The 57,094-nt window shown below is 61.3% G+C and carries 53 protein-coding genes, 2 tRNA genes and 2 pseudogenes (2 of these 57 running past the window's edge); 36 read left to right on the top strand and 21 right to left on the bottom strand.

Annotated features, from left to right (window positions below; translation table 11 throughout):
- The 17 genes from M0D67_RS12735 to M0D67_RS12655 all read left to right on the top strand — a co-directional run.
- Positions 1 to 492, top strand: the 3' portion of a protein-coding gene (locus M0D67_RS12735) for an OmpA family protein (RefSeq protein ID WP_233468809.1). It extends 276 nt beyond the left edge of the window; 492 of the gene's 768 nt are visible here — the last part of the coding sequence; its start codon lies off the left edge, out of view; it ends in the stop codon at positions 490 to 492.
- A 414-nt stretch (positions 493 to 906) separates the two neighbouring features.
- Positions 907 to 1,950, top strand: coding sequence for an NAD(P)-dependent alcohol dehydrogenase (locus M0D67_RS12730; protein WP_093632502.1), 1,044 nt, complete (start codon positions 907 to 909; stop codon positions 1,948 to 1,950).
- 31 nt (positions 1,951 to 1,981) lie between these two features.
- Positions 1,982 to 2,296: a hypothetical protein gene (locus M0D67_RS12725; protein WP_266238898.1), complete on the top strand. Its 315-nt coding sequence runs from the start codon at positions 1,982 to 1,984 to the stop codon at positions 2,294 to 2,296.
- A complete protein-coding gene (locus M0D67_RS12720; protein ID WP_171926408.1) occupies positions 2,293 to 3,327 on the top strand; it encodes a GTP-binding protein in 1,035 nt (344 codons plus the stop codon). The genes M0D67_RS12725 and M0D67_RS12720 overlap by 4 nt, the downstream gene beginning before the upstream one ends.
- Positions 3,324 to 4,418: a WD40 repeat domain-containing protein gene (locus M0D67_RS12715; RefSeq protein WP_171926409.1), complete on the top strand. Its 1,095-nt coding sequence runs from the start codon at positions 3,324 to 3,326 to the stop codon at positions 4,416 to 4,418. Before M0D67_RS12720 ends, M0D67_RS12715 begins: the two co-directional genes overlap by 4 nt.
- A gap of 41 nt (positions 4,419 to 4,459) precedes the next feature.
- Positions 4,460 to 4,663 carry a hypothetical protein gene (locus tag M0D67_RS12710; RefSeq protein WP_171926410.1) on the top strand — a complete coding sequence of 68 codons (204 nt, stop codon included), beginning with the start codon at positions 4,460 to 4,462 and terminating at the stop codon, positions 4,661 to 4,663.
- Positions 4,664 to 5,131: 468 nt separating this feature from the next.
- A complete protein-coding gene (locus M0D67_RS12705) occupies positions 5,132 to 6,802 on the top strand; it encodes an aromatic/alkene/methane monooxygenase hydroxylase/oxygenase subunit alpha (RefSeq protein ID WP_093632506.1) in 1,671 nt (556 codons plus the stop codon).
- A gap of 74 nt (positions 6,803 to 6,876) precedes the next feature.
- Positions 6,877 to 7,959 (top strand): NADH:ubiquinone reductase (Na(+)-transporting) subunit F, encoded by a 1,083-nt coding sequence (locus tag M0D67_RS12700; protein WP_171926411.1) that lies wholly within the window; start codon positions 6,877 to 6,879, stop codon positions 7,957 to 7,959.
- A 62-nt stretch (positions 7,960 to 8,021) separates the two neighbouring features.
- Positions 8,022 to 9,107, top strand: a complete 1,086-nt coding sequence (locus tag M0D67_RS12695) for an aromatic/alkene monooxygenase hydroxylase subunit beta (RefSeq protein ID WP_171926412.1) — start codon at positions 8,022 to 8,024, stop codon at positions 9,105 to 9,107.
- Between the two features lie 83 nt (positions 9,108 to 9,190).
- Positions 9,191 to 9,544 carry an MmoB/DmpM family protein gene (locus M0D67_RS12690; RefSeq protein ID WP_093632508.1) on the top strand — a complete coding sequence of 118 codons (354 nt, stop codon included), beginning with the start codon at positions 9,191 to 9,193 and terminating at the stop codon, positions 9,542 to 9,544.
- 81 nt (positions 9,545 to 9,625) lie between these two features.
- Entirely contained in the window at positions 9,626 to 10,651 is a 1,026-nt protein-coding gene (locus tag M0D67_RS12685; RefSeq protein WP_266238897.1) for an amidohydrolase family protein, read from the top strand.
- A 5-nt stretch (positions 10,652 to 10,656) separates the two neighbouring features.
- Positions 10,657 to 11,487, top strand: a complete 831-nt coding sequence (locus M0D67_RS12680) for a metal-sulfur cluster assembly factor (RefSeq protein ID WP_216674214.1) — start codon at positions 10,657 to 10,659, stop codon at positions 11,485 to 11,487.
- A 68-nt stretch (positions 11,488 to 11,555) separates the two neighbouring features.
- Positions 11,556 to 13,193: a molecular chaperone GroEL gene (locus M0D67_RS12675; RefSeq protein WP_171926415.1), complete on the top strand. Its 1,638-nt coding sequence runs from the start codon at positions 11,556 to 11,558 to the stop codon at positions 13,191 to 13,193.
- 91 nt (positions 13,194 to 13,284) lie between these two features.
- A complete protein-coding gene (locus tag M0D67_RS12670; protein ID WP_154561454.1) occupies positions 13,285 to 13,491 on the top strand; it encodes a hypothetical protein in 207 nt (68 codons plus the stop codon).
- Positions 13,492 to 13,552: 61 nt separating this feature from the next.
- Positions 13,553 to 14,872, top strand: coding sequence for an Nramp family divalent metal transporter (locus tag M0D67_RS12665; RefSeq protein ID WP_154561452.1), 1,320 nt, complete (start codon positions 13,553 to 13,555; stop codon positions 14,870 to 14,872).
- A 151-nt stretch (positions 14,873 to 15,023) separates the two neighbouring features.
- Positions 15,024 to 17,036, top strand: coding sequence for a sigma-54-dependent Fis family transcriptional regulator (locus M0D67_RS12660; protein ID WP_323138137.1), 2,013 nt, complete (start codon positions 15,024 to 15,026; stop codon positions 17,034 to 17,036).
- A gap of 240 nt (positions 17,037 to 17,276) precedes the next feature.
- Entirely contained in the window at positions 17,277 to 18,830 is a 1,554-nt protein-coding gene (locus M0D67_RS12655) for a methyl-accepting chemotaxis protein (RefSeq protein ID WP_171926416.1), read from the top strand.
- A gap of 54 nt (positions 18,831 to 18,884) precedes the next feature.
- Here M0D67_RS12655 and M0D67_RS12650 read toward each other — a convergent pair whose 3' ends face one another.
- From M0D67_RS12650 to M0D67_RS12630, 5 genes are all read right to left on the bottom strand, one after another.
- A complete protein-coding gene (locus tag M0D67_RS12650; protein WP_266238896.1) occupies positions 18,885 to 19,676 on the bottom strand; it encodes a hypothetical protein in 792 nt (263 codons plus the stop codon).
- A 249-nt stretch (positions 19,677 to 19,925) separates the two neighbouring features.
- A complete protein-coding gene (locus tag M0D67_RS12645; RefSeq protein ID WP_171926418.1) occupies positions 19,926 to 20,573 on the bottom strand; it encodes a glutathione S-transferase family protein in 648 nt (215 codons plus the stop codon).
- Between the two features lie 128 nt (positions 20,574 to 20,701).
- On the bottom strand, positions 20,702 to 21,037 hold the full coding sequence (locus M0D67_RS12640; protein WP_154561444.1) for an NIPSNAP family protein: 336 nt from the start codon (positions 21,035 to 21,037) through the stop codon (positions 20,702 to 20,704).
- A gap of 125 nt (positions 21,038 to 21,162) precedes the next feature.
- On the bottom strand, positions 21,163 to 22,260 hold the full coding sequence (locus M0D67_RS12635) for an alkene reductase (protein WP_171926419.1): 1,098 nt from the start codon (positions 22,258 to 22,260) through the stop codon (positions 21,163 to 21,165).
- A 67-nt stretch (positions 22,261 to 22,327) separates the two neighbouring features.
- Entirely contained in the window at positions 22,328 to 23,074 is a 747-nt protein-coding gene (locus M0D67_RS12630; protein WP_168435746.1) for an SDR family NAD(P)-dependent oxidoreductase, read from the bottom strand.
- Positions 23,075 to 23,255: 181 nt separating this feature from the next.
- Here M0D67_RS12630 and M0D67_RS12625 point away from each other — a divergent pair, with 181 nt between their 5' ends.
- The 3 genes from M0D67_RS12625 (at position 23,256) to M0D67_RS12615 (ending at position 26,970) form a co-directional block, all read left to right on the top strand.
- Positions 23,256 to 24,179 (top strand): LysR family transcriptional regulator, encoded by a 924-nt coding sequence (locus M0D67_RS12625; RefSeq protein WP_154561440.1) that lies wholly within the window; start codon positions 23,256 to 23,258, stop codon positions 24,177 to 24,179.
- A 325-nt stretch (positions 24,180 to 24,504) separates the two neighbouring features.
- Positions 24,505 to 25,806 carry an MFS transporter gene (locus tag M0D67_RS12620; protein WP_154561438.1) on the top strand — a complete coding sequence of 434 codons (1,302 nt, stop codon included), beginning with the start codon at positions 24,505 to 24,507 and terminating at the stop codon, positions 25,804 to 25,806.
- Positions 25,807 to 25,857: 51 nt separating this feature from the next.
- Entirely contained in the window at positions 25,858 to 26,970 is a 1,113-nt protein-coding gene (locus tag M0D67_RS12615) for an NADH:flavin oxidoreductase/NADH oxidase (protein ID WP_154561436.1), read from the top strand.
- Between the two features lie 188 nt (positions 26,971 to 27,158).
- On the opposite strand, the gene M0D67_RS12610 is transcribed toward M0D67_RS12615, so the two are convergent.
- Positions 27,159 to 27,899, bottom strand: coding sequence for an SDR family NAD(P)-dependent oxidoreductase (locus M0D67_RS12610; RefSeq protein WP_266238895.1), 741 nt, complete (start codon positions 27,897 to 27,899; stop codon positions 27,159 to 27,161).
- A gap of 284 nt (positions 27,900 to 28,183) precedes the next feature.
- On the opposite strand from M0D67_RS12610, the gene M0D67_RS12605 reads away from it, so the two are divergent.
- Positions 28,184 to 28,645 (top strand): MaoC family dehydratase, encoded by a 462-nt coding sequence (locus tag M0D67_RS12605; RefSeq protein ID WP_199203044.1) that lies wholly within the window; start codon positions 28,184 to 28,186, stop codon positions 28,643 to 28,645.
- 20 nt (positions 28,646 to 28,665) lie between these two features.
- Positions 28,666 to 29,547, top strand: a complete 882-nt coding sequence (locus M0D67_RS12600) for an NAD(P)-dependent oxidoreductase (protein ID WP_266238894.1) — start codon at positions 28,666 to 28,668, stop codon at positions 29,545 to 29,547.
- 10 nt (positions 29,548 to 29,557) lie between these two features.
- Here M0D67_RS12600 and M0D67_RS12595 read toward each other — a convergent pair whose 3' ends face one another.
- Positions 29,558 to 30,151 carry a TetR/AcrR family transcriptional regulator gene (locus M0D67_RS12595; protein ID WP_171926422.1) on the bottom strand — a complete coding sequence of 198 codons (594 nt, stop codon included), beginning with the start codon at positions 30,149 to 30,151 and terminating at the stop codon, positions 29,558 to 29,560.
- Positions 30,152 to 30,248: 97 nt separating this feature from the next.
- Here M0D67_RS12595 and M0D67_RS12590 point away from each other — a divergent pair, with 97 nt between their 5' ends.
- Positions 30,249 to 31,217, top strand: a complete 969-nt coding sequence (locus M0D67_RS12590) for a zinc-binding alcohol dehydrogenase family protein (RefSeq protein ID WP_171926423.1) — start codon at positions 30,249 to 30,251, stop codon at positions 31,215 to 31,217.
- On the opposite strand, the gene M0D67_RS12585 is transcribed toward M0D67_RS12590, so the two are convergent.
- Positions 31,201 to 31,395 (bottom strand): hypothetical protein, encoded by a 195-nt coding sequence (locus M0D67_RS12585; RefSeq protein WP_171926424.1) that lies wholly within the window; start codon positions 31,393 to 31,395, stop codon positions 31,201 to 31,203. The genes M0D67_RS12590 and M0D67_RS12585 overlap by 17 nt on opposite strands.
- Here M0D67_RS12585 and M0D67_RS12580 point away from each other — a divergent pair.
- Positions 31,379 to 31,567 carry a hypothetical protein gene (locus M0D67_RS12580; protein WP_171926445.1) on the top strand — a complete coding sequence of 63 codons (189 nt, stop codon included), beginning with the start codon at positions 31,379 to 31,381 and terminating at the stop codon, positions 31,565 to 31,567. The two genes, M0D67_RS12585 and M0D67_RS12580, sit on opposite strands and share 17 nt — an antisense overlap.
- Before the next feature lie 41 nt (positions 31,568 to 31,608).
- On the opposite strand, the pseudogene M0D67_RS12575 reads toward M0D67_RS12580, so the two are convergent.
- Both M0D67_RS12575 and M0D67_RS12570 read right to left on the bottom strand, forming a co-directional pair.
- Positions 31,609 to 32,717, bottom strand: a pseudogene (locus M0D67_RS12575) (cation:proton antiporter); the annotation flags it as partial.
- Positions 32,718 to 32,766: 49 nt separating this feature from the next.
- Positions 32,767 to 33,042 carry a XapX domain-containing protein gene (locus M0D67_RS12570; protein WP_171926425.1) on the bottom strand — a complete coding sequence of 92 codons (276 nt, stop codon included), beginning with the start codon at positions 33,040 to 33,042 and terminating at the stop codon, positions 32,767 to 32,769.
- A gap of 277 nt (positions 33,043 to 33,319) precedes the next feature.
- On the opposite strand from M0D67_RS12570, the gene M0D67_RS12565 reads away from it, so the two are divergent.
- From M0D67_RS12565 to M0D67_RS12540, 6 genes are all read left to right on the top strand, one after another.
- Positions 33,320 to 34,006: a hydrolase gene (locus M0D67_RS12565; protein ID WP_154561419.1), complete on the top strand. Its 687-nt coding sequence runs from the start codon at positions 33,320 to 33,322 to the stop codon at positions 34,004 to 34,006.
- Between the two features lie 236 nt (positions 34,007 to 34,242).
- Positions 34,243 to 34,410 (top strand): DUF1427 family protein, encoded by a 168-nt coding sequence (locus M0D67_RS12560; protein WP_171926426.1) that lies wholly within the window; start codon positions 34,243 to 34,245, stop codon positions 34,408 to 34,410.
- A gap of 46 nt (positions 34,411 to 34,456) precedes the next feature.
- On the top strand, positions 34,457 to 36,358 hold the full coding sequence (locus M0D67_RS12555; protein ID WP_171926427.1) for an amidohydrolase: 1,902 nt from the start codon (positions 34,457 to 34,459) through the stop codon (positions 36,356 to 36,358).
- 1 nt (position 36,359) lies between these two features.
- Positions 36,360 to 36,806: a DoxX family protein gene (locus tag M0D67_RS12550; RefSeq protein ID WP_171926428.1), complete on the top strand. Its 447-nt coding sequence runs from the start codon at positions 36,360 to 36,362 to the stop codon at positions 36,804 to 36,806.
- A gap of 40 nt (positions 36,807 to 36,846) precedes the next feature.
- Positions 36,847 to 37,761, top strand: a complete 915-nt coding sequence (locus M0D67_RS12545; RefSeq protein WP_171926429.1) for a glyoxalase — start codon at positions 36,847 to 36,849, stop codon at positions 37,759 to 37,761.
- A 66-nt stretch (positions 37,762 to 37,827) separates the two neighbouring features.
- Complete coding sequence (locus M0D67_RS12540) at positions 37,828 to 39,333, top strand: alginate export family protein (protein WP_154561409.1); 1,506 nt, start codon at positions 37,828 to 37,830, stop codon at positions 39,331 to 39,333.
- A gap of 298 nt (positions 39,334 to 39,631) precedes the next feature.
- Here the strand turns inward: M0D67_RS12540 and M0D67_RS12535 are convergent, their stop codons facing one another.
- The 6 genes and pseudogenes from M0D67_RS12535 to M0D67_RS12510 all read right to left on the bottom strand — a co-directional run bounded on the left by M0D67_RS12535 (position 39,632) and on the right by M0D67_RS12510 (position 43,412).
- Positions 39,632 to 39,985 carry a putative quinol monooxygenase gene (locus tag M0D67_RS12535; protein WP_154561407.1) on the bottom strand — a complete coding sequence of 118 codons (354 nt, stop codon included), beginning with the start codon at positions 39,983 to 39,985 and terminating at the stop codon, positions 39,632 to 39,634.
- Positions 39,986 to 40,282: 297 nt separating this feature from the next.
- Positions 40,283 to 41,044: a DUF4239 domain-containing protein gene (locus tag M0D67_RS12530; protein ID WP_168435744.1), complete on the bottom strand. Its 762-nt coding sequence runs from the start codon at positions 41,042 to 41,044 to the stop codon at positions 40,283 to 40,285.
- Positions 41,045 to 41,571: 527 nt separating this feature from the next.
- Positions 41,572 to 41,973: a transcriptional regulator TrmB gene (locus tag M0D67_RS12525; protein ID WP_233464909.1), complete on the bottom strand. Its 402-nt coding sequence runs from the start codon at positions 41,971 to 41,973 to the stop codon at positions 41,572 to 41,574.
- A 12-nt stretch (positions 41,974 to 41,985) separates the two neighbouring features.
- Positions 41,986 to 42,666, bottom strand: a pseudogene (locus tag M0D67_RS12520) (tyrosine-type recombinase/integrase); the annotation flags it as partial.
- 311 nt (positions 42,667 to 42,977) lie between these two features.
- Positions 42,978 to 43,064: transfer RNA gene (locus M0D67_RS12515), tRNA-Leu, on the bottom strand.
- Between the two features lie 261 nt (positions 43,065 to 43,325).
- Positions 43,326 to 43,412 (bottom strand) — tRNA-Leu (locus tag M0D67_RS12510).
- A 304-nt stretch (positions 43,413 to 43,716) separates the two neighbouring features.
- Here M0D67_RS12510 and rnr point away from each other — a divergent pair.
- The 3 genes from rnr to rpiA all read left to right on the top strand — a co-directional run bounded on the left by rnr (position 43,717) and on the right by rpiA (position 47,898).
- Entirely contained in the window at positions 43,717 to 46,233 is a 2,517-nt protein-coding gene (gene rnr, locus M0D67_RS12505; protein ID WP_171926430.1) for a ribonuclease R, read from the top strand.
- A gap of 182 nt (positions 46,234 to 46,415) precedes the next feature.
- Positions 46,416 to 47,159: a 23S rRNA (guanosine(2251)-2'-O)-methyltransferase RlmB gene (rlmB, locus tag M0D67_RS12500; protein ID WP_063496380.1), complete on the top strand. Its 744-nt coding sequence runs from the start codon at positions 46,416 to 46,418 to the stop codon at positions 47,157 to 47,159.
- A 43-nt stretch (positions 47,160 to 47,202) separates the two neighbouring features.
- Positions 47,203 to 47,898: a ribose-5-phosphate isomerase RpiA gene (gene rpiA, locus M0D67_RS12495; protein ID WP_154561401.1), complete on the top strand. Its 696-nt coding sequence runs from the start codon at positions 47,203 to 47,205 to the stop codon at positions 47,896 to 47,898.
- Between the two features lie 77 nt (positions 47,899 to 47,975).
- On the opposite strand, the gene M0D67_RS12490 is transcribed toward rpiA, so the two are convergent.
- Complete coding sequence (locus tag M0D67_RS12490; protein WP_154561399.1) at positions 47,976 to 49,259, bottom strand: glycosyltransferase family 4 protein; 1,284 nt, start codon at positions 49,257 to 49,259, stop codon at positions 47,976 to 47,978.
- Between the two features lie 176 nt (positions 49,260 to 49,435).
- Between M0D67_RS12490 and M0D67_RS12485 the strand changes: the two genes are divergently transcribed.
- The 3 genes from M0D67_RS12485 (at position 49,436) to M0D67_RS12475 (ending at position 51,590) form a co-directional block, all read left to right on the top strand.
- Positions 49,436 to 50,653: a glycosyltransferase family 4 protein gene (locus tag M0D67_RS12485; protein WP_154561397.1), complete on the top strand. Its 1,218-nt coding sequence runs from the start codon at positions 49,436 to 49,438 to the stop codon at positions 50,651 to 50,653.
- A gap of 218 nt (positions 50,654 to 50,871) precedes the next feature.
- Positions 50,872 to 51,171, top strand: coding sequence for a type II toxin-antitoxin system HigB family toxin (locus tag M0D67_RS12480; RefSeq protein ID WP_154561395.1), 300 nt, complete (start codon positions 50,872 to 50,874; stop codon positions 51,169 to 51,171).
- Entirely contained in the window at positions 51,168 to 51,590 is a 423-nt protein-coding gene (locus M0D67_RS12475; RefSeq protein ID WP_154561393.1) for a type II toxin-antitoxin system HigA family antitoxin, read from the top strand. Before M0D67_RS12480 ends, M0D67_RS12475 begins: the two co-directional genes overlap by 4 nt.
- A 94-nt stretch (positions 51,591 to 51,684) precedes the next feature.
- Here the strand turns inward: M0D67_RS12475 and M0D67_RS12470 are convergent, their stop codons facing one another.
- The 4 genes in view from M0D67_RS12470 to M0D67_RS12455 are tightly spaced (at most 37 nt apart) and all read right to left on the bottom strand, a layout consistent with a single transcriptional unit that may run on beyond the window.
- Positions 51,685 to 54,075, bottom strand: coding sequence for a polysaccharide biosynthesis tyrosine autokinase (locus M0D67_RS12470; RefSeq protein ID WP_154561391.1), 2,391 nt, complete (start codon positions 54,073 to 54,075; stop codon positions 51,685 to 51,687).
- A 25-nt stretch (positions 54,076 to 54,100) separates the two neighbouring features.
- Positions 54,101 to 55,294, bottom strand: a complete 1,194-nt coding sequence (locus tag M0D67_RS12465; protein ID WP_154561389.1) for a polysaccharide biosynthesis/export family protein — start codon at positions 55,292 to 55,294, stop codon at positions 54,101 to 54,103.
- 37 nt (positions 55,295 to 55,331) lie between these two features.
- A complete protein-coding gene (locus tag M0D67_RS12460; RefSeq protein WP_154561387.1) occupies positions 55,332 to 56,285 on the bottom strand; it encodes a glycosyltransferase family 2 protein in 954 nt (317 codons plus the stop codon).
- 2 nt (positions 56,286 to 56,287) lie between these two features.
- Positions 56,288 to 57,094 carry the 3' portion of an undecaprenyl-phosphate glucose phosphotransferase gene (locus tag M0D67_RS12455; RefSeq protein WP_154561385.1) on the bottom strand. Its footprint extends 579 nt past the window's final position, so only the last 807 of its 1,386 coding nucleotides appear in the window; its start codon lies beyond the right edge, outside the window — the gene reads right to left on this strand; the stop codon is at positions 56,288 to 56,290.

Below are 57,094 nucleotides of genomic sequence, written 5' to 3'. Positions count from 1 at the left end.
CTCCAGGCGGATAATGACGACGCCGATGTAACGCGACGACTCACCTTCGCGTGCGGTGGAGCGCCTGATACCGCGCCTGCAGCGGCCGCGCAGCCGGGCGCGTCCGAGCAAACGGTCGCCCAGTTCGTGCTGCAAACCGATACCCTGTTTGCCTTTGGGCAGTCCAGTCTGGCTTCGATCTTGCCGGGCGGCGCGGCCAACCTCGAGCAGGTCATCGCGCGTATCAAGCAACGAAGCGGTATTCAATCCATTTCGGTAGTCGGCCATACCGACCGCCTCGGGCCGGAAACGCTCAACCAGCCATTGTCACTGGCCCGTGCAGAGACGATACGGGAATACATGGTCAATCATGGGCTGAACGGTGAGGTGATTCACGCGACGGGAGTGGGCTCCCGTGACTCGACAACCCAATGTCCAGCCGGCGAGAGCAGGGCAGTTATCGCTTGCCTTCAGCCGGACAGGCGGGTTTCCATCGAAGTTCGGGCGCAGTGAGATGGCTCAGCGCCGAACCGACTCGCGATGAACGAGCGAACGTTCGGCGCTGGGCGTACACGCGCGGCCCTGCCAGGGTGCGCCATACGCTTGGCTCCGCCGCGCGATGCCTTGAAGAGCCGCACACTTCAGCAAATGCGATATGTCCCATTTTGAAACAGACCCAACGGTCTGTCTCTAACCCTATGTCCGATTTTGCGACAGTACGGGCCGGCCACGACTGGCGTTGAGTTCCGTGCGTATCAGTCGCGCCTTGTCCATCGTGTAGACCGCGCCCACTCCTGGTGATTTCAGGATCATTGGCACAGGGCTTGCTCAGAAAGCGATAGAAAAAGTCGCAAGCGTCCGAGGCGAGTCTTGCAGTGGCCGGCCACATGCTCGAACTCGAAACACAACGATTGGAGGAGGCGAAACGTGAAAGCCGCAGTGCTGCATCAGTACGACGAGTCATTGTCCCGCGACGAATTCGTGCGCTACGAAGAGTTCGCGGATCCGAAGATCGAACGCCCTACCGACGTGATCGTCCGTATCGGCGGCGCCGGTGTGTGCCGCACCGATCTTCACGTTGTTGAAGGCATATGGCGCAGCAAGGTCGACGTGGCTTTGCCCTACATCATGGGCCATGAGAATGCCGGCTGGGTCGAAGCGGTCGGACGCGGCGTCGAAAGCGTGAAGGTGGGTGATCCGGTGATCTGCCATCCGCTGGTGACGAGCGGCCATTGTCTTGCATGCCGCCGCGGCGACGATATGCACGCGACCGACAGCCGGTTTCCCGGCATCAATGCGAACGGCGGCTATGCCCAGTATCTGCTGACCGGCGAACGCTCGCTGATTCAGCTACCGAAGTCGCTCGCGCCTAAAGACGTCGCACCTTATACCGACGCCGGACTCACGGCGTATCGCGCGGCAAAAAAGGCGTCGCGCCACCTGCTTCCCGGCCAGTTCGCGGTCGTGATCGGCGCCGGCGGCCTGGGTCACATCGGCATTCAGGTATTGAACGCACTGTGCGCGGCGGAAATCATCGTGGTCGATCGGTCCGAGACCGCGCTGCAGCTTGCGAAGGAATGCGGCGCGCACCATACCGTCAAGGGCGATGGAAACGAAGTCGAGAGCGTGCTTGAGTTGACTGGCGGCAACGGCGCGGAGGCGGTCATCGATTTTGTCGGCGAAGGCGACGCGATCGCCAAGGGACTCGCCATGACGCGCAACGCCGGGTTCTATTACATCGTCGGCTATGGCGGGAAGATCGAGTTGCCGACCATCGACATGATCACCAGCGAGAAAACGATTGTCGGCAATCTGGTCGGCACCTATCCCGAGCTGGTCGAATTGATGGCGCTGGCCGACCGTGGACTGGTTCATCTGGCGACCCGGGAATATCGCTTGAGCGACGCGAACCAGGCGCTCAAGGATCTGCACCACGGCAAGATCAAGGGCCGTGCGGTGCTGATTCCGTAGCGGATCGGCTTCGGCCTGAAGGGAGAACACCGTGGCGCAGCAAGACGCAATGCGGCTCTTTGAGCGCATGCGACTGGTCATCGCACTGACTGAGGTCAACTCCCACCACTTGCGCGGCGAGAGCCGCCGTGCGGGCGCCGAGATCGAGTTGGCGTGCGCGCTGGCATGCGAGAAGCGCGACGGCGTCTCGCCCGATGGCACGCGGAACATCGCGCAATTGCGTGAACGGCTGAGCGACGCCGAACGCGCATTGCAGGCGATCGAATCCGAGCGCGCCGGGCTCGAAGAGGAGTTGGTCAATCTCGACGCGATGCTTCCGGGCTCAAACCAGGGGGGCTGGCAATGAATCGAATCCCGGTCACTGTTCTCACCGGTTTTCTCGGCGCGGGTAAGACCACGCTGCTCAATCGCATTCTGCGTGAGCAGCATGGCCGGCGCTATGCGGTGATCGTCAATGAATTCGGCGCGATCGGTATCGACGGCGATCTAGTCGTGGGCGCTGAAGACGAAGTTGTCGAGCTGAATAACGGCTGTATCTGCTGCAAGGTACGGGGCGACCTGATTCGCGTGGTGTCGGGGCTCGTCAGACGCAAGGGCGGTTTCGATGGAATCCTGATCGAAACATCCGGTTTGGCGGACCCCGCGCCCGTGGTGCAAACATTCTTTATCGACGATCTCATCCGGCAGCACACGCGCCTCGACAGCGTGATCTGCGTCGTCGACGCCTGCCATCTGCAAGCGCGCCTCTCCGACAGCCGCGAGGCTGCGGAGCAACTCGCACAAGCGGACATCGTGCTGCTCAACAAAACCGACCTGGTCGACATGGCAGGGCTCGCGGCGATACAGGAGGAAATCCGGCGCATCAACCCGACCGCGGAACTGCTGCCCAGTGTCAGATGTGCGGTGCCACTCGCTGCGCTGCTCGATCGCGGTGCGTTCGATCTCAAGCGTATGCATCTCGCCCCGTCGCAAGACGAGGGTAGCGCGTTGCCGCGTGGCGACCGCAGCTATCGCTATGTTCCGGTCGATTCTCGCGTTGATACTCGCGCTTCCATCCATCGCGGACGGCACAGTCACGACATAGACAGCGTGTCGTTGCGCGTCGACAAACCCCTCGAGCGCACCCGCTTCCTGTCGTGGCTGCAGCAACTGGTGGTAGAGCAAGGCCAGGATCTGCTGCGGGCGAAAGGCATCGTCGATCTGGCCGGATCGGAGCGCCGCTTCGTCTTCCAGGGCGTGCACATGACGATGGACACGGACTTCGACCGGCCCTGGCGAGTGGACGAACATCGCGATAGCCGGTTGGTGTTCATCGGGCGCAATCTCGATCGGCGCGGCTTGCGCGAGAGCATCAGGCACTGTGAGATCGACTCATGAACGCGCCCCCGCCTCTGATCGAATTGCTCGGCGCGCGTTGGGTGGCGGAGGCGCCCGTCGTCGCGGCCGCCTGGGACGTCACGGGGCTATACGCCGGCTTCGCGCTGGGTGACGGGACGCTGGCGCTCGCAACCGGCACATGGGAAGGCGGGCCACGGCTCACGCCGCGCGAAAGCGGCGGTGTCGAGTTCGTGCAGGCGCAAGCGCCGCCCACGCCACTGGCGCGCTTTAGCGTCCACGAGAGCACCTGTCTTGGGCTTGCCGCCGACCCCGCAGGAGGATTTCTCAGCGGCGGAGACGACGGTCGCCTCGTCCACCTGGCCGTCGATGGCGCCAGCCAAGTCCTCGTGGACAAGGCCGGCGAGTGGATCGACCTGGTCGCAGCGAGTCCTGCAGGCGTGCGCGCCTATGCAACCGGCCGCCGGGTCCACTTGTTGGGGACGAAGCCCGGCAGTCTGACACTAGCCGGCTCTGCGACGGCCCTCGCTTTCGATCCCACCGGCAGGCAAGCGGCGATCTCGCATCAGGGCGGAGTCACGCTATGGTCCGCCGACACCCATGAACAACGTCATCTGGCGTGGCCCGGTTATCACCGCACCGTCGCGTGGAGCCCTGACGGCCGCTATCTGGTGAGCGGTATGGAAGAAAACGCGCTGCACGGCTGGCGACTCTCCGACGGTGGCGACATCGAAATGGGGGGGTACCCGGGGCAACCTCGATCGCTATCTTTTTCCGCGGACAGCCGGTTTCTTGCAACGAGCGGTGGTCTGCGGCCCGTCTGCTGGCGGTTCGATCCGCCCGGCGGCAATGACCAGCCGCACGAATGCGGCGTGTCAAGCAAGACGCCGGTCAGTCAAGTCGCCTGCCATCCCACGCATCCGCTGATTGCAGTGGGTTACCACAGCGGCGCGGTGCTGCTGTGCCAGCCGGGCAGCGGCGATGTCCTGGTCATCAAGCACTCCGGCAGCAGTCCGGTCAGCACCGTTGCATGGTCCCCTGACGGCGCGCGGTTGGCGTTGGGCACGGAGGCCGGCGAGCTTGCGCTCGTGTTCTTGCCGGACCTGTTGTTCCGCTTCAGAAGTCCGGGATGAGCGTGTAACGAGATTCATCACATGCGAGGAAGGAGGCAGCTATGAATGAGCAATACCCGTCCAAGGACCAGTTCTTCGAGCGGTTAGGCTCGCTCGCAGACGCGATGATCGCGGCCTATGGCAAAGATTTCGCCATGGGCGCCATGATCCTCGCCGCGCGCTTTGTCGCCGAGGGCAAGCCGCCTGGCGATAACTCTCCCAGCGTGATCTATAAGGGCGAGAGTCACGGGGGGATCGGCCTGTAGTAGCAGTTCGCACCTGAATTTTTTGCGGTTCCTCTGGCCGTCATTCACGAAGTTAGATCAGTACACCAGATTATTTATTCGGCAGAGGATGCGTCCCAATATCGGACAGGTCCATCAAACACGAATGTCGCATAACACAACAGAACACTTGCGCTGATGGCTTCACAAAGACCTGTTTGCACGGCTCAGCCTCGTCAACCCTGAGCCAACGTTGCCTGGCACGCTTATCGCTCTATTAGGGCAAGTCACAAGGAAAGCGTTGCAGTCCCGAAGCGCAAAACAGAAATGGCAGGAGACACGTTCATGAAGAACGAATCTGGACATACGTCCTTCAGCATTGCTCCCGCCAATTTTCGCTAGCGTGGTTCGACTACACCCGCGTTGTTGACTCTGGCCGCGGCACGAGCCAGCCCTGCCCCGAAGCGTCGCCGTACGACGGTTATCGTGAAATGGAACAAGGAGAGCCCAATGTCTGATGGATTAACGCTAAACAAGATCACCTCGCAGCGAGGGATCAGTATCGGCGAGGCGGCCCGTCGCGTCGCCGATCTCGGCTGGACACCCAGTTACGTCCAGGAAGCGATGACCTTCCCGACCGACTACAAGATCAGCAAGGCGCCGCGCGACCCGATGAAGCAGGTGCTGCGCTCGTATTTTCCGATGCAGGAGGAAAAGGATAACCGCGTCTATGGCGCACTCGACGCGGCGTTGCGCGGCGACATGTTCCGCAATGTCGAGCCGCGCTGGGTCGAATGGATGAAGTTGTTCCTTGCGATCATCCCGTTCCCGGAAATTTCGGCGGCACGTTCGATGGCGATGCTTGGACGGCTCGCGCCAGGCGAAGAGTTGCGAACCGGTTTCACGATGCAGATGGTCGACGAGTTCCGGCACTCAACGATCCAGATGAATCTGAAGAAGTGGTACATGGAGAACTATATCGACCCCGCCGGGTTTGATATTACCGAGGCGGCATTCGGTAAATGCTATGCAACCACCATCGGCCGTCAGTTTGCCGAAGGCTTCCTCACAGGCGATGCGGTGACTGCGGCCAACGTGTTTCTGCAGGTGGTCGCTGAAACGGCATTCACCAATACGCTGTTTGTCGCCATGCCGTCGGAAGCCGCACGCAACGGCGACTATGCGCTGCCGACAGTGTTTCTTTCGGTGCAGTCTGACGAAAGCCGGCACATCGGCAATGGCCATTCGCTGGTGATGTCAATCATCAACGACCCGGACAACCACCTGCTGCTCGAGCGCGACCTGCGCTACGCCTTCTGGCAAAACCACGCGATCGTCGATGCGGCAATCGGCACCTTCATCGAATACGGGACCGCGGATCGCGACAAGAACAAGGAATCGTATGCCGAGCTGTGGCACCGGTGGATCTATGAGGATTACTACCGTACCTACATGCTGCCGCTGGAAAAGTACGGCATCAAGATCCATCACGACGATGTCGCCGCGGCGTGGGATCGCATCGTCAAACAGAACTATGTCCACAAGGTCGCGCAGTTCTTTGCCGTGGGCTGGCCGGTCAACTTCTGGCGCATCGAAGCGCAGACCGAAAAAGACTTCGAGTGGTTCGAGCACAAGTACCCGGGCTGGTACGCCGAATTCGGCGACTTCTGGAAGTGGTACGCGAAGAAGAGCGTGCCCGGCGAGACCAACATGCTGTTCGACCAGGAGAACGGCTATGTGTATCCGCACCGCTGCTGGAGCTGCCTGGTGCCGTGCCTGATCCGTGAAGACTTCGTAGTCGACGAGGTCGATGGTCAGCTCTACACGTACTGCTCGGAGTTGTGCCGCTGGACTCACAAGGTGGCGTTCGCCTCGGAATACGAGGGGCGGCCGACTCCGGCAATGGGACGCTTCAGCGGACGCCGCGAATGGGAAGAGTGCTACCACGGCTGGGATCTGGCCGATTGCATCAAGGATCTCGGCTTCGTGCGCAGTGACGGCAAGACGCTGGTGCCGCAACCGCATCTGCGTTTCGACGACAGGAACATGTGGACGCTCGACGATGTTCGCGGGCACACCATCCAGAGCCCGATCGTTCTGCTGCGCAACATGACACCGGAACAGCGCGAGAAACACATCGCCGAGTATCGCGCTGGTTTCAAGATCAATCCGGTGAACTGACGAGGCCATGTCGTCCGGCGGCAGCGGTGCGGCTGCCCCGGACGAACGAGAAGCGTGAGGTGGGCGACATGGACATGAGTGACACGCAAGAGAAGAGGGCCGACATGCCGGACGCAGAAGAGGACAAGGTACTTCATACCGTGCGATTCGAACCGGTCGGCGTGGAGATGACGGTTGAGGAGGGCGAGACCGTGCTCGATGCCGCTTTTCGCCAGGGTATCTCGGTGATGCATGGGTGCAAGGAGGGGCAGTGCAGCAGTTGCAAGTCTTTGCTGATCGAGGGCGATGTCGAAATGAAGAAGTACTCGACCTTCGCTTTGCCTGACTACGAGCGCGAGACCAATCACATCCTGTTGTGCCGGGCGCTCGCCTTCAGCGATCTGACAGTCGAACTGCTGAACTACGACGAAGACCTCATGCGCCGTTCGATAGCCGTGAGTGAATACGACGCAACGCTAACGAAGATCACCGCGCTGACGCATGACATCAGGCTGCTGGAAGTGGAGTTGTCCCGGCCGCTGCGCTTCTGGGCGGGTCAGTATGTGGACCTGACGATTCCGGGCCTCGGCATTACGCGATCGTTCTCGATGGCGAGCACGCCAAACGGTCAGAGAAAGCTCGAATTCATCATCAAGAAGTATCCCAACGGCGCCTTCTCGTCGCAACTGGACGGCGGTCTGAAGCCGGGCGACAGGCTGGTGGCGAAGGGACCGTACGGCACATGTTTCCGGCGCGAGGACCAACCGGGGCCACTGGTGCTGGTAGGCGGAGGGTCGGGGATGTCGCCGCTGTGGTCGATCCTCAACGATCACGTGCAAAGCGGCGAAGAACGACCGATTCGTTTCTTCTACGGCGCTCGCAGCCGTCGCGATCTGTTCTATCTCGACGATTTCGCGGAACTGGAGGACCGGCTGCCTGATTTCCGCTTTATTCCGGCGCTTTCCGACGCCGAGCCGGGCGATGACTGGACCGGCGCGACCGGCTTCATTCACGAAGTGCTGGGCCGCGCATTGCGCGAGGAATCGCTGGACGGTGAGATCGACGCGTACACATGCGGTCCGACGCCGATGATCGACGCAGTGATGCCGGTCCTGCAGATGGCGGGCGTCGCGCCCGAGCGGCTCTATTTCGACAAATTTACCCAGGCTATTCGCTGACGGAAGCCAAGGCATCGCGCCAGATCGAAAGTCCGATAACCGAAAGAGGAAGGAGGAGCAACATGAGCACGTCGCTACAGGAAGTCGCACCGTTGAAGTCAGGCGCAGCCGGCGCGGCCCAGTTTGCGGGCTCGGAGAGCCGCAAATACAACTACTTCGAACCCAAGGGACGCAAGGCGACCCACTACGAGGACATGACCGTCGATGTCCAGCCGGACCCGAAGCGCTATCTGCTTCAGGACTGGATTCTCGCGTTCGCGGATGGTACGCCGACCTATTCGGAAACGTGGACGGCAGTCAAAAGCACGGACTGGCATAAATTCCGTGCGGTCGACGAGGAGTGGGAACGCACGCATTACCAGCGTCAGTCGACGATCGTCGGCATGATCACCGGCGCCGTCAACAACGCGCGGCGCTCGGGCGCGGTGAAGCGCTTCGATAAGACCTGGGTCAAGGTGCTGGAGCAGCATCTTGGCGCGTACAAGCATGCGGAGTTCGGCCTCGGCACCGCCACCATGCACGCCCAGCGCTACGGCTATACGCAGATGATCAATAGCGCGATCCTGACCAACGCCTCCTACAAGCTGCGCTTCGCTCAGGACCTGACGCTCTACCTGGGTGAGATCGCACTGGACCTGGCGAATATGGATCTAGACGCCGGCAAGGAGCATTGGCTGAACGATCCCATCTGGCAGGAAACGCGTCGGGCCGTCGAGGCTATCGGCGGCGCCACCGATTTCCTCGAAAAGTACTTTGCGGTGAATGTCGTGTTCGAGCCGATGGTGGCGGACCTGTTCCGCAGCGGTTTCATCATGCAGGTCGCCGCTTCGCAGAACGACTTCCTGACGCCCACGGTCGTGTCCGCAGCGGAGGGGGACTACGAGCGCAATCTGGCCAATGCAGTTGAACTGTTTCACATGCTGGCCAACGATCCGAGGCACGGCGAGGCCAATCGGAAACTGTTCGGCGAGTGGCTGGAGAAGCACGGTGCGCTTGCCGCCTCAGCAGCGAAGCACCTGCAGCCGATCTGGTCGATTCCGCATGTGAAGACGGCGCAGTTCAACGACTGCCTGAACAGTTCGATCGAGCGGGCGGAGATGATCGCCAGAGAGATTGGCGTCCACTTTCCGCTGGCACTCCAGGCCTGACGGGTTCCTTGCCCAGTTGATCCAACCGCGCAAGCTAACGGCATAACCCAACCGCACAACCCAACCGCGAAGAGGAGTACGCAATGTCAGTGCATAACGACAACATTTTCAAGTCGATGAAAGATGTTCGCTTCGAGCAGACCATTTCCCATCAGTGCGGCGTCACGATGAACGACAGCGTCGAGGCTCGTGCTATCGCCGAATTGATGACCCATAAACCCGGCATCACGGTGACCTATCTGCCCGCCATGATCCGGATCGATGGGCAGGGCAAGATCGAATTCAAAATGGGCGAGATCAGCGAAGCGCTGGGCCGGGAGATGACCCCGCATCTGTTCGAGATATCCACCTCGACTCACTATGGGCGGATGGTGATGGTCGATGACGAGACCGTCGTGCTGTTCGGCAACATGGACGACGCGATGGCCTACGAGTGACCGTGCAGCCCGCTATCTGATGAGGCGTCCGGCCGCCCTGACGGGGGCGGGCCGCTCGCAACAACTACGGAGACACATGCCATGTATCGAACCACGGACGGTGAAGACATCTTCATCATCGACGGACACGTCCATCTATGGGACGGCAGCAAGGCCAACTTGAAGAACGTGCATGGCCAGCAGTTCATCGATTGCTTTTACGCGTATCACTCGAACCTGAGTCCCAAGGAGTATTTGTGGCCGAAGGAGAAGTTCGACAACTACGGCCCGGAAGTCATGTATGACGACCTGTTCGTCAAAGGTTACGACGACATGGCGATCTGCCAGCCGACTTACCTCACGGACTTTTACAAGAACGGATTCAACACGACTGAGAAAAATTACGAGCTGAAGAAAAAACACCCGCACCGTTTCATCGTCAATGGCGCGTTCGATCCGCGCGACGGCGAGGCTGGACTCGACTACCTGGACGAGCTGTCCGAGACGTACGGGATCAAGGGCGTCAAGCTCTACACGGCGGAGTGGCGCGGTGACAGCAAGGGCTACAAGCTGTCGGACCCCAGCGTGCAGAAGTACCTGGAACGCTGCGAGAAGCTCGGTATCAAGAACATCCACGTCCACAAGGGTCCGACGATCCTGCCGCTGAATCGCGACGCTTTCGACGTTGCCGATGTCGACGACGCAGCGACCAGCTTCCAGAACCTGAACTTCATCGTCGAGCACTGCGGTCTGCCGCGACTGGACGATTTCTGCTGGATCGCGACCCAGGAGACGAACGTCTACGGCGGTCTTGCGGTGGTGCTGCCGTTCATTCACACGCGTCCGGAGTACTTCGCGCATGTGATTTCGGAGCTGCTGTTCTGGATCGGCGAAGACAAGATCCTGTACGGCAGCGACTATGGCATCTGGTCGCCCAAATGGCTGATCGAGAAGTTCATGGCCTTCGAATTGCCGGAGTCCGTCAGCAAGGAAACCGGTGTGCAACTGTCGCTGACGGTGAAGAAGAAGATTCTCGGGCTCAACGCGGCGCGGTTGTACGGTATTGACGTCGAGGCGCAGAAGAAGTTGCTGAAGGATGTCCGGCAGCCGGCTGCGGTCGGGGCATGAATACCATGGCCGCCACGAACGCGAAAGCCGCAACGGCCGCCGTCGATCGGACCGCCGAGGTGTGGGCGCAACTCGCATTGGTCGCCGACCCCGAACTCGATGAATCGGTGACCGAACTGGGTTTCGTCACGCGCGTGGAGGTGGACGCAGGCGGCGGCGTGCAGATTGGCTTCCGCTTGCCGACTTACTGGTGCGCCGCCAACTTCGCCTTCCTGATGGCCGACGACATGCGCATTGCTGTCGCGGGCTTACCGTGGGTGACGAAGGTGACGATCGGACTCGGCGAACATATGTATGCCGACGAAATAAACCGCGGCGTGGCGGCCGGGCGGTCATTCCAGGACACCTTTGGAGCCGAGGCCAGCGGTGAACTCGAGGACATCCGCCGGACCTTCATGGTCAAGGCTTTTCAGCGGCGACAGGAAGCGCTCCTGACGTCACTGCTCGAACGCGGCCTTGAACCTGCGCGGCTCGTGCGCATGAGCGTGGCGGAACTCGCTGGCTTGCCTGACGATTCCGCAAGCCGACGACTCGTGGAACGCTATCTGGAGCGGCGCTTCGTCGTCAGAGGCTGTGCCAGTGGTGCCGCGCAGGCCGATGAAGCGGCTTTCGTCGACGACCAGGGTGCGTTGCTCGATGCGGATGGGCTTGGCGCCTACCTGCGTGCCTTGCGGCGGGTCGGCGTCAATGCGGAATTCAACAGTGCGTTGTGTCGCGGCTTGCTGGCGGCGCGGTACGGCGAGGCGGACGCAGCCGCAGCCGCGCCACAAGTCGAGATCAAGCCCGTGCACTTCGTGCCGGTCGGCGACTGGAAGAGGGCCGTCGGGCTGGCGTAATTCGGCAACACTGCGGTATCAGTTCGAAATGTAGCAATCCAGAATATTCCAACAGGAGGAGATGAATCATGCCGAATATCATGCTGCACGACGACGAGGCCCGCATGGCGCTCGGCCGCGGTGTCGCCAAACTGGCCAAAGCGGTACGAGGCACGCTCGGCCCTCGCGGAATGAATGCGATCATCGACCGCCCGATTGGCACGCCGATCATCTCGCGCGATGGTGTGAGCATCGCCAACGAGATCGAGCTGGAAGATCCGTTCGAAAACATCGGTGCGCAGGTGGTGCGCGAAGTCTCGAAGCAGACCAATGAAGTCGCCGGCGACGGCACCACCACGGCCACCGTGCTGGCCGATGCATTGGTCCAGGAAGGTCTCGCCAGTCTCGCGGACGGCGCCAACCCCGTTGAACTGGTTCAGGGGCTGGAGATCGCGGTAGACGAGGTGATCGCGGCGCTCAGGCGGGCAGCGACACCGCTGCGCGGGAGCGAAGAGGTGCGCGCCGTGGCCGTGGTCGCCGCCAATGACGAGGTCACCGGCGCGATGGTGGCCGAAGCGCTCGAGCGAGTGGGTCCCGATGGCATCGTCGACGTCGAGTACGGCACGACGGTCGAAACCCGTCTCGAAGTGGTCGATGGGATGGCGTTCGATCGCGGCTACCTCTCTCACCATATGGTTACGGACATCGAGAGAATGCAGGTGGTGCTCGACAATCCGCTCATTCTGATGACCGATCAGCGGCTGCAGTCGGCAGAGGAAGTGGCGGCGCTACAGGCGCTTGCGGCACACAGCAAACGCCCGCTGCTGATCATTGCGGAGGAGGTTGCCCCCGCCTGTGTCATGGCCCTGCTGGCGTGGCGGGACAACGGCGGGGTGCCGGTGGCGGCGATTCATCCGCCGGAGTACGGCCATTGGCGCAAGGCCATGCTCGAGGATATCGCTATCGTCACAGGCGGGCGGGTGATCGCCCGTGATCTGGGCGGCAAGCTAGAAGCCACGGAACTGCGCGATCTTGGCAGCGCACGCCAGGTACGCATCTCGTCGAACCAGACCATCATTACCGCTGGCGGCGGCGATCCGGCTGCCGTTGCCGCACGCCGTCAGCAGGTCGCGCGTCAGTATGAGATGGCCCCGGAGAATGTCGAGCGCGACAAATTTCAGGTGCGTCTCGCCAAGCTGTCCGGCGGTACCGCGATGATCCTCGCCGGCGGCGCCACGCCGGTCGAACAGAAGCGCCGGCTTCATCTGATCGAGGACGCAATCAATGCGGCACGCGCGGCGATTGCCGAGGGCATCGTGCCAGGCGGCGGGATGGCGCTGCTGCGGGTGTCCGCCGAACTCGAAGGCGTGATTGCGCGGACCCACGGCAGTGTGCAACAGGGTGCGAGATTGCTGCAGCGCGTGCTGGCGAAGCCGCTCTATCACATCGCGACCAATTGCGGCCTTGACGGCGCGGCGATCGTGTCCGAGGCGGTGCGTGCGAAACCGGGCGTCGGTCTAGACGCCCGCACGGGCAAGTTCGTCAACCTGATGGAGGCGGGCATCATCGATCCGGTCAAGGTCAGCTATAGCGCGGTACGCAACGCTGCTTCGGTCGCCGGCTTGATTCTGACCACCCAGACACTGATTGCCAAAAAGCCGGACACGATCGATCCGACCGCCGGCCCGGCGCTTGGCGCCGGCGCCGAATTGCTCGGCCGGAAATAGTGACACTACAACCGGTCGTCGGGTCAAGGACCGGCAAAAAAACGGCCGCTGCCGGCGTGTTTCGGGCGGCCATCAATAGACGGAGACAACAATGGATATCGGCGCGACTCCCCGATTCAATGCCGTCGCGATGGCGGCTCGGTACCTTGGTGCAATGTCCTCGATTCGCCTGCTCAAGCTCGCGTCGGGGGGGACAATCACATTCTGCGGTACATTGATTATTGTGTCCGATATGGGCACGGCGGCCGCTCCGCTGTTGCGAGGCATATTCGGTGCAATCAGCAGTGCGATGCCGTGAATGCCATGCCTGCCCGTTAAATCGGGCACGCCTGTCATTTTCATGAGCAAGGAGCCAGAGCTTGGATGATCGCGTTCGTAAGGCAGCCAGACCGGCGACGAGAACCGAGCGCACAACGCTTGCGGTCAGAGAGGTATTGGAAGGCCGCCGGCGCGGCGCACTGATGCTGCTGCCGTTTGCTGGACCGGCAGTGGTGGTCTCTGTTGCCTATATGGATCCGGGCAACTTTGCGACGAATATTCAGGCGGGCGCCAGATACGGTTACACGTTGCTCTGGGTGGTGCTGTTGGCAAACCTTGTGGCGATGCTGTTTCAGGCGCTCTCGGCGAAGCTCGGCATCGTCACGGGGCGAAACCTCGCGGAGCTATGCCGCGAACGGTTTCCGAAACCTGTCTTGCTGATCATGTGGGGTGTAAGCGAAATTGCCGCGATGGCAACCGATCTGGCCGAATTTCTCGGCGGCGCGATCGGACTTTCGTTACTGTTTCATATGCCCTTGCTCGCCGGTATGGCGGTCACGGCGGTAGTGACTTACGGCCTGCTGTTGTTCGAGAGCGCCGGTTTCCGTCCCCTTGAACTGGCGATCGGGGCACTCGTCGGCATCATTGGGTTGTCCTACCTTGCCGAGCTGTTCATTGCGCCGATCGCGTGGCCGAGTGTCTTAGTCCATACGTTTTCCCCTCAATTGCCCGACGCGAATGCGCTGACGATCGCCGTCGGTATCGTGGGTGCAACGGTGATGCCGCACGCGCTTTTCCTGCACTCCGGACTAACGCAGCGGCGAGCACCCGCGAGAACGGAGCGCGAGAGGGAAAAGTTACTGAAATTCTCGAATATCGAGGTCGTTATCGCACTGACCATCGCCGGTCTCATCAATATGGCGATGGTTATCATGGCCGCAGGTGCATTTCATCACGGGCATCCTGAGGTGGCGGAGATCGAGACGGCCTATCACACGCTGGCGCCGCTATTAGGCATTGGGGCGGCGGGGATTTTTCTGTTGTCGCTGATCGCTTCGGGCGTATCGAGTTCCGTGGTCGGCACGATGGCGGGTCAGATGATCATGCAAGGGTTCGTGGGCTTTCGCATTCCGTTATGGTTGCGCCGGGCCGTCACGATGGTGCCGAGTTTCGTCGTGGTGGCGCTTGGGGTCAATGCGACTCAGGCGCTCGTCCTCAGTCAGGTTGTATTGAGCCTTGCGTTGCCGCTGCCGATGGCCGCGTTGCTATGGTTCACCTGCCACGAGGACGTCATGGGCATATACAAAAATCGCGCGTTCATCGCCGTGATCGCCACGCTGGCGGCATTCGTGGTCTTATTGTTCAATGTCGTGTTGATACTGCAAACGTTCGGCGTCGAGATTCCTGGCTTGCCAGGCTGAATTCGCAATGCAGGCATATACTAATCAGCGATCGCGCCGCTGGGTTTGACTGACAGTCGAACAAAAAAGCACGCCGCGACATACTTGCGAGTCACGCCGAAGCCAGCCGCAGAGCAGGTTCCGGGCTGACCCATCGCATAGGAGGAGAGTTGTGACGAGACAGCAGCTCAGCACCATGTCGGGTCTTGGCAATCAGGCCGCTATGCGCCGGGTAGTGGCTAACGCGCAGCGTGCGAACGACCGTCACTCGGACAGGGTCACGATGCTCGCATGGGAGCGTTTTCTCGCGGGCGAGCCGTCGACGTCCGCGCCTTCGGCCCTGATCGACTCCTGGCGACGCAGTCTGCAATCGGGGGTCAATCCCACTGCGGGATCGGCACCGTTCGCGGTTCATGGCGACGCAGTCGAGGCGCTGCGCTGGCGGCACCGGGAGTTGCTGGCGGCGTCTGATCGTCTTTTCACCGTGACCGCTGATCTTTTTGCGGATTCGCATTCGATCCTGCTGCTCACCAATCAGGATGGTGTGATTCTCAAGGCCGCAGGAGACTTGCGTACGTTGGCCGCCGGCGAAAAAATTCATTTGACGATGGGCGGCGACTGGCGTGAAGGCCAGGCCGGCACCAACGGCATCGGCACCACGCTCGCCACCGGCCACCCCACCTATATCCACGGCTCTGAGCACTTCTGCGAAGGGATCAAATCGTGGAGTTGCGCGGCGGCGCCGATTTGCGAACCTGGCACCGGCAAGATTCTCGGCGTGCTCGACATTTCCGGGCCGCCTTCCACCTATCAGATCAACAACCTCACTTTAGCGGTAACGGCTGCGCGTCAGATTGAAATGGTGCTGGCCGAGCAAGCGGCTCGCGAGCATATGCGCCTCTTGGCCTTCTGTTTGCAGCGCCTGTCGTCATCCGATGCAACCGGGATGATCGCGATCGATCGGGCCGGGCGGCTTGTGCATACCACCGGCCGGGTGCCATTGCCGGTCAGCATCGGAGAACGCTTCCCCGGTATGGATGAGAACTCCGCGGTGGAGGACTGGGCGCAACATCTGCCCAAAGGCTTGCATGCCGACTGGCTCAACCCGGTTGTGGTCGATGGCAACACGATCGGCGCCATGCTCGTTGTTCCCGTGCGATCGCAACCCATCAACGCCCGGATCGCCGAGCGCAGTGGCGAGGCCGATCCGCAGCGCAGTTGCTTCGCGCAGATCCAGGGGCAAAGTGCAGCCATGCTGGCCGCCATCAACCGGGGTCGTCAGCTTGCCCGCAGGCGTGTTCCGGTTCTGATCGAGGGCGAAACCGGGGTCGGCAAGGAACTCTTCGCGCGCGCCATACATGGCGAAGAAGGAGGCGGCGGGCCTTTCGTCGCGTACAACTGCGGAGCGGCGTCGAAAGAACTGATCGCCAGCGAGTTGTTCGGCCACGTGCGTGGTGCCTTTACGGGCGCGACTGCCGAAGGGCGGCCGGGCCGATTCGAACTGGCTCACGGCGGCACGCTATGTCTCGACGAAATCGGCGAGATGCCGCTCGAACTTCAACCGGTCCTGCTGCGCGCCCTCGAGGAGGGCGTCATTTACCGGCTTGGGGACACCCAGCCGCGGCGCGTCGACGTGCGCCTGCTGGCAATGACCAATCGCAATCTGCGCGAAGAGGTCGACTCGGGCCACTTCCGACGCGATCTCTATTACCGCATCAGCGTGACGCGTATCCGCATTCCGCCGCTGCGCGAACGGGACATCGACATCGATCTCCTCGTCGCGTTTTTCAACCGGCGACTCGCGCAACGCCACGCGGTGCCCGAGCGACGACTAAGCGACGAAATCATGGCGGTGCTACGCGCTTATTCATGGCCCGGTAATGTCAGGGAGATGCGCAACGTCATCGAAAATCTGCTCCTGACGTCCAGCGAAGAGGTGGTGACGCTCGATGAGCTGCCTGCTGAGCTGCTCGACGAAACCGGCACCGCAGGCGTTGTACTGCCTGTGCACAAGCAATCGGGCAGTCTGGAGGAAACGGAGCGTTTGGCCATCGTCCGGGCCGTGCAGGATGCTCACGGCAATCTCGCTCAGGCGGCCCGCTCATTGGGTGTCTCGCGTAGCACGCTATATCGCAAGCTGGAACTCTATCAACTGGACGCCATCGCCAGAACGACAGGCGAATGAGGCGTTGCCGCAGATCTGCCGCCAATTGAACCGCCCCGGGAATCGTGGAGGCGGGTTGGTTTAAGTTGATACCGGCACAGCAGCGCCCGCTCGTGCGCAACACATAACTTTTATCTATCGCGCCTTTTGATTAATTTGATGCCGGCAGCGCTGAATAATCGTCCGCGGTGAGCCGTTATACACCGATGCTCTCGGGATCCACCGCACGCAATCGCAGGGGACGTAAGGATAATGAAAAAAATGACGATTGTTCGCTGGCTCGCTATGACACTCGGTGGCGCGTTGCTCGCGCTGGCGGTGGTCAGCGGCTACGGATTAATGCAACTTCGCGCATCCTATCAGCGTATCGAAGGGCTGGAGACGCGCACGGTGCCGAGCCTGAAATCGATATCAGCCGCGCTTGATAACGTTGCCGCAATGCGGCTTGCCGTTTACCGCTATGTGGTCGACGGCGTCGACGATGCCAGCCGGTCAGGCATGAAACGGGAAATTGCCGAATCAGACCGTCAGTTTGACGATGTGATTGCTCGCGCGCTGGCTCACGAAGTCTCCGACGACGCCGATCGAAAACTGTTCGAGGCGGATCGCATCCGCATGGCCGCATATCGCGATGCCCGTCAAGCGTTCTTCGAGAAGATGCAGGTGGGCGAGCGCGATGGCGCCCTCGCGATGCTTCACGACGGCGGCGCCGTTCATAACGCTGCGCTGGCGCTGAACGATGGGCTGCACGAGCATCTGAGCGAGGACATCGCTCGCAGCAACCTCGTGCGCGAAGAAAACGCAAATGCCTACCGATTTGCGTTCAGCCTGATGCTCGCCGTTGCAGGCGCAGCACTCGTGGTGACCGGGGTACTGGGGAGCCGCCTCTATGCGCTTATCAGCCAGGGTATGCGTCAGATGCAGGAAACGCTTCAGCGGGTCAGCCAGTCACTGGATCTTTCGCAGCGCGCAAGCGTTGTGCGAATGGACGAGATCGGTCACACGGCAACGGCATTGAACAGCCTGCTTGAGCAGATGGCCGGCGTTGTCGCCGAGGTGCGTTCATCGAGCGATGCGGTCGGTGTGGCGTCGAAACAGATTGCTGCCGGCAACCTCGATTTGTCTTCGCGTACCGAACAGCAGGCCGCGTCGCTGCAACAGACGGCCAGCAACCTCGGCGAGCTCACGGCAACAGTGCAGCAAAACGCCGACGCAGCGCGCCAGGCCAACGCGCTTGCTATCAGCACGACTCGAATCTCTGATGAAGGAAATATGGCGGTCGAACGGATGGTCGACACGATGAATGAAATCGCGTCGAGTTCCTCGCGGATCGCGGAAATCATATCGATGATCGAAGGAGTCGCCTTCCAGACCAACATTCTCGCATTGAATGCGGCGGTTGAGGCGGCGCGGGCGGGCGAACAAGGGCGGGGCTTCGCGGTTGTCGCGGCGGAGGTGCGCAGTCTTGCGCAACGTTCTTCGTCTGCTGCGAAGGAGATTAAGGATCTAATCGAGCAATCAGTAGCAACGATTCGATCGGGCTCGCAGCAGGCGCAAGAAGCGGGGCGCGCTACCGCTGAGGTGCAGCAGGCGATACGCCGGGTCGCAGGCATTGTCGAAGAAATCGCTGCGGCGTCGGATTTGCAGGGTCATGGCATCGAGGAAGTGAACGTGGCCATCGGTCAGATCGATCAGGTTACACAGCAAAATGCGGCGCTGGTCGAAGAGGCGGCGGCCGCTGCGCAATCGCTCGACGAACAGGCGACGCGCCTCGACGAGACTGTTTCCATCTTTAAAGTAAGCTCCCGCGTGTAATTCTGGCGTGTGCAATCGTGACACCCACTGCTGATCCGGACGATGGCTGGCGTGTTACGAATGCTTTTCGATCTCGCGCCGGGTCGCGGCTGAAGAAATGATGGCCGAAGCTGACAACAGGGCCCAGAGCGCAAACCCGCTTATTGCAGCACTTGGGATCAGCGAAAGAAAAAATGCCGAAATGTCGCCGACATTGGTGCCCCACCATCTGATGGCGGCGACAGCCACCCAGTAGCTTGTGGCACCGAACTTCATTAAGCGTGTTCTCGCAATCAGGATCAGAAGCAGTGCTAGCGTTGCGATTGACGCGGATATTGGAACGCCGATCCTGACTGAATTGAAGGCGTGGCCAATTGCGTCCGCAGTTGCTGTTCCAAGGGTACCCGCGATCAGCATAGTCAGCCAATAAAAGCCGTCTGTTTGCAATGCGCCCTTTGTTTGTTCGAGTGTCGATCGACGTCGCAGCATCACGATTCCGATGAAGACTATCACCAAGGCGGTAACAACGTCGAAGTAGGTGAGATGCGCGTGGTCTATCGAATAATCCGCGATATTGGTTGTTGCCGCTCGCACAAGGAGTATGGCGATCCAGTAAAAGGCTTCGCTGCCTTTGGCGCTTGCACGCTCAACAAGCACCAATATCGCAAACATAAGCGCTAGCACGATCAGGCCCTTGGCCGGTGCCAGCTTGAGGACGTCGGGAATGATGTCACCCAGGTTCGTTCCGCAGATGCTCGCAAGCATGATCGCCGCCCAGTATCTGGCGCTGACGTTTGGGGTGACTTTCAAACGCATGGAGATTTCCTGCTGATTGTTTGAGGAAGCGGCGACGATTTCGGCTGCCACGGGACCCGGTCAACCTTCAGTCCGCAGCAAGTCGATGCAGCATTGGCCTAAGGTCGTCAGACTGACTAATAGAACGCGCTCAGGCACGAAAGAGGCGGCCAGCGGGCGCGTTCAGCAATCCCATACTGGCCCAGGAGGACTTACGCAACACTGACAAAGTAAAAGGATTATTTCTACGTTCGAGTAGTCTTTTGAATTGAGGCTTGCGCACGAACTTGCGCTGAATCTGAACTGTCGGCGACGTCGCGATCATGCGCTCGAAGCTGGCCGGGACGAGATGCTTTCGTACCACCGCCTAAACGATTGGTGAGATTCGGGAATCGGCATTTTCAGAGCATTTGCCGCGAAATCGACGGTAACTAGGGTCGTAACGTCTGCTACTGAGAATTCGTCACCAGCGACAAACGGGGCACTCTCGAGTCGTGCATTGAAATCTGCGAAGAAGTTCGACACGCGCTGCTTGCTACGCTCGACCAATGCGGGAATCTGCTCGTAGTCGTGCGGCCCAGACAATGCTCGTCCTTTCAACCCGGGCAGAGCATTTCGAACGGCTTCCATGACCGCGGCGAAACCATCCAGCTCCGCGCGTCGCTCCCACATGGTGACGAGTGCCTTGCCCTTGGCTGTCGCACCAAGAAGGGGCTTGTGTGGATAGGTTTCCTCAAGATAGCGCCAAATTGCGGGCACTTCCGTGATTACTGTTCCATCGGCGAGTTGCAACGCAGGAACCTGCATTCGCGGATTCACCGCCTTGAAAGCGTCTGAAAATTGCTCTCTGCTACCAAGGTCAATCGTTCGTTGTGCAATTTCGATACCCTTCTCGGCGACAAAGACACGAACACGACGGGCGTTTGGTGAGCCTTTAGACTCGTACAGGAGAGGTGTTTCGATTGGCATTTTGTCAATCCCTTATGTCTGATGAGGTAACGGACGTTGGTGAGTCGAAGTCGTGCACCATGGAAAGGTCCATTTCGGCATACTGAAGTTGCAGCGTCGGGGGCGACGATATAGTCGGAGAAGGCCAGCTATTGACTTGTGACTGAACGCGGTTGGAAGAAGGGAACAGGCTTAAGAATCAGATTTTCCATATCGACAAGCGTGTCTTCTTCTAACGCGACGCGCCGGTATGCTTGCCAGTCCGGATCTGCCTCCATGGCGTCGCGGCGTTGCTCGCGGTCTGCCAAACTATCGTATTGCCAGAGATGAACAACCCGGCTAAGCGGCCCGATGTGGGTCACAAAGAAACCATAGGGCTCACCAAGATATTTTCGCTGAAGCGGCAACGCCAGGCGCTCGTAGGTCTCCAGAAATCGGGCGAGCCGGTTCGGCTTGATGGTGTAAGTACGGTGATCGAAGATCATTCTCTAGTTCCAGGGCATCTGGCCAAGGTCACACTCGGGCCACGCTCGAGTTTCTGATCCAGGTGCGTCGGCGTCGGCGTCGCGTGCCGCGAGCTTGCGAAAGCCGAAGCATCTGATCTCCTTGGTCAATGTTTGGCCTCGTATATCGGGTAATCGGCATAGCCCTTTTTCCCACCGTAGTAAAACGTGTCGCGGTCGTAGGGATTGAGTAGGAGATCGCGCTTCATCCGCTCGGGAAGATCCGGATTTGCGAGGAAGTGCCTGCCGAACGCGACAAGGTCCGCGTCGGCCGCTCGGATGATTGCTTCAGCACCGGTTGCGTCAAAGCCGCCAGCGGCGATCACCGGACCACCGAATAGAGGTCGGAGTTGCCCGGCCGCCACAGGGCTCTGCGAGTCGTCTGAGACGTTTCCTGTGACCCGCGGTTCAATGACATGAAGATAAGCCAAACCGTATGCCGATAGCGCACGGGCAACGTAAGGGAAAGTCACTGCTGGCGAGCTGTCGCCCATGCCACCGAACTTATTGCTTGGACCAATGCGAACACCGACACGATCAGCGCCCCAGACGCTTGCCACTGCGTCGACAACTTCGAGGAGGAAGCGGGCGCGATTCTCAACAGAGCCACCGTATGCATCTGTACGTAGATTGGAGTTGTCCTGAAGAAACTGGTCGATGAGATAGCCATTCGCGGCGTGTAGTTCTACACCGTCGAAGCCGGCCTCTTTCGCTCGTCGGGCCGCTTGACGATAGTTGTCGACAAGCCCCGGTATTTCGGAGAGTTCGATTGCTCTCGGGACAGACGCGGCACTAGGGCCGCTCGCCAGAAGGGCCCGAACTTCGGCATGGGTCACGGACGGCGCAATCGGTGCCTGGCCGTTTGGCTGAAGGTCGACATGCGATTGTCGCCCAACGTGCCAAAGTTGCAGGAAGATCCGTCCACCCTTCGCGTGTACTGCGTCGACAACTCTCCGCCATCCTGCCACCTGTTCGTCGGTATAGATTCCAGGTGATCCATAACCCCCATTCCCTGTTGGCGTGATGAACGTAGCCTCCGCTATCAGAAGCCCTCCTTGAGATGCACGCTGTTCGTAGTATGTGATCATCAGGTCGCCTGGCACGTTGCCGGGGACGTCTGCTCGCATTCTCGTGAGCGGCGCAAGCACCACACGGTGCGACAGTTCGACTGCGCCGATGCGGATCGGTGAGAAAAGCTTTGACATACAAGTTCCTGTAAATAACGTGGACAGCGACGCCTTTCCAGGCGCGTCAGAATCGAACCGACTATCGTCAACTCGCCGTCTTGCCGCCGTTCACTCTGATGATTTGTCCGGTGATAAAGGCCGCCTTGTCTGACGCGACAAAGACGACCGCGTCGGCGATTTCCTCAGGCGTGGCGCCGCGCTTGAGCGGTACGGCGGAGTAGAACGCCGCACTCTTTTCGGTTGAACCAGTGAGGCGGTCCAGCATTGCTGTCTCGGTCGGCCCAGGAGCCACCGCATTCACGCGGACACCGTAAGCCGCGGCCTCGATCGCGGCGCACTTCGTGATTCCTTCCACAGCGTGCTTACTGCCCGCGTAGAGCGAGAAGTTGGCGGCGCCACGCTCTCCGAACGTCGATGAGATGTTGACGACGTTCCCGCTGCCCTGCGGCTGCATGATGCGTAAAGCGTGTTTGAGCCCCCATAGCGTTCCCAGCACGTTGGTGTCGAACAAAGCTGTGTAGGCGTCGGCAGATACATCGGTAACAGGGCCTGGCTTGCCCTCGACGCCCGCATTGTTGACGACGACATCGAGCCGGCCGAAGCGCGTCACCGCCCTGTCAACGAGGGCGCTCACTTCGTCCTCGCGACGTACGTCAGCAATGACGAACTCGGCCTCGGCACCGAGGCGGCGCAATTCTTCTTCCAGCGCTTTGCCTTCGGCCTTCCTGCGACCGGAAATCACCACCCGTGCCCCATCCTGCGCAAAAGCGAACGCTGCGGCCCGGCCAATTCCCGTCAGGGCGCCGGTAATTAGAACAACACGATTCGTCACGTTAAGTCCTCAGAGGTATGGGTTGGCCGTTGTTGCTCGGGTTCGCATGGCGTCACCTGGCCAAATTCGCGGTCAATTCTGGGTTGAAACTCAGATGTGGCTTAAGCGTAGAATGTTTCGGCGGCTCGGAATAAGACTTTGTATATCTGGAGCCATATTCGGCAGGCATGGGGAGAGAACAATGGAGCTTCGACATCTTCGCTACTTTGTCGCTGTCGCGGAGACGGGTAGCTTCACGACGGCGGCCGAACAGCGGCTGCATACGGCCCAACCCTCCCTCAGCCGTCAGATCCGCGATCTTGAAGAGGAGGTGGGTGTCGATTTGCTGATACGCGGCGCCCGCGGAGTTGAATTGACAGCGGCAGGTCAGGCTTTCCTCGAGCACGCTCGTGGAACGTTAGCGCAAGCGCAGTCCGCCATTGAAGCGGCTCGACGGGCGGCGCGTCGTTTAAAGCCCGTATTTGCGCTTGGGTTCCTTACTGGGCAGGAGATAGAGTGGTTGCCGGAGGCGATGCGGGTTCTCCGCGACGAACTTCCTCAGATTGAGGTTACGGTCTCCAGCCAATACTCGCCGTCGCTTCGCGATGCGCTGGTGAAAGGCGATCTCGACCTCGCATTCATGCGGCCGGAGCCAAACGTACCGGACCTGGAGTACCGGCTTGTTGTCAAGGAGCCATTGTTTGTGGTTTTGCCAAGTGATCACCCTCTCGCAGCTTGCGAAAAGATCGCTCTTCAGCAGTTCATTGGCGAGACGTTCATCACCGTTTCGCACACGGCTCCTACTGTCCGGACCGTCATCGACGAGTTTATCCTGCAGTCAGGCCTCGACATACGTGCAAGCTACGAAGTGGATAACCTCGCGATGGCGGTGTCAATGGTGGCATCGACGCGCGGTCTCGCGTTGCTTCCGTGTTACGCCAGGAATTTCCTTCCTTCGTCGGTGACAAGCCGTCCACTTGCTGTTGAACCGCCGACTATCGACCTCGTCATCGGCTATAGCCGGGCCAACACTTCGCCGATATTGAGTTTGTTTCTTTCCAGAATCGACCATCTACTCGCCCGCTGCAGATCGATAGCGGCCGAAAATCAGGCATCCGTGGCATAGCTGCCACGACACAGCAACGCTCGCTCATACGCATTTTCGCTCCCTTCAGAACTCAAAGCTCGCCCTCCGGCGCCGACGGATGTTTCGACACGCGCGCGAAATGCTGTCTTCCGCCAGAGCCAATTGCATGCCTCTGAGGCATCGCGGTAGATAAACGAAGTCTTTTTCAACACCGGGTTCCCACTCGTATATTCAGCGAGCCTGCTCGGCGCGCTGCCGACTGCTCATCTCGAAGCCAACTGGGAAGTTCCATATCGGTCATGGCTAATACGCAGGAAAGTGAGGCCTGACGGCTACAAGCTGTGGTTCGCGCTGATCGACGGCCATGTCGACACAACAAGCTTCAGTGCGAGTGAATAGGATGATTCGAGTGATCAGATCAAAGGCCAGTGACGGACATGTGCAGAACACCGCAGCTCGACGTAGCCGAACTCTGGGTCGCAGGGCGAGTTTCTGGGTATCGTTTGGCGTCAGCACTCATACGCTATGGACGAGCGCAGCACCCGCGCTTAGCTATCGGCTCTACGCGCAAAAGTGGAATCTCTCACCGGTGGACACCGCCGGGGTATTCGCCATCTATCCCATTTTCGTTGTTAGTACGCTCGTTCTGCTAGGTGGCTTGTCCGACCAGGTCGGTCGTCGCATGACGATGTTGATTGCCCTCACATGTTCGCTCGTCGGTGTGCTCGTGATGACCGTCGCGCCCGATATCCGATGGCTTCTCGTTGGACGCGCGCTGATGGGGATCGGTGTCGGACTTGGCAGTGGTTCGTCAACTGCAGCCATTTTAGAGTTCAGTTCTGACGAAGATCCGGAGCGCTCGGCTGCGGCGACCAACATCGCTCAGGGTATTGGCTTCGCGACGGGCCTGCTTCTCGGGGGAGCGCTGATTCAGTATGCGCCGTGGCCTCTGCAGTTGAACTTCCTTGTGCTTGCTGTCGTCATCGTCGTTCTGATCGTCGGAGTCTGGTTCATGCCACGTCATGGCGGACAAGACACGCGATGGTCCGTGCGCATGCCGCGCGTTCCCGCAGATTGCCGGAACGCTTTCGCTATCGCATCGCTTGCTGCTGTCATTGCGTTCGCATCGGGCGCGATTCTGCTATCCCTCGGTGGCCAGATGGCGCATGACCTGGTAGGGTCCGTCAACGCATTCACGAACGGTGCGATCCTGGCAAGCTTCGCAATCGTATCTGCTGTAATCACAGTTCTCTGCAGAAAGCTGTCCCCCAGGCTGCTGCTCCTTCTGGGGGCGATAACGGCTTCACTTGGGCTACTCCTGTTGTGGCTCGCGGTGACCTGGGTCAGCTTGTCGATGCTCCTCGCCTCTACGTCGCTCGCCGGAGGCGGTTATGCACTCCTGTTCATGGGAGCGCTTTCTGTATTGAACTCTTCCGCGCCGGCCGAGCATCGCGGCGGCATTCTTTCCGCGTTTTATCTGATCGGGTATCTCTCGATGGGTATGTTCGCCCTTGTATTGGGCGGGATGGCGAGGACCTGGGGACTCGCCGAGGCTGTTACAACGGCGTCGTTCACCATCGTCGCGCTCGGGTTCGTTAGTTTCTGGCTCTCTGCCTCGCGCCCATTTCCGGTGTTCCGCAGGTATGCAGAACGGCGAGCGGATTGAGCGAGTGGCTACCAGGCGTAAGTCGCTTTGAGTCTTTGAAAAGGAATGGCTATGACGTCATTGTTCTCCAAATATCAATTCAGACGGGTGTTGACCAGCAACCGCATTGCTGTTTCGCCGATGTGCCAGTACGTCGCAAAGGACGGGCAGGCCACCGAGTGGCACCAGGCTCATTACGCCACTATGGCGGCCTCTGGCGCGGGCCTGTTGTTTTTAGAGGCCACCGCTGTCGAACCAGCCGGACGTATCACTCCCGGCGACCTGGGTCTCTGGGACGACAGAACACAGGCTTCTCTTGAAGAAGTCGTCTCGTTCGTCAGGAAAACCTTCGATACGAAGATCGTCCTCCAGATTGGCCATGCAGGAAGAAAGGGCTCAAGCCGTGAGCCGTGGAACGGCGGTCAGCAGATATCGAAGGCTGACAGCGGCTGGGCGACCTTTGCGCCCTCTGCGTTGCCGCAGATCGACGGCGAAGAAGTGCCAGACGCACTGAGTCCTGAGGGGCTCGAGAGGATTGCGCGCGCTTTCGCCGATTCGGCCAGACGCGCCGCCGAGATCGGTGTCGACGGACTGGAGATTCACGCCGCGCACGGTTATCTGTTGCATGAATTTCTATCTCCGGTATCCAATCGACGCGAAGATATTTATGGCGGGGCGCTTGTCAATCGGCTGAGATTTCCACTTGAGGTATTCGAGTCGGTCCGTGCTGCCTTTCCAGACGAAAAACCTGTCGGCGTTAAAGTTTCGGCGACAGATTGGGTAGAGGGTGGCTGGCGCGTCGACGAAACCATCGAGCTTGGCAAGCGCCTTAAAGAGCGCGGCGCAGATTGGATCACAGCCTCTCCTGGCGGGATCTCGCCGAAGCAGAAGATCCCGGTAGGGCCGAACTATCAGGCATCTTTCGCTGAGCGGATAAGACGCGAGGTCGGGATAGCTACGATCGCAGTTGGCCTTATCACCGATCCTCATTCGGCCACCCAAATCATTAGTAATGGCGAGGCAGACTTTGTGGCACTTGCAAGGGGGATGCTCTACGATCCGCGATGGCCATGGCACGCCGCCTTTGCTCTTGGTGGGTCGGTCGACGCACCGCCGTCATACTGGCGTGCACCCCCGCAAGGCCACAATGATATCTTCCGGGTGAACAAACACGGTGCTCGCTAGTTGAGTCCAACTCATGTCTCGCGATAAGCGACTCAGACACAGGTCGCGCCTGCGACCTGCATCGGCGCGGCCTGGTCACTTTGCGGGATCTTTAACGGAGAGCCAACTGCGTTAGCTCATCAACTCTCCGTTGCGTCCACACGGACGTTGACCTTCTTCAAATCCGTAGGTCGAGTAATTGATTGCGCTCAGGCATTCATCCCGCCATCCACCGTAAGATTCGCTCCGGTAATGTACGAGGCCGTCGGCCCGGCGACGAACGCTACCATTGCGGCGATCTCCTCAGCGCGCCCGTAGCGGCCGAGCGCTGTGGCGGCCTTCTGCGGCACCGCCCAATCGCCTGAGGCGGGATTCAGGTCTGTATCGATCGGTCCCGGCTGGACGTTGTTGACCGTGATGCCCCGGCCTCCCAACTCTCTGGACAGCGCCTGAGTGAACATCCTGACGGCCGCTTTCGTGGCTGCGTAGGGCACCAGCCCGGGCGCAATAGCGCGCTCGCCCACCGCCGAACCGATCATGATGATGCGCCCACCATCACTCAGGTGCTTCAGCGCCGCCTTGGTCGTAGCGAAAACGCCGCGGATGTTGATGTCGATTACTCTATCCATCTCCTCCAGCGTCGTGTCTTCGAACGGTTTCGGAATGGCCGTGCCGGCATTGTTCACCAGCACATCCAGCCGGCCGAAGGTCGCAAAAGTTTTTTCGACCGCGGCTTCGACAGCTTTGACGTCAGTAGCGTCCGCCTGGATCGCGATAGCCTTTCCGCCATTGAGTTCGATCTCTTTGACCACCGCCGATGCCGCGCTGGCGTCCTTCGCATATGTAAAGGCCACACTCGCTCCATCTGCGGCCAGACGTTTCGCGATTGCCGCACCGATGCCGCGTGAGCCACCGGTAACGAGTGCTACTTTTTGGGGTAATTCAGACATTTGATTTCCTGGAGTATGCGTGAGCGATTCACCGCGTCACTGAATCAAAAAATAGATTTGCAGTACAAATGTTCGATGTATGTTGCTGCAACGATTGTAGGTTTCCGTGACGGGTGCGACAAAGACCTTGTAAGCAGGGCGGCATGCGTTTTGGGCATGGCAGGAGAGGGCATGCCTGCATGCTCCCTCGTTCCGATTTCTCGCTTGACAAAGTGACAGACCTGTCCGTAATATTAAAATTAGTTACAGGTTAGTCACTTTATTGTGAGCAGGTCATGGATCAGTTGAACGAGCAGCGCTATCTGGAAGATTTTGCAGTGGGGCAGACGTTCGGCTCCGGGCGGCTACGCATCGACAAGGAGCGGGTCCTCGCGTTCGCTGCCGAGTTCGATCCGCAGCCCTTCCATCTCGACGAGGCGGCGGCGCGCCACTCGATTTTCGGTGGTCTGGCCGCCAGCGGCTGGCACACCGCCGCCGTGACGATGCGGTTGATGATCGAGACCGAACTCAAGCCGGCTGGCGGCTTCATTGGCGCCGGCCTCGACGAGTGCCGCTGGCCCCGGCCCGTGCGCCCCGGTGACGAGTTGCGCGTCGAGTGCGAGGTGATCGAGGTGCGACCGTCAAAGTCTCGTCCGGAGCAGGGCCTGATCAAGCTCCGAACGACCACGCTGAACCAGGACGACGAGGCCGTGCTCGTGCATGTCGTGAACATGGTTGTGCCGCGCCGGAAACACCATTCGTCTTGATACCGGAAGGCGGGATATTCATGGACATCGGTTTCATCGGCTTAGGCGTCATGGGACAGCCCATGGCGCTCAATCTGGCCCGCGCAGGCACGCAACTCATTGTCTGGAATCGCTCCGCGGACAGATGCGAATCTTTGCGAGCCGCGGGCGCAACCGTCGCGACGAATCCTGCCGAGATATTTAAACGGACCCGGGTGGTATTCCTGATGCTGGTCGACGGCGATGCAATCGACGCCGTCCTCGGCCGCGGCACATCGCAGTTCGGCGCGAACGTTGCGCACCACACGATCGTCCACATGGGGACGACCTCGCCCGACTACTCGCGCGGGCTCGACGCCGACATTCGCAAAGCCGGTGGCAGTTACGTGGAAGCGCCCGTCTCGGGCTCGCGCAAGCCCGCCGAAGCGGGGCAGCTCGTGGCGATGCTGGCGGGAGAAGACGCGGCCGTCGAAAGCGTCCGCCCTTTGCTCGAGCCAATGTGCCAGCAGACGATGATGTGCGGCCCGGTTCCGAACGGGCTTCTCATGAAGCTCGCGGTGAACCTGTTTCTCATGACAACAGTCACCGGCCTTGCGGAAGCGGCTCATTTTGCCGAACGGCATGGCCTCGACATGCAGCAGTTCCGCACTATCGTCGACGCCGGTCAGATGGCGAGCGGCATCTCGCGCGTAAAAATACACAAGCTGGTGACACGCGATTTCGAAGAAGTGCAGGCGTCGATCGTCAATGTGCTGGAGAATAATCGCTTGATTGCGGATGCGGCCAGAGCAGGCGGAGTCGCGTCACCGCTACTGGATGTCTGCTACGCGCTATTCGGCGAGACGTTGGCGTTGGGGCACGGGCAATCCGACATGGCGGCCGTCGTCCAAGCATTCGAGGCAAGAACCGATTCCAGCAAGTGATCGCGTTCGACTAGGCCAACAACTTCGTGGCGGCATCAATAAGGTCGCCCTTCAGATTGGCCGACTCCGCTATCGAACCAGTGACATACGCGCCGTTGATGACCAGTGCTATCTGAGACGCGGTGCGGTTGGGATTACTAACACCCAGCTTGGCGACGATCGCTGCGAGCCTCGCCTGCATTTCCTCTTTGTTGTCTCGGGCGATAACCCGGCCAGGATGGTTGTCGTCGGGAAACTCCGCCATCAGATTAAGAAAGGGGCAGCCACGAAAGGCGGGGTGCGCAATCCGTTTCGCGATTCCAGATAGCAGCGCCTGCAGCAAAGCGCGCGGGTCATCGGCGTGCTTCTTTTCAACGTCATCCCACCACGCCCAGAACAGCCGATCTTTCTCGGCGGCGAAAGCGCAGATCAAAGCGTCCTTGGAGTCGAATACGCGATAGAGGCTCGTCTTCGACACGCCGGATTGCTCGACGACCGTGTCGACGCCGATGGCACGTATGCCCTCGCGGTAGAACAGATCGCTTGCCGTCGCGAGGATCCGCTCGCGCGCGCTTACTTCGCCCTTGGGCGGGGCTCCCCGCCGAGGTCTGGCTCCTGCCTTCATATCCGCAAACTCCTTTGATTCGATTTTCTGGTTGACAAAGTAACAGATCGGTACCTAGTATGAAAGTTACAGGTCTGTTACTTTATAGGATATACCAATGCGTGTGATCGAAGCGGAAACCTTTTCGGGCTATGACGGGTTGCGGCAGATTGAATTACCCAAGCCGCAACCGGCGAAGGGCAGGGTGCTGGTTCGTGTGACGGCTGCTGGTGTCACGCCCCACGAATACACGCTCCTGTCGGGTGGACATCCTCGAGCCAAGGCGCCGCTGGTGCTCGGCAACGAGGGCGTCGGTGTCGTCGAGGACGCAGGCGACTCCGGGCTCGCGGTGGGAAGCCGCGTGATGTTCACCGGGCCCTACGGCGTTGGCGAGAATGGCGCATGGCAGGAATGGCTGCTGGTGAGACCGGAACATCTGGCGTCACCTGACTCGATCGGCGACGTCGTCGCGGCCAGCATTCCGGTGGCTTATCTGACGGCACAGATCAGCCTCACCGACGCCGGGTTCAAGCCGGGCATGACGGTGCTGGCTCCAGGAATCGGCGGGTCGGTCGGCAACGCGACCTATCAGCTCGCACGGGCGCAGGGCGCCGGCAAGGTGATCTCCACGGCGGGCAGCGCGGCGAAAGCCGCGAGAGCGCGCGAACTTGGCTTCGAGGACGTGATTGACCTCACCGAGGAAGGTCTCGCTGACGGCGTTCGTCGAATAACGGCCGGCAAGGGCGTCGATATCGTCATCGAGAGCATCGGCAGCGCTGTGACGAGTGAGGCGTTGAGCAGCCTGGGTCACGGCGGTGTCCTGATCACGTTGGGCTACTCCGCAGGACGTAAAACCACGATCGATGTCACGGACCTCATCTGGAAGCGCGCGCGGATGGCCGGCTTCTCCCTGTTCGCCCAGTCACCGGCCGCGATCGCCACTGCGTGGCAGCACATCATTCCGTTAGTCGTAAGCGGATCAGTCAAGCCGATCGTCGAGCGGGTCTATCCCCTCGCTGAAGCGCGCGAAGCCTTGCGTCACCTGATAGAGGATCGGCCGTTTGGCAAAGTTATTTTAACGATGTGACCGATATGACAAGCGGATATTCGCGGCTCCCAGGTGCGCCCGTTTCATTGAGGCGATTTCCTTTACCCACGCGAAGCTCCTTGTCGCCGAGGGCGTCCACGTCTTCATCACCGGCCGTCGCCAGAAAGAGCTCGACGAAGCCGTGAGGGCCATCGGGGCCAATTGATACGCCGATCATTGGCCAGCAGCCTGCGGACGCTATTGCGAGGATTTTATTTACCATCCCGATGGGACGCATGGGGGAAGCCGACGAAGTTGCCAAAGCCGCTTTGTTTCTCGCTTCAGGTGATTCGAATCAGGTGCGGCGGGTTGAACGGGTGGCGGATCGCGCATCGATCGGGATGCCGTGAATTGAAGCTTCGAAGGTGACGCGCCCGGCGCGCAGCCTTGACGGTTCGAGCAGGCGCAACAGGCGAAGCTCTTCGAGATCGAGTTCGGATTCGATGCGATGCAAGACCCCATCGTCGACCTTGCCGTCGCGATGCAGGCCAAGGAGCGCCTCGCGCGACACACTGACCAGCTTGAGTTCGATACGCAGAAAGTGCGCGCGGTCTTCGATCCGTTCCACTCCCAGCGCATGCGCGTTTTCGTTCGCCGCGACGCGGATCCGGTATTCGGCGAGCAGCCGCTCGAGCGCTGCGCGTTCGATACCGGACGCGTGCTTGCCCATCTCTTCGAGTACGGCGAGCGAAGCCCCAAAGGTGCGCGCACGCGTCTCGTGCTCGGACATGGTCTGTCGCGCGACCGGGCGCAGCTTCAGCAGACGGATGAGCGGCGCGAGACTGCTGCCCTGTACGACGAGCGTCGCAATGATGAGCAGGAAGGTACTGAAGACGATCAGGTCGCGGCCCGGGAAATTGCCTGGCAACGCGAGAGCGGCCGCGAGACTCACGACGCCGCGCATGCCCGACCATCCCAGCACGACGGCTTCGCCGGCCGACCACGGCGGGTTGCCCGTACGCTTCGCGAGCATGCGGCTCGGCAACCAGATTGCAGACACACCCACAGGAGGCGGACCGCAATCGCAGCCGCTGTTGCAGGCAGCGCGACACGCAAGCCGGCCATCAAGACGGCGACGTCGTAATTCACGCGCGCCAGGATGCCGTGCAGCGCGAGGCCGATCAGGATGAAGACGAGCGCGTCGAGCGCGAAGCATGCGGCCCAGGGCAGACCTGGGTTGAACGCATGCACGGCAACGGCGACCGCGGCGGTCGTGACCGTCACTGCGCCCAGCACAAGAGAAACGATCGTGCCGAGTTCCTCGCGGAATTCCTTCCATGCCGTGTAGAACGAACTCGACATCAAGAGCGGCGGCAACACGGCCGCGAGCATCAGGTTCGGGTCCATGTCGGGCACGCGCTTGCCCGCGACCGCGATCACGCAGCCACCAAGCAGCAGCACGACGGCGGGCGGGATCGCAACGCGCTCGGCGAGCCAGGTGAGCGCGCCCGCGCCGCAGATCAACAACAGCAGGTAATGAAAGAGCTCGACGTTGCTCATCCGCGTGCAGGCAGATTGTGCAGCACGGAATTGTGTGAAGGATGGTGGGTCACGATGGTTGCTTGTCCTTTGCGGCTACATCGGGAACGTGGCCGCCGGGCAGTGGGCCGAACATGTGCTGGCTGCACTTCGCTTCGCTCCATGCCGCTTTGAGCTTGACGCCCAATAGCATTCGACGTGCGACGGGAAGGATCTGCTCGCCGGCCAGAATGCCGAGCAGGCCCGCCAGTGCCACGGTGGGCGGCGCCGGCGACTGCACGCCGATCGCGCTGTAAACGATACCGGCAAGAATTCCGGCAAGGAACGAGAGGATATACGGCTTCATGATGCGAGTCTCCTTGACGGTCGGCCGGCGACAGGCGCTGCTCAACAGATTGTTCACAAGCGTTTCGGGTCTGATCGAGTAAGGGAAGAGTAGTTAAGTTCACTTAAAGGTGCAATTCTCGGAATCGCACTCATTTTTCGGGGTGTTCTTTTGCCGGGTTTAGTATTAAATGTTAACGCTGGACGACGCATGCCCCAGCGCAATGGATATCGGACTCCTCGCGGTCACGCCGGCGAGGCGAGGTTTTGTTTTCTCCGCACCGAAGGAGATACATGTCATGAGCAATCCGAAGCTTGAAGTACTCACCCCGCAGAACAGCCAGCTCATCTTCATCGATCAGCAGCCACAGATGGCCTTCGGCGTACATTCGATCGACCGCCAGATGCTGAAGAACAACGTCGTCGGGCTGGCCAAGGCGGCCAAGGTGTTCAAGATTCCGACCACGATCACGACCGTCGAGTCGGAAGGCTTCTCGGGGTTTACCTATCCCGAACTGCTCGACGTGTTTCCGGGCATGAAGCTGCTCGAGCGCACGTCGATGAACTCGTGGGACGACCAGAAAGTGCGTGACGCGCTGGCCGCGAACGGGCGCAAGAAGGTGATCGTGTCGGGTCTGTGGACGGAAGTCTGCAATACGACATTTGCGCTCTGCGCGATGCTCGAAGGCGACTACGAGATCTACATGGTGGCCGATGCGTCGGGCGGTATGTCGAAGGATTCGCACGATTTCGCGATGCAGCGCATGGCCCAGGCCGGCGTCGTGCCGGTCACGTGGCAACAGGTCATGCTCGAATGGCAGCGCGACTGGGCACGCCGCGAGACCTATGACGAAATCATGGCAATCGCGAGGGAGCACTCGGGCGCATACGGCATGGGCATCGACTATGCCTACACGATGGTCCACAAGGCGCCGCAGCGCACGGCTACGCCGCATGAGGCGCTGCCGGCCGTGCCGGCGAAGTAAGACGCGCTCACGCACCGTCTGCGGAACGTGAGCGAGATGCTCGACGAGAAGGTCGAGCAACGCCGTGACGCGCGCAGTGCGACATGTCCAACCCGAACGACATCGGGGTGTTCATGCGCACGACGCCGTGCGGCTCGAGCACCTGAGCACAGACGCCTCGCTTGCGCCGGCCCTGGCTTCGCCGGACAGCTGAACCGCCCGGTTCCGCACGCTAATTTGTCAGAGAGAGTGATCATATGAAACCGTATCTGGTGTCACTGGGTGCGGGCGTGCTGATAGGCGTGATCTATAGCGTGATCAAGGTCCGCTCGCCGGCGCCGCCGCTGATTGCCCTCATCGGCTTGCTCGGCATGTTGATCGGCGCTCTGGCCGTCCCGACGCTCAAGCAGTTGCTCGGCCTTTGATTGAATCAAACGAATTTTGCGAATTGAGCGAAGTGAGGAGACGCACATGAGCGCTACCGGCACCCAACCCGATCTCATTCTGCATAACGGACGGTTCACGACGCTGGACCGTTCGAACCCGGTCGCCACCGCGGTGGCAATGACCGATGGCCGCTTCGTCGCGGTCGGCAGCGATGCCGATGTGATGCCGCTCGCGGGCGGCTCGACCCGGGTCATCGACCTGGGCGGCCGGCCCGCGCTGCCCGGCCTGATCGACAATCACCTGCATCTGATCCGCGGCGGCCTCAACTACAACATGGAGCTGCGCTGGGACGGCGTGAGCTCGCTCGCCGTGGCGATGGAAATGCTCAAGCAGCAGGTCGCGATCACGCCCGCGCCACAATGGGTGCGCGTGGTGGGCGGCTTTACCGAGCACCAGTTCGAGGAGAAGCGCCTGCCGAGCATCGAGGAACTCAACGCGGTGGCGCCCGATACGCCCGTGTTCATCCTGCATTTGTACGACCGAGCGCTGCTCAACGCAGCCGCGCTGCGTGTGGTCGGCTATACGAAGGACACGCCGGAGCCGCCTGGCGGCAAGATCCTGCGCGATGGCGCGGGCAATCCCACCGGCCTCCTGCTTGCGAATCCGAATGCATCGATTCTCTACGCGACGCTTGCCAAAGGACCGAAGCTGCCGCCCGAGTACCAGTACAACTCGACGCGCCATTTCATGCGCGAACTCAACCGCCTTGGCGTGACCGGCGCGATCGATGCGGGCGGCGGCTCGCAGAACTTCCCGGAGGATTACGAAGTCATCCGCAAGCTGCACGACGCGGGCGAGATGACGGTTCGAGTCGCATACAACCTGTTTACGCAAAAGCCGAAGGCCGAGAAGGAAGACTTTGTGAACTGGACCAACATGTCCCGGTATCACGACGGCACGGATTACTTCCGCCACAACGGCGCAGGCGAGATGCTGGTCTTTTCGGCTGCCGACTTCGAGGACTTTCGCGTGGCGCGACCCGACATGGCGCCCGAGATGGAGGGCGAACTGGAAGGCGTGGTGCGCGTGCTCGCGCAGAATCGCTGGCCGTGGCGGTTGCACGCCACCTACGACGAAACCATCAGCCGCGCGCTCGACGTGTTCGAGAAGGTCGACAAGGACATTCCGCTCGCCGGCCTCAACTGGTTCTTCGATCACGCGGAAACCGTCTCCGAGCGTTCGATGGATCGTATCGCGGCGCTCGGCGGCGGCATCGCGGTGCAGCACCGGATGGCTTACCAGGGCGAGTACTTCGTCGAGCGCTATGGCGCAGAGGCGGCGCAAGCCACACCGCCCGTCGCGAAGATGCTGGAGAAGGGCATCAAGGTCTCGGCCGGCACCGATGCGACGCGCGTGGCGTCGTACAACCCTTGGGTGTCGCTTGCGTGGCTGGTGACCGGCAAGACGGTCGCGGGTCTGCGGATGTATCCGCAGCGCAACCTGCTCGACCGTGAGACGGCCCTGCGCATGTGGACTGAGTACGTCACCTGGTTCTCGAACGAAGAAGGCAGGAAAGGCCGCATCGCAGTCGGCCAGCTCGCGGACCTGATGGTGCCGGACCGCGACTTTTTCGCGTGCGCCGAGGACGACATCGCCGGCACCACCGCGTTGCTCACGGTGGTGGGAGGCAAGATTGTCTGGGGCGCGGGCCCGTTCTCGCAGCACGATGCGCCGATTCCGGCCGCGATGCCGGACTGGTCGCCGGTGCGGCAGTACGGCGGCTTTGGCGGCTGGGGTCGTGGGGATGTAAGTCAGCAGCGCGAAGGCGCGCCGCTTCAGCGCGCGGCCACCGCGGCGATGTGCGGATGCGCGAGCGCGTGCAATGTGCACGGCCACGCACACGCGCGCGCATGGGGCCGCGCGTTGCCGACCGCGGATGCGAAGGGCTTCTGGGGCGCGCTCGGTTGCTCCTGCTGGGCCATCTGACGTGACGGCATTCTCCGGCCGCAGCGACCCGGCATGGGTCCGCACGCTGCTTGCGCAGGCATGGGTCGGGCCGCTCGTGCGCCTCGCGCTCGTATCGGCCTGGCTGATCGGCGGCTTTAACAAGGCGCTGCATTTCGACAGTGCAATCGCGGAGCAGGCGCATTTCGGCCTGCACCCGCCCGCGCTCTGGGCAGCGCTGGCGGTCGCGGTCGAGATAGGCGCATCGCTATGCGTCGTATTTCGCCGCTTCACGTGGATTGGCGCGGGCGGCCTCGGTGTGCTGACTGTCGTCGCCATGCTGGTCGCCAACGACTTCTGGAACCAGACCGGCGCCGCGCGCTTCATGGCGCTCAACAGTTTTTTCGAGCATCTGGGACTGATCGCGGCGCTTGTGCTCGCGACCATGCTCGGCGATACGAAAGGTGCGGCCGGCGGCAGCCGCACCTGATTGATCAGACAGAACGATGAAACAACAAGGAAATTCCGTCATGAAAACGATTCGCTCTGCGTTGCTCGCCGTGCTGATCGCGAGCGGTCTTGTCGCCGCGCCGGTTGCGTTCGCGACGCCACCCCCACCGGCCGTCTTGCCGCCGTACGTCGCCGTCGGTCCGCAGTACGATACGACGCACGTGTACGTTGCGGCGGAAGACTTCGATCGCTTCACCGATAGCTTCGTCGCGACGTTTGGCGGCAACAAGTCGAAGCAGGGCGTATTCCAGGTCACGCCAACGCCGAGCCAGACGATGTCGCAGCTCGTGTTTACGCCGTCGGGCACGATCTCCGTGTTCGGCTTCAAGACGCCCATTCCGTATCCTTTCGGCGAGGAGCGCACGGGCTACCTCGTGACCAACATGGACGCGGCGATGAAGTCCGCGCGCGCGCTCGGCGCCGACGTGATCGTCGACACGTTCCCCGATCCGATCGGCCGCGACGCCATCATCTCGTGGCCTGGCGGCCTTAAGATGCAGCTCTACTGGCATACCCAGGCGCCGCACTACGATGCGCTGCAGACCATTCCCGAGAACCGTGTCTATGTGTCGCCGCAAAACATGCGCAAGCTGGTTCACGCTTTCGTGAAGTTCTCGCACGGCCGGGTGGTGTCCGATGTGGGCAACGCGCCCGGTATCGAAATCGGCCGGCCGAACGACACGTATCGCCGCATTCGTATCGAGTCGGGCTTCGGCAAGATGACCGTGCTCGTGACTGATGGCCGTCTGCCCTATCCGTTTGGGCGGGAAGTGACCGGCTACGAAGTGCCGAATCTCGCCGCGACGCTGGAGAAGGCGAAGGCCGCGAGCGTGCAGGTGCTCGTGCCGCCGTTTACTTCGGACGGGCGCGACGCCGCGATCGTCGAGTTCCCGGGCGGCTATATCGCCGAGATTCACGCGAAATCGGCGCAATGACGCGTTGCATTCGTAGTCGGAGCGGTGGCCGGACATAAGCCCACGCGGACAATGGCGAGGGGAACCATGGTGTCGACTGCAATGCGGGGGAGTCGATTCGAAAAGGCCGCCAGTGCCCTGACCTTCGCGGGTCTGCTGCTGACGGGTGCAGACGCGAGCTTCGCGGATACGGTCGCGCAACCCGCAACCGGGATGAGCCTCGCGGCGGATGCCGCCGATACGGTAGCGCCTGCGAGCGGCAGCACATCGGCAGGCACCTGCAATGCAAAGCGGCCCGTCGTCATGTTCAACCGCTGGCAGGAAGACTGGTCGGTGCTCGCGAATCCGTGCGTGCCGCGCGAACCGCTCGACGGCCTCAAGTACATTCCGTTCGGCGGCGACCCGGCATCGTATCTGTCGCTCGGCGTGAATATGCGCGAGCGCGTCGAAAGCAATAACGCACCGCTGTTCGGCATCGGCACGCAATCGGATACGTATCTGATCCAGCGCGTCGAGGTCCATGCCGATGCGCATCTCGGCGAGCACTGGCAGTTCTTCGTGCAGATCGAGGATGCACGCGTGTGGGGCAAGAACGTGGTCACCCCGGTGGACAAGAACCCGCTCGATCTCGAACAGGCGTTTGTCACCTACACCGGCGCGCTCGGCGGCGGCACCTTCAAGTTTCGTGTCGGCCGCCAGGAGATGGCATTCGACCTGCAGCGTTTCATCTCCGTGCGTGACGGCCCGAACGTGCGCCAGACGTACGACGCGCTCTGGGCTGACTACGAATACCAGAAGTGGCGTTTTATCGCCTACGCGACGCAACCCGTGCAGAACCGCGACGCAACCGCGTTCGACGACGTATCGAATCGCGACCTCACGTTCAGCGGCGTGCGTTTCGAGCGGCAGTCGGTAGGGCCGGGCGATCTGTCCGGCTACTGGTCGCGCTATAACCGCAGCAACGCGCGGTACCTGGATGCAAGCGGCGTCGAGCGCCGCGATGTCTGGGATTTGCGCTACTCCGGCACACGTGGTCGTTTCAATTGGGATGTCGAAGGGATGCTGCAGACGGGAACGGTCGGTAACAGCACGATATTCGCGTGGGCGATGGGCTCGATCGCGGCCTACAAGCTCGACATGCCCTGGTCGCCGCAAGTTGCTGTGCAGGTCGACGCGGCTTCAGGCGACCGGCACCCGCACGACGGCAGAATCGAGACCTTCAATACGCTGTTTCCGAACGGCTACTACTTCACGCTCGCGGGCTATACGGGCTATTCGAACCTCATTCATATCAAACCATCCATTACGCTCAAGCCGACGACCAATCTGGCGCTGCTCGGCGCGCTGGGCTTCCAGTGGCGCGAGACGACCGGCGACGCCGTGTATCAGCAGGCGAATCAGGCTGTACCGGGCACGGCGGGCAGAGGCAGCCTGTGGACGGGGATGTATGTGCAGTTGCGCGCGGACTGGACGATTGCGGCGAACCTCATTGGTTCGATCGAAGCCGTGCACTTCCAGGTGGGGAACTCGATCCGTCAGGCGGGTGGGCGCAATGCTGACTACGCCGGCATTGAGCTCAAGTACGGGTGGTAGGTCACCCAATTTTAATGGGTGAGCTGGCTAGTCCGCAGCTGACCGTTGACGAGCCCGATCTGCTGTACAGTATTCCGGGAACCCGATGATGTTTTTTTCCGTGTTTTTCCGAAGTGAAACGGACATTAGTGCAGTCATGCCGGCCTGCACGTTCTTGGCCAAAACAGCCGTCGGCCGTTGCAAGTATGCACGGCCGGGACCGAAAAGAGATATTGCTACCGCTGCGCGCCGAACGTAACTCGGGCCAGTTTGATTTCCACTACCAAACTCGCGACCTTAAGCTCAGGAGCCGATCCCGTCACCTGACAAAACCATCGGATCGCGTCATATAAATCGGGTGAAAGTCGGCGTTCGCCTTCTTGAACTCGTCCGAGGGCGTGCCATAGATCACCCAGCGAGTGAGCTTGGCCACAGCGAAGAACTCCGTCGACAATGGGGCGAAGCTTTCCGTTTGGTGGAACAGCGCCGCCTTCGAATCCGAGTAGCGTTCGAAGATGTCAACCGTCTTCTGGTCGTCTGCGATGTTGAGCTCAAACTGCAGCGCGCCCGGCTCCTTCTCTGTCGCGGCCACAAGCTTTGGTATTAGCGGCTTGAACTTGTCCATCTGATCGACGGTAACGGTGAAAACCCAGTACACCTGTTCGCTCTGCATCTCTGCCTCCATGGTACGGTACCTCAAGGCTCACGCGACGCTGACAATTGGCGCAACTGCCACCTGCGGTATTGGACCATACTCCAATAAGAGTAGCGGCCGCGATGCTCGCGCTCAGGCCCGCTGGCACTAGAACTGCGCAACCAATATTCGCATGGCCGCGCGTCACTTCAGTATATGTGCAATCTGGCAGACGGCTCAACAACGTGGGCGTGTAAGCCGGAACCGCCGATCCACATCCTGTGCAGAATGACGACAAGTTTGCGCGCGACAGCGACCACTGCCCGGCGATCAGCGCTATTGAGCAAGTATGGCGAGCGCGGCGCGCAGAGGGGCAAATGAGACTGTAAACAGTCCATCGAGCGGCTTGGTCATTTCCAGTATCAGGAAAATTGCCACCGAAGTGGATAACGCGCTCATAAACAATGCTGCAATGACCGTAGCGTTGGCGGGGGTGAGCATGCCAAACGCGCCGAAAATGATGGATAGCCACAACACCAGGGCTACCAGCAGCGGTATGGGGAGTGAGCCCACCGCTTGCAGCAGTGCCAGTCCGCGCACGGCCAGCACTTCATCGGCAATCTGGATGGCGTTCGTCTGCAGCTCACGCTGCTCTGCATTACGCGGCGAGAGTTCTTTCAGCTTGTGCTGAAGGCCCTCCATTCCTCTTAGCGCCTGGACGCTGCCAAGCGCTGCCACCTCCGCAGGGTCGCGGGAAACGAGTGTCTGGATCCACGTGCCGTAGCTCTGCTTAATCAGGCCACGGACCTCCTGCGTTTCAGGTCCATATTGGGCCAGCACGCGATCGAGGCGAACGACGCCGGCGGCATTGTGCACAAGTTCACTGTTCACTGTATCGAATGAGCTTTTCGCCGACGAGATCAGCAGGCCAAGCACCAACGCGGCCATCGTCGCGATCAGGCCGGTCGCCAGCTTTACGACACCGACTGAATCGTCACCAAGGTGATGCTGCGGCAGCATGGTACGCAGGTACAAGCCAAGCAGCGCGCTGCCGAATACACATACAAACACGATCAACGCGATAACGAAGTCGCTCACAGTTCAATCCTCCGTCTCTGGTCGTAAGCCCTGCGCCAATGGTTATCCAAAACGGACGCAGGGCAGCGGTGGTCGAGCAAACCTAACTCTTTCCGGTTATGTTGGAAGGCGAACCTTGGACCCGACGCGGACAGGCTACCGGCCGCAACGCTCACCATACCGTGCGAAGCGCAGCGTCGCCAGTCGGCCGTCAATTTGACTCCGAAGGTTGCGCCACGCGAGCGCAGCAAGTCAACTCTGGGCGTTCCGCAAGGCACTTGCACCACGCGATAGTAAACGCCATTCGCGCCGTAGGCGGGTTGAAACCACGTACTGCCGTACAGGTAGTATGTGCCGCCCCGAACGCTGGGCGATATACAGCCAGCCGGGAGTGCAGCGTAAACCGCGCTCGTCGCAAACGCCGTACTGATGTGGGCGGGCGCAGGGGCGGCTGTCGTCGCTCCAGTCACGTAGCCGGGGTAGTAAACGTTCGATGAAGCCGCTGCGGTGTTGGCCAAGGCCAGGTTGGACGAGCGAATGAAAGCGGTTCACGCGGGTTTGTCGGACTGATCGGGCATGCTCGTGTTCCATAGCACTTCGAACAGAATGCACTCGAACGCAAAGAACTCCGCGCTTTGAATGGACAGCGCGTAGTGCTCGGCCCGCGATGAAATGAAGGCCACGGTGTCGTCGTAGAGATAGGTCGTGATACCCACTTCGAAATCGGCGGGCGAGAAACGGAGTTCACGGAGATCGCGCTTCGACGATCGCCACAGATCGCGCGTATTGCCGGGGCCCGAGCGGATCACGCGCAGATTGATACCCGCACGGATGCGTCGCACCGCGACGTCCCTGATGACCTCAAAACCCGGCGTCTGAAACAGCTCGCTGTTAGACATCACCGCGCGCAACTCTTTACTGACGGCGATCGCCTGCTTTGGCAATGGCACGATGTGATCGTGCCGCATTTTCATCCGCTCGGCTGCGACATGCCATTCGGCTGTCTTGAGGTTCATCTCGTCCCACGGCACTGCCGCAACCACACCGGGGCGAAGGCCGGTCAGCATGGTGAGCTTGAGGGCGGCGCGGATAATGGGCGACCTGTAGGCATCGATAGCCAGAGCGAGTGGGCCTATGTCCGCCGGCTTGGTGATCGCTGGTATATGGCCTTTCTTGTGGCGTGGCACAACACCGCGGAGTGTCAACGCGGCGCCATCTTCGCGCAGTCCGTTCTGGATGGCGTACGTCACGATGCCACCGACATACTGCCGTGCTTTGGTCGCGAGGTTAGGTGCGTGGGAGGCGATCGCTTCGAGTACGGGCTTGACCTCTGGCGTGGCAAGCGTGGAGATGGGCTTGTTGCGGAGCGCGGGAGTCAGGTATTCGCGAACGACAAACTCCGCCTTGCGGTACGTTTCGTCGGCCCATTCCGTACGTTTGAAGTCGAGCCAGCTTTGAGCTACGAGATGAAAGGCGCCTTCGGCCGCGCGTTTGCGGCCGGTGGCTTCGGCCCGGCGATGCTCGACCGGATCGATGCCTTCGCGTACAAGACTGCGTGCGGCAGTGGCCGACCGTCGCGCATCGGCGAGTGTGATATCGGGGTAGGGACCGAGGCTGAGGAAGTTCTCCTTGCCCGTACTCAGCCGTCGATAGCGGAGCAGTCAGGTTTTGCCCCCGTCCGGCCAGATGCGCAAGGCCAAGCGATTCCCATCCGCGAGCAAATAGGGGTGCTCGCGCGGATTGGCGAACGAAATACCACTTCGGAGTTCGGTTCGACGCGTTTGGGCATGGCCTAACATCTCGACTCCGTGTATACGCAAATGTATACGCAAAAATCGTCGATGTCAGTGGATCGCAAGGGATCTGCAGACAACAAAAAACCCCGTAAGACTTTGATCTTACGGGGTTTCTCGAACTTCTTCGGCTTGAGTTGCAACTAAGCCGGAACAACTGTTGGTGCCCAGGAGAGGACTCGAACCTCCACGGTGTTGCCACCGCTAGGACCTGAACCTAGTGCGTCTACCAATTCCGCCACCTGGGCACGTCTTCAAGCTAGACCGCTATTTTAGCGCGATGATGCAGCGTGTCAATCCCTACATACAAACTGGCCATCGCTTCATCAACCGCTCGGTTGTGCCGTGCAGCGAAGCAAAACTTCGCTGCTCAATCACTGCCAACTCGCGTTGACGCAACCGTCCTGCTAACCACATGATCCGATCGAAAAACCGGAATCGGACCACATAGCCTCACACAAAAAGTAAAGCCGCCGATGTGAAACATCAGGCGGCTTTACTTTTGAATCTGGTGCCCAAGAGAGGACTCGAACCTCCACAGTGTTGCCACCGCTAGGACCTGAACCTAGTGCGTCTACCAATTTCGCCACCTGGGCAGGTGATGAACAGCAAAGAACGCCATTATAGCGACAGATTCAAGGCTGTCAAGCGTTTCTCAAAAGTCGCTTAAACATCGCCGCAGCGAGCCTGCATGCGCCTCACAGCGACTATTGACGGGCCGCTTGGCGCACAAGACGGGTGTTAGAATGCCTCGCAGTAGTTCGTTGGCACGGTGCACACGCCCGTCGGACTCAGACTTGAACGAGCCGGACCCGAGCAGTCATTCCAGTGCAATCGCAAGTGCAACTTAAGCGCAACCCAAGCGCCTCTTAAGCCCAGCCACATCGCCGACCGACGTCCATGCAACGAGAAAAAATCATCGACAAGCCCTTGAGCAAATTCCCGTATCCGATCCCGAGCCGCGAAGAAATCCTGGGCGTCCTGCGCACGAGTGAAGCGCCGCTTGCCGCGAACGACATCGCCGAAGCCCTGTCGATCAAACGCCAGGAGCGCGAAGGATTTTTCAAGCGCCTAGGCGCCATGGAGCGCGACGGCCAGATCCGGCTCGATCAGCGCAATCTCTATCAGCTCACCCATCCGTCGAACTTTGTCGCGGGCCGCGTGCAGGGCCATCGCGACGGCTACGGTTTTCTCATTCGCGACGACGGTCAGGACGATCTGTTCCTGCCCACCGGCGAAATGCAGAAGGTCATGCACAACGATCGCGTGCTCGCGCGCATTGTCGGCTATGACCGTCGTGGCAGGCCGGAAGGGCATATCGTCGAAGTCACGGACCGCGCCAACAAGCGCGTGATCGGCCGTCTGCTCAACGAGAACGGCGCGCTGATCGTCGCGCCTGAAGACAAGCGCATCGGCCATGACATCCTGATCGCGCAGAACACCAAGAAGGCCAAGGTCGGCCAGGTGGTGGTGGTCGAGCTCACCGATTTCCCGAGCCGTCATTCGCAGCCACTCGGCCGCGTGGTGGAAGTGCTGGGCGATATCGACGACCCCGGCATGGAAATCGAAATCGCGGTGCGCAAGTACGGTGTGCCGCACGAATTCAGCCAGTCCGCGCTCGACGAAGCCGCGAGACTCCCCGACGAAGTCCGACCGGTTGACGCACGTCATCGCATCGATCTGCGCGACGTGCCGCTCGTCACGATCGACGGTGAAGATGCCCGCGACTTCGACGACGCGGTCTATTGCGAGCCGGTTCAGGTCGGCCGTGGCGAAGGCTTCCGCCTGATCGTCGCGATCGCGGACGTCTCGCACTATGTGCATCCGAAGAGCGGGCTCGATGCCGACGCGCTCGAACGCAGCACCTCGGTGTACTTCCCGCGCCGCGTGATTCCGATGCTGCCGGAGAAGCTGTCGAACGGTTTGTGCTCGCTGAACCCGAACGTCGACCGTTGCGTGCTGGTGTGCGACATGATCGTCACCGCGCGCGGCGAAGTGAAGGCGTATCAGTTCTATCCGGGCGTGATGCACTCGGCGGCGCGGCTGACCTATACGGAAGTGGCCGCGGTGCTGAAAAACACCAAGGGCCCGGAGGCCGCCCGTCGCGCCGCCTTGCTGCCGCAACTGCAGAATCTGTATGGCGTCTACAAGTCGCTGTTCGCCGCACGCCAGAAGCGCGGCGCGATCGACTTCGATACGACCGAGACGTACATCGTTTGCAATGCGCAGGGCAAGATCGAACAGATCATTCCGCGCACCCGCAACGACGCACACAAGCTGATCGAGGAATGCATGCTGGCCGCGAACGTGTGCGCGGCCGACTTCCTCAAGCGCAACAAACACCCGGGTCTGTTCCGTGTGCACGCCGGGCCGACCGCCGAGAAGCTCGAGAATCTGCGCACCTTCCTGCGCGGCATGGGCCTCACGCTTGCCGGCGGCGACAAGCCGCACGCCAGTGATTACGCCGCGCTGATGGCGCAGATCCGCGAGCGGCCGGACGCGCAGATGTTGCAGACCATGCTGCTGCGCTCGATGCAACAGGCTGTCTACAGTCCCGACAACATCGGCCACTTCGGTCTCGCGTACGAGGCGTATGCGCACTTCACGAGCCCGATTCGCCGCTATCCCGACCTGCTCACGCACCGCGCGATCTACGCGATTCTGCAAGGCCGCAAGTATCAGCCGGAACCGCCGCAAGGCGTCGAGTTGAACACGGCGCTGTCGCCGCGCGCCCGCGCGATGCAGCAGGCCGACGAGGAAAAACACGGCGCTCGCAACAAGTCGAAAGACGTGGCGATCTGGGAAGAACTCGGTCTGCATTGCTCGGCGAACGAACGCCGTGCAGATGAAGCATCGCGCGACGTGGAAGCCTGGCTCAAGTGCTACTTCATGCGTGACAAGCTCGGTGAAGAGTACGGCGGCATGGTGAACGGCGTGACGTCGTTCGGCATTTTCGTGCAACTCGACTCGCTCTTTATCGAAGGCCTCGTGCACGTCACCGAACTGGGTTCGGACTACTTCCAGTACGACGAGATCAAGAACGAGTTGCGCGGCGAGCGTACCGGGATTCGTTATCGCCTGTCGGATCGGGTGCGGGTGCAGGTGAGCCGCGTCGATCTCGATGCGCGCAAGATCGACTTCCGCCTCGTGCGCGACACGCCGATCAAGCCGCCGGCGAGTCGTCCGGCGCTCGCCGACAAGACATCCGGCGAAAGCGGCGGCGCACGCGTGCGTTCGTTGCCGCCGGTGGATGGCGGTGCGGGTGGCGCGGCAGCGCCGGGCGGCCGACGCAAGAAGGCCGCGCCCGCGCAAACCGCGGCCGTCAAGGAAGCGCGCGCGGCACGCGGCGCGGCGAAGAAACACGGCGGCGCGCCGGCCAAGTCGGCCTCGAAACCGCAGGCCCGCAAGAAGCGCTGAAGTCGTATGAAGGCTTGAACCGCGCGCATCGGGTACGTTGAAACGTACCGGTTGCGCGCGGTCTTCGTTTCATCGCAAAGAAGTCAGTTACCGAAGCAGCGACTCAAGCAACACAGCAAGCAGGTTCGCATTCATCACAGCAGCGCTCTTTCAAAGCGCGCTCAATCAAAGGTTTGTCAGTCATGTCACGTCTCAAGGTTCTATACGGTTTCCACGCAGTGACCGCACGTATGCGGCACGATGCGTCGACGGTCGAAGAGGTTTACTACGACGCCACGCGCAAAGACCGTCGCATGACCGAGTTCCTGCACGCGGCGAAAGAAGCCGGCGTGCGTCTGATCGCCGCCGACGAAACGCGTCTGTGGGGCCTCTCGCATACCGAGCGGCACCAGGGCGTGGTGGCGCGTGCGGGCGATATGCCGCTCGCGCAGAATCTGGCCGAACTGCTCGACGGCATCAACGGTTCGCCGTTGATTCTCGTGCTGGACGGCGTGACGGATCCGCACAACCTTGGCGCCTGCCTGCGGGTGGCCGATGCGGCCGGCGCGCATGCGGTGATCGCGCCGCGTGACCGCGCGGTGGGCTTGAACGCGACGGCAGCGAAGGTGGCGAGCGGCGCAGCCGACACCGTGCCGTACATCACCGTCACGAATCTGGCGCGCGCGCTGCGTGAGTTGAAGGACGCGGGCGTGTGGGTAGTCGGTACCGCCGGCGAGGCCACCAAGAGCCTCTACGAGACCGAGCTCGACGGTCCGGTCGCACTGGTGATGGGTGCCGAAGGCGAGGGCATGCGCCGCCTCACGCGCGATACCTGCGACGTGGTCATGCAGATTCCGATGGCGGGTACGGTCGAAAGCCTGAATGTGTCCGTGGCGAGTGGCGTGTGTCTGTTTGAAGCCGTGCGCCAGCGGTCGGTGAAGAAGTAAACTCCGGTAAACTCATCGTTTTTACTGCTCGCCTGCATTCCCCATGACCCAAGACGAACTCAAGCAACTGGTCGGCCAGGCCGCCGCCGACTATGTGAACGCCAACGTGCCGGAAGGCTCCGTGATCGGCGTCGGCACCGGCTCCACCGCGAACTGTTTCATCGACGCGCTGGCCGCCAGCAAGACCCGTTATCGCGGCGCCGTGTCGAGTTCGCTCGCCACCACCGCGCGTCTGCAATCGCACGGTTTCAAAGTGCTCGACCTGAACGAAATCGATTCGCTGCCGGTGTACGTGGACGGCGCCGACGAGATCGACCACAGCGGCGCGATGATCAAGGGCGGCGGCGGCGCGCTGACGCGCGAGAAAATCGTCGCGTCGGTGTCGGACGTATTCGTCTGCATCGCCGATGCGAGCAAGCTGGTCGACACGCTCGGCAACTTCCCGCTGCCGATCGAAGTCGTGCCGATGGCGCGTACGGCGATCGGCCGTCGCGTGACAGCGCTCGGCGGCGTGCCGGTGGTGCGCGTGACCAGGGAAGGTGTGCCGTTCATTACCGATAACGGCAACGAGATCATCGACGTCAAGGGTCTGCGCATCAGCGACCCGCGCGCGCTGGAAATGCACATCAATGCATGGCCGGGCGTGGTGACGGTAGGCCTGTTCGCGGGCCGCGGCGCGAATCTGTGCATGCTCGGCACGGATACGGGCGTCGAGACGATCGAATACAGCAAGAGCTGATCACCGCGCTTTTGCGGCCGCGAGCGAGCCTGCTTTAGCGGGCTCGCTCTGCTGCATTGGCGAGGCTCCGACCAGCATCAGCGCGCGGCGCGCCCAATCGCCTGCATCATTCGCTGCAAATACTGATCCACTGAGAACTCGGTTTGCGCATCGGCGAGCGCCTGATTCGCGAGGCGCTGCGCCAGCGCCGGATCGTCGCGCAATGCGCCGATCGCATCGGCCAGCGCGGCCACATCCCCCGGTTTCACGAGCCAGCCATTGCGCCGATGCCGCACGATCTCGGTCACGCCGCCCGCGGCCGCTGCGATCACCGGGCGCGCAGCCGCCATGCCTTCGACGATCACCCGCCCGAACGGCTCCGGCTCGGTCGAGGTGTGCAAGATCACATCCATCGCTTTCATCCAGACGGGCACGTCGTCCTGAAAGCCCGCGAAACGCACGCGATCCGCGACGCCCAATGCCTCGGCCTGCTCATGCAGCCGTTGCGCGTACGCGTCCTCGCCGAATAGCGGTGCACCGACCAGCACCAGGTGCACGCCGGGCAGTCGCGCCATTGCTTCGAGCGCAATGTGCTGACCTTTCCACGGCGCGAGACGGCCGAACAAACCAGCAAGCCACGCATGCTCGGGCAAACCCAGTCGCCGGCGCAGTGTGGCTATGTCGCTGTCGTCGATGCGTTTGAACGCGTCGGCGTCGACCCCGTTGTAGATGACCGGCACCGAGTCGGCCGCGATGCCCGTCAGCGCGATCAGCGAGCGCTTCGATGCCTGCGAATTCGCAACCACGTGGTCAACTGCGAGGCGCACCAGCCACTTGATGACGCTTAACTGCACGCGTCCGAAATGCTCGCGCGTGAGGATGTCGTGCTGATACCAGATCACTGGTTTGCGATGCAGCGGTTTGCCGAGCGCGCCGAGCACGAGTGCCTTTTGTGTGTTGAGAAACAGCACGTCGAATTTTCGCGCGCGCGCCGCGATTGCGCGGACCTGGCGCAGGATGCCGGGCACAACGCGCAGGCAGTTCGACCCCGACGCTTGCCGAACGATGCCCGATACGCGCGCGTCGTTTAACACTTGCACGCGTGCGCCGAGTGTTTCGAGCCGCGCGCGAAATGGACCGTCGGAGAGCAGCACGACTTCGCTGCGCGCAATGCAACTGCCGGCCAGTTGCAAGAGCGCGAATTCAGCGCCGCCGAGTTGGCCGCTCTGGTCGACGAATAGCACGCTCGGGATGGTCGGCGAGAGCGTTGCCGAGCTTGCAGCCGATGCCGATGATGCGGGCGCGGCAGATGGATCGATCAGGGCCGGCTGAACCAGCGGCAAGGAATGAGCGAGGGGCGTAGCGTCGATCGTCGGGCGCATAAAGTGCAAAGTCGGGCGAAGTGATTGGACTCGCCATTCGCAAGAAGCGAATAGCGAGTCTTCATTATTCGCGGACTGTCGCGCGTCGAATGTGGGCATACGCACGCACGGCAAATGATGCGGCACTTACACTCGTTGCTATGGCCATGGGTCGTTAATCAATAGGCGGGGAGATCATGAAAGTGGCGATCGTGCACGACTGGCTCGTCGCACCTGGCGGAGCCGAGAAAGTGCTCGAACAGATCATCGAGTGTTTTCCCGATGCCGATCTCTTCAGCCTCGTCGATTTCCTCGAAGACCGCAGGCCGGTAGGCGGCAAACCTGTCACCACGTCGTTCATCCAGGGCCTGCCGTTTGCGCGGCGCCACTATCGCGCGTATTTGCCGCTGATGCCGCTCGCGATCGAGCAGTTCGATCTCTCGGGTTACGACCTCATCATCACGAGTTCTTATGCGGTCGCCAAGGGTGTGCTGGTCGGCCCGGATCAGACGCACGTGAGCTACGTGCATTCGCCGATGCGCTACGCGTGGGACCTGCAGCACCAGTATTTGCGCGAAGCGAATCTGACGCGCGGGCCGAAGTCATGGCTCGTGCGTGCGTTGCTTCATTATCTGCGCGGCTGGGATTCGCACTCGGCGAACAGCGTCGATCGTCTGATCGCGAATTCGCAATTCGTCGCGCGGCGCGTGATGAAAACTTACCGGCGCGATGCCGCAGTGATTCCGCCGCCCGTCGACGTGCACAAGTTCGAACTGTGCACGCACAAGGAAGACTTCTATCTGACCGCCTCGCGGATGGTGCCTTACAAGCGCATTGAACTGATCGTCGAAACCTTCAACGCGACGCCGCACCGCAAGCTGATCGTGATCGGCGACGGACCGGAGATGGCGGCGATTCGCGCCAAGGCCGGTCCGAATGTGACGATCCTCGGCTATCAGCCGTTCAAGGTTCTCAAGGATCATCTGCAACGCGCGCGCGCCTTCGTGTTCGCCGCCGAGGAAGACTTCGGCATCGTCGCGCTCGAAGCACAGGCGTGCGGCACACCGGTCATTGCGTTCGGCAAGGGTGGGGCGCTCGAAACAGTGGTGCCGATCGGCGAGGCACGTCCTACCGGCGTGTATTTCGCACGCCAAACGGTCGTGTCGATGCTCGACGCGATCGACCGCTTCGAGCGGCAGAGTGAACAGATCACACCGGCGGCATGCCGCGCGAATGCGGAACGTTTTTCCGCGGCGGTTTTCCGGCGCGCCTTCATGGCTGAGGTGACGCGCACGATCGCGGCATCGGGCTGGCGTCTGCGGGTCGCGGCAGCAGAGCGCGTCGAACCCGATCTGGCCACCGGGGATCTCGGGTGGCCCGGCGAACGCGCGCAAGGAGGCAGTTGGGGACGTTGACGCGCTCGCGTGCAGACCATGAAGCGCGACAGATTATCTCTTTATTCGCATATTGCGAACTTCGCTATATGCGAATAAAATGACTTCGTCGTACCGCAGTAAGCCATAGTGGGCTGTTCGGCCTATGCCGCCCGGCTGACTATCGGTGTCGAACCCGTCCCTTAGCCTCGCAGGTAGAGCGTGCTTGTCCAGTGCGCGTGTGCATGCGAGGAAATACGATGCGGGTCATTTCAAAGAAAGCGTTGCTGGACTTCATAAAGAGGCATCCGGAGGCGCGCAGTGCGCTGTTGACGTGGTACTCACTGGCGCAGGCTTGCCTCGCGTATGGCTATAACGACCTGGAGCAGACGTTCGCGGGCGTGGACTACGTACCGCCGCAATACACCGTTTTCGATGTAGGCGGCAACCGGTTCCGGATCATCGCGGCGATTCCCTACAACAGGCAGTCGTTGTTCGTTCGTCACGTATTGACGCATACGGAATACGACCTTTGGACGAGGAAGAATCTAAACTTATGAATGCCGATCGCCTTCCGGGAGCCTTTCCCGACATCGCTCAAACCTGGGCTGCCCTGCAAACCCAGTTGCCGATCACACCCATTCGTAATGAGCAGGACTATCAGAAGATGGTGCGGCTCGCCAACGCGCTCGCCGATCATCTGAACGGTAACGAGAAGGATCCGCTGGCCGATCTGTTCGCGATCGTCACCGACCTGATCGAAAGCTGGGAAGTGAACAACGTGACGATCCCGAAAGCGGAGCCGCGTGAGGTGTTGCGGCATCTGCTGGAAACGCACGGGCTCAAGCAGAAGGACCTGATCGGTATCGCATCGCCCACCGTGGTGAGCGATATTCTCGCGGGCCGGCGCGCCATCAGCAAAAAGGTGGCGAAGGCACTGGCCGCGCGTTTTCATACCGACGTCAGCGCGTTTCTGTAAACGAACGCGGCGCACAGCGCCAGTTGTGCGCCAATAAAAAAGGGCTGCGCCTCGATCCGGCGCAGCCCTTTCGCTTTACTGCTTTTAACCCGATCTATCGTGATCCGTGCGTATCGAGCGGATCGCCGGCGGAGTAGGTGTACGCGTAGGCATAGTCGTACGTGCCGTTCTTGTTGTGGCTCTTGAGCGGCACCGCATTCATCACGCCTCCCACCACCCGGGCCCGCGCGCGCCGCAGTTTCTTCAGCGCGTCGGCCACGTGGCCCTCTGTGTGAGCACCGGAGCGCATGACCAGCACCGTCGAACCGGCGATATGCGCAATCACCGCCGCATCGGCCACCGCCAGCAGCGGTGGCGTATCGACGATCACCAGATCGAACTCCTGCTCGAAGCGCGCGAGGATTTCACCGAAGCGCGACGACGTCAGAATCTCGGACGGATTCGGCGGATACGCGCCCGCCGCGATGAAGTGCAAGCCATCCACGCCCGTGGCGCGAGCCGCGACTTCGAGATCGACCTGACCCGTCAGCAGTTCGGTCAAGCCGCCATTCGGCGAGCGGCCGAGATACTGCGCGAGACGGCCGCGCCGCAGATCGGCATCGATCAGCAGCACGCGCTTGCCCGATTCCGCGATCAATGCAGCGAGGTTCGCGCACAGAAAGCTTTTGCCGTCCGAAGGCGCCGGACTCGTGATCGCTACGATGCGGTTGGGCGCATCGACCAGGCCGAATTGCAGCGTGGCGCGCAGCCCACGCAGGCCTTCCACCGTGGTGTCGTACGGATGGGTCTTCACCAGCAGCGGCCGCATCGGCGTTTTGCCCGACGCAATGACGGTTTGCGTACCGACGGGCACCTGCCCCTGGCGGGCCGCCGCCGAACCAGGCCGAAGCGCTCGCATGACGCCCGACGATCCCGCGGACACTTCGGTCGGTGTCGACCTGGGGCCGTGCAGCGCTGCGGCGCGCATGGCGCTCAACTGCCGGTCGCTGCGCGCCTGTTCCGGGCTGAAGGCGATCGAGCCGAAGATCGGCAACTGGAAGCGCCGCTCGACGAACTCAGGATCGGCCACGCCGGTAAAGAACGTGTGCCGGCAAAACGCGAACAGAATCCCGCCGATGATGCCGAGCAGCGTGCCCGCCGAAATGATCAGCGCCGATTTGGGCCGCACCGGCTGGGACGGCAGCAAGGCGGCGTCGATGATATGCACGTTGCCGATCGTGCCGGCACGCGAAATCGACAGCTCCTGGGTTTTATTCAGCAGCGCCACATAAATTTCCTCGGCAACCTTCGCATCGCGCTGCAAGGAGAGGGCGTTGCGTTCGGAGCTCGGCAGCGTGCTGAAGTGATCCTCGAAACGGGCTTTTTCGCGCGACATCGCCGCCAGTTGCGCGTCCACCTGTTGCACCTCCGGGCTTTCTTCCGTGAAGCGCTGCAGCAGTTGCGCGCGCTGGATGCGCAGCGTCGCAATCTGCTTTTCGTAGTCCAGACCACCGGCGAGGTAGACGCCGGCCTCCTGGGTCGGCTGGAACGATCCGGCTTTCGACTGGTACTCCGACAACGCGGTCTCGGTCTTTTTCACCTCGGCGCGCAGACGCGGCAATTCACTGTTCAGGAAGCTCAGCATGTGGCTCGCTTCTTCCTGCGCGCGTTCTGTGCGTTGCGCCAGATACGACGCCGCCACCGCATTGGTGATCGCGGTGATCGCGTGCGGATCGGTGCCCATGTACGACAGTTGCACGACACCGGTGTCACGGCCTTTTTCGGCGACCTGCAATCCGGACGACAGGGCGGCGACCGCGTCCAGTTGATTGAAACGCGTCACGTAGAACTCGGTGCCGGGACGGGCCACCAGCGTCTTGACGAACAGTGTGACGTCGTTGCCGCTTGCTTCCTGACCCGCCACCCCGGTGAGGATCTGCTGCCCGAACGAGTCCGTCAGCTCATAGCGGCCGTAATCGAGCACGTGCAGTGTCAGGCGCGCGCCTTCCAGCGATTTCGGCACCGTGATCGACCCGACTTCGAATTGCTCGCCGCCCCACGCATACGAGTCCATTCCGAAGGCCGCGCCGAGCGGGCGGCCCGGATGCGCGAACCACGACGAAATCTTGCCGAGCACCGGCATGGTCTTCGCCGCCGTGCTGAAGTTCAGTTTGAACTGCTCGACCACCGGCTCGACCACCGCGCGGCTCTTGATGATTTCGATTTCCGCTTCGGTGCGCATCGGGGCCACCGAAGGCACGAGTGACGGCGTGTTCTGACTCTGCGAACCGTTGTTGCCGGTCTGCGTGTCGACCTGAAGCAGGGCGTCGGCGGAGTAGATCGGCGTGGCGAGCTTCGTATAGATCACCGCGGCGAGTATCACGCAACCGGCAATGGCGAGCACCCACCAGATCTGATCCATGATCATGCGCAGCAAGTCGCGCATCACCGCATCTTCGTCGCTGTTGGGCGCCGGTCCGTGATCCAGCATGTCGTACGTACTCATAGGAATACTCCGTTGCGAGCGTTGTTCACCGGCCCAACTGCACCGTGTAGAAGATGGACTGCAGAGTCGGCGTGATCTGTTCGAGTGCGCGGTTAAAGCGTGCTGCGCTCGAGACCTGCACGTACACCACATCTTTCGGCTGGAGTTCGAACTTGGTCATCAGCATCAACGCGTCGACCTGGGTCATGTCGAGCTGATAGACGTCGGGCGTGAGCGTCTTGTCGGCGCCGCGCAGCACGTAGACGAAGCGCGGGTCGCCGGTCTTGACGTCGAGGCTGCCGGCGCCGGTCAGCGCATCGGCGAGCGTCAGGCGGCCGCGGTTCATCGGCAGCGAAGTCGGCTTGTTCACTTCGCCGAGCACGAAGACGCGGCTGTTCGAGCGGTCCGGCACGTCGATGATGTCGCCGTCCTTCAGCAGCACGTTCTGTTGCGGATCGCCGGTTTCGAGCAGCGAGGCGACGTCGACCGTATAGCGCTTGCCGCTGCGGGTCACGCCCACGTTCTGCAGATCCGCGTCGGGCAATGCGCCGCCTGCGCGATTGATCGCGTCGAGAACGGTCAGCGGCGTATCGGTGATCGCTTCGGAGGCGGGCGTGCGCAGATTGCCGGTCACCTGCACCGACTGACTGTTGAAACCCGACACGCGCACATCGAGCTGAGGATTACGAATCGTCTTCGCGAGACCCCTCGTCAGCGATTCCTGAACCTGCTGCGCGGTCATGCCGAGCACCTTGACGCGGCCCACGCGCGGGAAAAAGATCGTGCCGTTGTTGGCGACGCGCACGGTCAGTCCGCCTTCGCCGCCGCCTGTCAGCGTCGGCGCGATCGGTGTCGCGCCTTGCGTCTGCGTAGGTCCGGGCGTTGGTGTTGCGCCGTTGCCGACGCCCGGCAGCGGCGGCACGCCGCCAAGTGTGCCGCCGGTCAGTTCCGGGTGATCCCAGACGATGATGCTCAACTGGTCGCCGATGCCGAGCCGGTAGTCGTAAGCACCGCGCGTCTGCGGCGTCAGGCACGACAACGGGCAGGCGGCCGGTACCGCGGCTGCGCGTTGCTGGCGAAAATAGCCGACGTCGATCGTGTGCACCGGAAACTTCTCGGCGGTCTGCTCCGGCGGAGCGGGCGGCTCCAGCCGGTTGGTGTCCAGATAGGGTCCTGGCGCCAGTGCACAGGCGCATAGAGATGTGGCCGCGAGCCCTGCGGCAATCGTTCTGATAGTCATTTTAGTGGTCCCTCGCGTGAAGCCGCGCACTGTTCGGTCAGCGCGCCGCCTCCTGCCATGCCCCGCGCATTGCGCGTAAACCAACTCTCCATTTGCGAAGCGCGAGTGCCACGCCGCCGCGCTCGAATGCCAACGACAATGCGCGCAGGAACCCCGGGTCCGCGCGATCGCCGATCAGCGTCGAGTAAACGACGAACGCCCATCGGCCGGGAGGCGTCAGGTATTCGCACATGATGAGTCGGAGATTGAATGACGCGTTATAGAAAGCGGCGTCGTTAAATGTGAAGCGCTGGTCTTCGTCGCTGCGCTGGGCCGGGAAGTGCTCCACCAGCAGCGTCGGGTCGTAAATCAGGGTCCAGCCGCGCCGCTCTACGTCCAGACTGAAGGCCATCTCGCAGTGAACCTGCGCGCCGGTGCCGCGCAAGCGGGCGTCGAAGCGCAGCGTGCCGATCGCCTCGCGGCGAAACGCCATGTTGACGCCCTTGAGCACCTGGACTTCGCGTGCCGCGCCGTGGCCGATATGGTGATTGCCGATGGTCCGGCCATACCAGCGCACGATGCCCACGCGCAGCTTCTGCCCCTGCAGAATGCCATTGCGTTCATGCACGATGTCGCGTCCGCCGAGGCCGCCGAGTGCCGGATCGCTTTCGAACGCGCGGACGATCCGCGTGATCCAGTCGGAATGCGGCGCGGCATCGTCGTCGGTGAAGCAAAGCACGTCGCCACTGGCGCTGTCGATACCGAGGTTGTAGGCGGCGACCACGCCCGGCTTGTGCACGAGCACGATCCAGCGGCGCGGGTCGGGCCGGTTCGCTTCGCGCGTGCGCAGCCAGTCGAGCGTCGCGTAATCGTCGTGGCGTGCGATCACGATCACTTCGTCGGCGCGGCGCTCCTGTGCATCGAGCGCCGCGAGGCAGCGCGCGAGATCGGCGGTGCGCCGGTACGTCGGCACGATCACGGAGACTTTCAGGGACGGTTTCCGGAGTGGCATGATCAGAATGCGTTGCGGCCGACGAACCCCTTGAAAATCGTGATGAACACGATCTTCATGTCGAACCAGAACGACCAGTTGTGGATGTAGAAGAGATCGAATTTGACGCGCGTTTCCATCTTTTCGACCTTGGTGGTGGCGCCGCGATACCCGTTCACCTGCGCCCAGCCGGTGATGCCCGGCTTGATCCGGTAGCGGTTCATATAGCCGTACACCTGATCCTTGTAGAGATCGTCGTGCTCGACCGCATGCGGACGCGGACCGACCACCGACATCTGGCCGAGCAGCACGTTCAGGAATTGCGGCAGTTCGTCGAGACTGGTGCGGCGCATGAAGCCGCCGAGTTTCGTGATGCGCGCGTCGTTGCGCGCGGCCTGCGTGACCTGGCCGTGCGCTTCGTGGTGCACGGTCATCGAACGGAACTTGTAGATCGCGAACGGCTGGCCGTCCACGCCTTTGCGGGTCTGGCGGAAGAACACCGGCCCGGGCGAGCTCAGCTTGATGCCGATCGCGAGCGCGATAAGCACGGGCGCGAGCGCGAGCAGCGCGGCCGCCGCGAACAGGCGGTCGAAGATCAGCTTGGGCCACATCTGCGGCGACGGGATGGGCGTGGCGCTCAGATTGAGCGTCGGTAAACCGACGACGTCGACCAGCGCGTGGTTGAACAGCGAGAGGCTGCGCACGTCGGGTATGAAGCGCAGATTCACGAAGTCATGCCTAAAGAGGCGCGTGAAGCGATAGATCGTATGTTCTTCCGAAAGCGGCAACGCGAGCCACACTTCGTTCACGTGTTCGTCGCGCACCTTGGC

The sequence above is a fragment of the Paraburkholderia sp. SECH4 genome, assembly GCF_030511745.1.
In the GTDB taxonomy this organism is placed as follows: domain Bacteria; phylum Pseudomonadota; class Gammaproteobacteria; order Burkholderiales; family Burkholderiaceae; genus Paraburkholderia; species Paraburkholderia madseniana.
Note: the sequence above shows the minus strand (reverse complement) of the source record. Positions and strands in the feature narration are given on the sequence as shown.

Bases quoted from the DNA above. Each gene is read 5' to 3' on its own strand.
- M0D67_RS12700 (WP_171926411.1), top strand. From the start codon at position 6,877: ATGAGTGACACGCAAGAGAAGAGGGCCGACATGCCGGACGCAGAAGAG.
- M0D67_RS12705 (WP_093632506.1), top strand. From the start codon at position 5,132: ATGTCTGATGGATTAACGCTAAACAAGATCACCTCGCAGCGAGGGATC.
- M0D67_RS12545 (WP_171926429.1), top strand. From the start codon at position 36,847: ATGAAAACGATTCGCTCTGCGTTGCTCGCCGTGCTGATCGCGAGCGGT.
- M0D67_RS12490 (WP_154561399.1), bottom strand. From the start codon at position 49,259: ATGCGCCCGACGATCGACGCTACGCCCCTCGCTCATTCCTTGCCGCTG.
- M0D67_RS12685 (WP_266238897.1), top strand. From the start codon at position 9,626: ATGTATCGAACCACGGACGGTGAAGACATCTTCATCATCGACGGACAC.
- rnr (WP_171926430.1), top strand. From the start codon at position 43,717: ATGCAACGAGAAAAAATCATCGACAAGCCCTTGAGCAAATTCCCGTAT.
- M0D67_RS12615 (WP_154561436.1), top strand. From the start codon at position 25,858: ATGACGTCATTGTTCTCCAAATATCAATTCAGACGGGTGTTGACCAGC.
- M0D67_RS12600 (WP_266238894.1), top strand. From the start codon at position 28,666: ATGGACATCGGTTTCATCGGCTTAGGCGTCATGGGACAGCCCATGGCG.
- M0D67_RS12625 (WP_154561440.1), top strand. From the start codon at position 23,256: ATGGAGCTTCGACATCTTCGCTACTTTGTCGCTGTCGCGGAGACGGGT.
- rlmB (WP_063496380.1), top strand. From the start codon at position 46,416: ATGTCACGTCTCAAGGTTCTATACGGTTTCCACGCAGTGACCGCACGT.
- M0D67_RS12710 (WP_171926410.1), top strand. From the start codon at position 4,460: ATGAATGAGCAATACCCGTCCAAGGACCAGTTCTTCGAGCGGTTAGGC.
- M0D67_RS12610 (WP_266238895.1), bottom strand. From the start codon at position 27,899: ATGTCTGAATTACCCCAAAAAGTAGCACTCGTTACCGGTGGCTCACGC.
- M0D67_RS12655 (WP_171926416.1), top strand. From the start codon at position 17,277: ATGACGATTGTTCGCTGGCTCGCTATGACACTCGGTGGCGCGTTGCTC.
- M0D67_RS12585 (WP_171926424.1), bottom strand. From the start codon at position 31,395: ATGATCGGCGTATCAATTGGCCCCGATGGCCCTCACGGCTTCGTCGAG.
- M0D67_RS12690 (WP_093632508.1), top strand. From the start codon at position 9,191: ATGTCAGTGCATAACGACAACATTTTCAAGTCGATGAAAGATGTTCGC.
- M0D67_RS12645 (WP_171926418.1), bottom strand. From the start codon at position 20,573: ATGCCAATCGAAACACCTCTCCTGTACGAGTCTAAAGGCTCACCAAAC.
- rpiA (WP_154561401.1), top strand. From the start codon at position 47,203: ATGACCCAAGACGAACTCAAGCAACTGGTCGGCCAGGCCGCCGCCGAC.
- M0D67_RS12695 (WP_171926412.1), top strand. From the start codon at position 8,022: ATGAGCACGTCGCTACAGGAAGTCGCACCGTTGAAGTCAGGCGCAGCC.
- M0D67_RS12540 (WP_154561409.1), top strand. From the start codon at position 37,828: ATGGTGTCGACTGCAATGCGGGGGAGTCGATTCGAAAAGGCCGCCAGT.
- M0D67_RS12535 (WP_154561407.1), bottom strand. From the start codon at position 39,985: ATGCAGAGCGAACAGGTGTACTGGGTTTTCACCGTTACCGTCGATCAG.
- M0D67_RS12570 (WP_171926425.1), bottom strand. From the start codon at position 33,042: ATGAAGCCGTATATCCTCTCGTTCCTTGCCGGAATTCTTGCCGGTATC.
- M0D67_RS12680 (WP_216674214.1), top strand. From the start codon at position 10,657: ATGGCCGCCACGAACGCGAAAGCCGCAACGGCCGCCGTCGATCGGACC.
- M0D67_RS12485 (WP_154561397.1), top strand. From the start codon at position 49,436: ATGAAAGTGGCGATCGTGCACGACTGGCTCGTCGCACCTGGCGGAGCC.
- M0D67_RS12670 (WP_154561454.1), top strand. From the start codon at position 13,285: ATGGATATCGGCGCGACTCCCCGATTCAATGCCGTCGCGATGGCGGCT.
- M0D67_RS12675 (WP_171926415.1), top strand. From the start codon at position 11,556: ATGCCGAATATCATGCTGCACGACGACGAGGCCCGCATGGCGCTCGGC.
- M0D67_RS12720 (WP_171926408.1), top strand. From the start codon at position 2,293: ATGAATCGAATCCCGGTCACTGTTCTCACCGGTTTTCTCGGCGCGGGT.
- M0D67_RS12555 (WP_171926427.1), top strand. From the start codon at position 34,457: ATGAGCGCTACCGGCACCCAACCCGATCTCATTCTGCATAACGGACGG.
- M0D67_RS12465 (WP_154561389.1), bottom strand. From the start codon at position 55,294: ATGACTATCAGAACGATTGCCGCAGGGCTCGCGGCCACATCTCTATGC.
- M0D67_RS12560 (WP_171926426.1), top strand. From the start codon at position 34,243: ATGAAACCGTATCTGGTGTCACTGGGTGCGGGCGTGCTGATAGGCGTG.
- M0D67_RS12565 (WP_154561419.1), top strand. From the start codon at position 33,320: ATGAGCAATCCGAAGCTTGAAGTACTCACCCCGCAGAACAGCCAGCTC.
- M0D67_RS12635 (WP_171926419.1), bottom strand. From the start codon at position 22,260: ATGTCAAAGCTTTTCTCACCGATCCGCATCGGCGCAGTCGAACTGTCG.
- M0D67_RS12590 (WP_171926423.1), top strand. From the start codon at position 30,249: ATGCGTGTGATCGAAGCGGAAACCTTTTCGGGCTATGACGGGTTGCGG.
- M0D67_RS12595 (WP_171926422.1), bottom strand. From the start codon at position 30,151: ATGAAGGCAGGAGCCAGACCTCGGCGGGGAGCCCCGCCCAAGGGCGAA.
- M0D67_RS12470 (WP_154561391.1), bottom strand. From the start codon at position 54,075: ATGAGTACGTACGACATGCTGGATCACGGACCGGCGCCCAACAGCGAC.
- M0D67_RS12460 (WP_154561387.1), bottom strand. From the start codon at position 56,285: ATGCCACTCCGGAAACCGTCCCTGAAAGTCTCCGTGATCGTGCCGACG.
- M0D67_RS12640 (WP_154561444.1), bottom strand. From the start codon at position 21,037: ATGATCTTCGATCACCGTACTTACACCATCAAGCCGAACCGGCTCGCC.
- M0D67_RS12480 (WP_154561395.1), top strand. From the start codon at position 50,872: ATGCGGGTCATTTCAAAGAAAGCGTTGCTGGACTTCATAAAGAGGCAT.
- M0D67_RS12475 (WP_154561393.1), top strand. From the start codon at position 51,168: ATGAATGCCGATCGCCTTCCGGGAGCCTTTCCCGACATCGCTCAAACC.
- M0D67_RS12715 (WP_171926409.1), top strand. From the start codon at position 3,324: ATGAACGCGCCCCCGCCTCTGATCGAATTGCTCGGCGCGCGTTGGGTG.
- M0D67_RS12620 (WP_154561438.1), top strand. From the start codon at position 24,505: ATGTCGACACAACAAGCTTCAGTGCGAGTGAATAGGATGATTCGAGTG.